The sequence below is a fragment of the Bacteroides sp. genome (assembly GCF_030151085.1).
GTDB lineage: Bacteria > Bacteroidota > Bacteroidia > Bacteroidales > Bacteroidaceae > Bacteroides.
Map to the genome: position 1 here is coordinate 57,672 of NZ_JASLER010000014.1, position 52,011 is coordinate 109,682.

Consider the following 52,011-nt stretch of genomic DNA (forward strand, 5'->3'; position numbering starts at 1 on the left):
GGTTATAAAGTAGGTTTGATCTCTACTGTATGCAACTACATCGACGACCAACCCGTACCAACCGAACATACGACTCCCGACCCGATCACCCTGAACCGTTTACTGGGAGAGATGGCCGATTCGGGTTGCAAATACGCTTTTATGGAAGTCAGTTCGCACTCCATCGCCCAAAAGCGTATCAGCGGATTGAAGTTTGCAGGGGGTATCTTCACCAACCTGACACGCGACCATCTGGACTATCATAAGACCGTTGAGAACTATCTCAAAGCCAAGAAGAAATTCTTCGATGATATGCCCAAGAGTGCATTCAGCCTTACCAACCTCGACGACAAGAACGGATTGGTAATGACGCAAAACACACGGTCAAAGGTTTATACCTACTCTTTACGTAGTCTCTGCGATTTCAAAGGGAAAGTATTGGAATCTCATTTCGAAGGCATGTTGCTTGATTTCAACAATCACGAACTGGCAGTCTCATTTATCGGTCGTTTTAATGCTTCCAACCTGCTGGCAGTATTTGGTGCAGCCGTATTATTAAGTAAGAAAGAAGAAGATGTACTCGTTGCTCTCAGCACGCTTCATCCGGTAGCCGGGCGTTTTGATGCTATTCGTTCGCCCAAAGGTTTCACCGCCATAGTGGATTATGCCCATACTCCGGATGCATTGGTCAATGTACTGAATGCCATTCACGGAGTGCTTGAAGGTAAAGGCAAAGTCATCACTGTAGTCGGTGCCGGTGGTAATCGTGACAAAGGTAAGCGTCCCATCATGGCAAAAGAAGCTGCCAAAGCCAGCGACCGTGTTATCATCACCTCCGACAATCCCCGCTTTGAAGAGCCGCAAGACATCATCAACGATATGCTTGCCGGACTCGATAAGGACGATATGCAAAAGACCATCAGCATCATCGACCGTAGAGAAGCCATCAAAACAGCCTGCATGTTTGCACAGCCGGGTGATGTCATTCTCGTTGCCGGTAAGGGACATGAAAATTATCAAGAGATCAAAGGAGTGAAACATCACTTCGACGATAAAGAAGAGATAAAGAAAGTGATTAGTGATTAATGATTTGCTTGTTCCTAGGCATCAACAAATCACCAAAGCTAATAACAAATAACTAATAACTAATCACTATAAAGATGTTATATTACTTATTCCAATGGTTGCAGAAGTTCGACATTCCCGGTGCGGGTATGTTTAGCTATACATCATTCCGGGCATTGATCGCTATCATTCTGTCGTTATTGATTTCCAGTATATGGGGTGATAAATTTATCAATCTACTGAAACGGAAACAGATCACCGAGACACAACGTGATGCCAGTATTGACCCGTTTGGAGTGAACAAGGTGGGCGTACCGAGCATGGGTGGTGTTATTATTATAGTTGCAATTCTCATTCCTTGCCTGCTGCTGGGCAAGTTGGGCAACATTTATATGATATTGATGTTGATTACCACTGTTTGGCTGGGCTCATTAGGGTTTGCCGATGACTACATCAAGATATTCAAGAAAGATAAAGAAGGCTTGCACGGAAAGTTCAAGGTGATTGGACAAGTAGGTCTGGGACTTATCGTAGGTCTCACACTGTACCTCAGTCCTCAAGTTGTGATTCGGGAGAACTTCGAAGTACAGAAACCCGGTCAGGGAATAGAAGTTGTACATGCTGCGAAAGAAATCAAAGCCACCCAAACCACTATTCCTTTCTTTAAGAGTAATAACTTAGACTACTCCGACTTGGTTTCTTTCATGGGAGAGCATTCACAAGCTGCGGGTTGGATATTGTTTGTCATTGTAACCATCTTCGTTGTAACTGCCGTATCTAACGGTGCCAATCTGAACGACGGTATGGATGGTATGGCGGCGGGAAACTCTGCCATCATAGGGTTAACGTTAGGAATACTGGCCTACGTATCGAGTCACATTGAGTATGCCGGTTATCTGAACATTATGTATATTCCGGGATCGGAAGAATTAGTAATCTTTATCTGCGCCTTCATTGGTGCTCTTATCGGTTTCTTATGGTATAACGCCTACCCTGCCCAAGTATTCATGGGTGACACGGGTAGTTTGACCATCGGTGGTATTATCGCAGTATTTGCCATCATCATCCATAAAGAGTTATTGATACCCATTTTATGCGGTATATTCCTCGTGGAGAATCTGTCCGTCATTTTGCAACGATTCTATTATAAGATAGGAAAGCGGAAAGGTGTGAAACAGCGTCTTTTTAAACGTACACCGATACACGACCACTTCCGTACTTCAATGAATTTGATTGAACCGGGTTGTAATGTTGTGTTTACCAAACCTACACAGCTGTTCCACGAATCAAAGATTACCGTCCGTTTCTGGATTGTAACTATTGTACTGGCAGCGATAACGATTATAACATTGAAGATTAGATAAGATTAGATATATGAGTAAAATTGTAGTATTAGGAGCTGGCGAAAGCGGTGCAGGTGCTGCCGTACTCGCCAAGGTAAAAGGTTTCGACACGTTCGTTTCCGACATGTCCGCCATTAAAGACAAATACAAAGAACTGCTGAATAAGTATGAGATTGCCTGGGAAGAAGGACAACATACCGAAGAGCTGATACTGAATGCTGATGAGGTTGTGAAAAGTCCCGGTATTCCTAACGATGCTCCACTTATTCTGAAACTGAAAGAACAAGGCACACCTATCATTTCCGAAATAGAATTTGCCGGACGTTACACGGATGCCAAAATGATTTGTATCACCGGATCTAATGGCAAAACCACTACTACTTCGCTCATTTATCACATTTTCAAGAGTGCAGATCTAAATGTAGGACTGGCAGGTAATATAGGCAACAGCCTTGCTTTACAAGTAGCTACGGAACATCATGACTATTATATCATCGAACTGAGTTCTTTCCAGTTGGACAACATGTACAATTTCCGCGCCAATATAGCCGTACTGATGAATATCACCCCCGATCATCTGGACCGTTACGATCATTGTATGCAAAACTATGTAGATGCAAAGTTCCGCATTACGCAGAACCAGACCCCGGAAGATGCATTTATCTACTGGAACGACGACCCTATCATCAAGCGTGAACTTGCCAAACATGGTCTGAAAGCTCATCTTTATCCATTTGCAGCCGTAAAAGAAGATGGCGTCATAGCATACGTACAAGACGGTGAAGTAGAAATCGACGCACCGATAGCTTTCAATATGGAGCAAGAGGAACTGGCGTTACATGGTACTCACAACTTATATAACTCCTTGGCTGCCGGCATTTCAGCAAACCTTGCAGGCATCAAGAAAGAAGATATTCGCAAAGCCTTGTCGGACTTCAAAGGCGTAGAGCACCGACTGGAAAAAGTTGCCACCGTCCGCGGTATACATTTTATCAATGACTCTAAAGCAACGAATGTAAATTCCTGCTGGTATGCTTTGCAAAGCATGACTACCAAGACGGTATTGATTCTCGGCGGTAAAGACAAAGGCAACGACTATACGGAAATCGAAGACCTCGTACGTGAAAAGTGTTCAGCCTTGGTATACTTGGGATTACACAACGAAAAGTTACACGACTTTTTCGATCGTATGGGATTACCTGTTGCCGATGTGCAAACTGGAATGAAAGATGCAGTAGAAGCTGCCTTCAAACTAGCTCAAAAAGGTGAAACAGTATTGCTCAGCCCATGTTGTGCTAGCTTCGACCTTTTTAAAAGCTATGAAGACCGTGGCGATCAGTTCAAGAAATATGTAAGAGAGTTATAAGGGTGATAAAGTGATAAGGATGATAAGGTGATAGAGTAATATCACATTACCACTTAATCACATTACCACATTACCACATTGATTGATTTATGGATTTATTAAAAAGCATATTCAAAGGGGATAAGGTTATTTGGATCATCTTCCTCGTCCTTTGTCTCATTTCGATCATCGAAGTGTTCAGTGCATCCAGTACGCTGACCTACAAGAGTGGTGATCATTGGGGACCGATTACACAGCATAGCATCTTCCTTATGGTAGGTGCGATTGTTGTTGTATTTTTCCATAATATACCCTACAAATGGTTTCAGGTATTTCCCGTTTTCCTGTTACCGACCTCTGCCGTATTGCTTGTAGTGGTAATGTTTATGGCACGTGTCAATGATGCGGCACGTTTCATCCCTGTTTTAGGCTTCCAGTTCCAACCTTCGGAGGTCGCTAAGATGGCTGTTATCATTGTCACAGCATTTATTCTGAGCAAAGGACAGGACGAAGATGGCGCAAGTCCGAAAGCATTCAAGCGAATTATGATAATCACAGCTGTGATCTGCGGACTTATCTTGCCGGAAAACTTCTCAACAGCCGCTTTATTGTTCGGAGTCGTTTTCCTGATGATGTTTATCGGACGCATTGCAATGAAGAAATTGTTGATACTGACAGGAGGCTTGATAGGTATAGTCATCATTGCTGTTGCCTTGCTTGAACTAACTAAAGACATTGACCTTCCTGCTACGCACCGTTTTGATACTTGGCGTGCCCGTATTGAAAAGTTCGCCAAAAGCGAGAATATTCCTGCCGCTAAGTTCGACATTGACCGCGATGCTCAAGTAGGACATGCCCGTATTGCAGTAGCTACCAGCCATGTTATTGGTAGAGGTCCCGGTAACTCGGTACAACGCGACTTCCTGAGTCAGGCATATTCCGACTTTATCTTCGCTATCGTGATAGAAGAATTAGGTTTGATAGGAGGAGCCGTAGTGGTCTTCCTCTACATCTGCTTGCTGGTACGTGCCGGACGTATCGCAAAGAAATGCGAACGTACCTTCCCGGCCTTCCTGGTTATCGGCATTGCTCTGCTACTTGTTTCGCAGGCAATGTTTAATATGATGGTTGCTGTAGGATTGGCACCTGTTACCGGTCAGCCATTGCCTCTAATCAGCCGTGGCGGTACTTCGACACTCATCAATTGTGTATATATCGGCATGATATTGAGTGTGAGCCGATATACAGCAAAGGTGGAAGAACAAAAGATGCACGATGAGCAGATACCGTTGCTGGTAGATGCTACAAATCCCGGAAATCCGGAGCAACCGGCAGCTAGTGATGCTCAGACGGCGGAAGACCCATCGGCAAAAGCATTTAATAGCGACGCTGAATTTGAGTAAATTGAGAATTAAAACTGAGAAACAAATGAATAACAAACCACGCATTATCATCAGCGGAGGAGGTACCGGAGGACATATATTCCCGGCAGTTTCCATCGCCAACGCTATAAAAGAGTTGTGCCCCGACGCAGAAATCCTTTTTGTCGGTGCTGAAGGAAGAATGGAGATGCAACGCGTACCCGACGCAGGGTATCAGATCATCGGTTTACCCATTGCCGGATTTGACCGCAAGCATCTGTGGAAGAATATCGCCGTACTCGTAAAGCTGGCACGTAGCCAGTGGAAGGCAAGAAGCATTATCAAGAAGTTCAATCCACAAGTAGCGGTAGGTGTTGGTGGCTATGCCAGTGGTCCCACGTTGAAGACTGCCGGCATGATGGGTGTCCCAACTTTAATACAGGAACAAAATTCATACGCCGGTGTGACCAATAAGCTGCTTGCCCAAAAAGCATACAAGATCTGTGTAGCATACGAAGGTATGGAGAAGTTCTTCCCGGCAGAAAAAATTATCATGACAGGGAATCCGGTACGCCAGAACTTACTCGGACATTCCATTTCACACGAAGAAGCTACGGAAAGTTTCGGACTAAACCCGACGAAGAAGACCATTCTCATCTTAGGCGGTAGCCTCGGTGCCCGTACCATCAATGAGACATTGATTGACGGACTGGATGTCATTCGCGCCAATCCTAACGTACAATTCATCTGGCAGACGGGAAAGATTTATATCGAACAAATCAGAGAAGCAATCACTGCCGTTACAGGAGAACCTGTGCGCCACCCACATATCAATGCCATTCCTAACTTATATGTAACGGATTTCATCAAAGATATGGCGAGTGCTTACGCTGCTGCCGATCTGGTTATTTCACGTGCAGGTGCCGGCTCTATCTCCGAGTTCTGTTTGTTGCATAAACCCGTCATACTGATTCCCTCGCCCAATGTGGCCGAAGATCACCAAACAAAGAATGCACTGGCATTGGTTAATAAAGACGCCGCCATCTATGTAAAAGATGTAGATGCAAAAGATAAGCTATTACCGGTAGCCATGGAAACTATAGCCGATGCTGAAAAGCTGGAAAGCCTAAGTGAGAATATTGCTAAACTGGCATTGCCCGATTCGGCAACCATTATAGCGAAAGAGGTATTGAAACTAATAAAAAAGGGATAGAACGCAAATTATATATAGAATGAAAGACTTAGAAACAATCAAATCCGTATATTTCGTCGGTGCCGGTGGCATCGGTATGAGTGCCTTGATACGCTACTTCCTCTCTAAAGGGAAAGTGGTGGCAGGCTACGACCGTACTCCGAGTGAATTGACCGAACGCCTGATTACGGAAGGTGCACAAATACATTACGAAGAAGACATCAATCTCATTCCTGATAGCTGCAAAGATAAAGCTACGACTTTGGTAGTTTATACTCCTGCCGTTCCTCAGGAACATGCCGAACTGGTTTATTTCCGTGAAAATGGATTCGAAATACATAAACGTTCCCAAGTATTAGGTATCATTACTCGTAGCAGCAAAGGTCTGTGTGTGGCCGGAACTCACGGCAAAACCACAACCAGCACCATGGCTGCCCATTTGTTACATCAGTCACATGTAGAGTGTACCGCTTTCCTTGGCGGTATCTCAAAGAATTACGGCACTAACCTGTTACTCTCTTCAACCAGTCCGTACACAGTTATTGAAGCAGATGAGTTCGACCGTTCATTCCATTGGTTGTCTCCCTGGTTGAGTGTCGTCACTGCCACCGACCCCGACCACTTGGATATCTACGGAACCGAAGAAGCTTATTTGGAGAGTTTCCGCCATTATACCACGCTCATCCAGCCGAGTGGTGCCTTGATTATCCGCAAAGGAATCAGTTTGCAACCGGACGTACAACCCGGAGTAAAAGTATATACTTATTCTAAAGACGAAGGTGACTTCCACGCTGAGAATATCCGCATAGGTAATGGCGAAATCTTTATTGACTTCATTGCTCCTGATACCCGCATCAATGATATTCAGCTGGGTGTACCCGTCAGCATCAACATCGAGAATGGCGTTGCAGCTATGGCCCTCGCCCACCTGAGCGGTGCTACCGATGAAGAAATCAAGCGAGGCATGGCAAGTTTCCATGGGGTAGACCGCCGTTTCGACTTCAAGTTGAAGACGGATAAGATAGTATTCCTTAGCGACTATGCCCACCATCCGGCGGAAATAGCACAAAGCGTGAAGTCCATCCGTGAGTTATATCAGGACAAGAAGATTACTGCTATCTTCCAACCTCATCTATACACACGTACCCGCGACTTTTACAAAGATTTTGCAGATAGCCTCTCCTTGCTGGATGAAGTGATTCTGACAGAGATATATCCGGCACGCGAGCAACCGATTCCCGGTGTAACCAGCGAGTTGATTTATAACAACCTGCGTCCGGGCATCGAGAAATGTATCTGCAAGAAAGAAGACGTTTTAAACCTTCTCTCACAAAAGTCCATCGAAGTACTGATTGTATTGGGTGCAGGAGACTTGGACAATTATGTGCCTTCCATAACCCGATTGCTTGAACAGCACTATCTCAAATCGTAAATTGTAAATCGTAAAATTGTAAATAACCCCATGATTAAAAGGATTCTACTATCCCTCGTTATGTTGCTCGTCATTGCCTACCTGGTCGTAGCAGTCACCGCTTTCAACCGGAAGCCGGATACCCAGGTGTGTCATGATTTAGAGCTAATCATAAAAGATACGGTATATGCCGGTTTCATCACGAAAAAGGAAGTAGCTACCTTATTGGAAACTAAAGGCATCAACCCTGTAGGCAAGAAGATGGAGCGTATCCGCACCAAGACTTTGGAAAAGGAACTCTCCAAGCATCCGCTTATCGACCAAGTGGAATGCTATAAGACTCCCAGTGGTAAAGTTCGCATGGAAGTAACTCAGCGTATTCCTATTCTGCGAGTAATGAGTGCCAATGGCGATAATTACTATCTTGACAACAAAGGTACCGTGATGCCACCCGATGCAAAATGCGTTGCACACCTTGCCATTGTTACCGGAAATGTAGAAAAGTCGTTTGCCATGAGGGATTTATATAAGTTTGGTGTATTTTTGCAGAGTAATCCATTTTGGGATGCACAAATTGAACAAATCCACGTATTGTCCGGCAAGAATGTAGAGCTGGTACCCCGGGTTGGCGATCACATCATCTACCTCGGCAAACTGGATGGATATGAAAAGAAACTCGAACGGGTTAAAATGTTCTATGAGAAAGCATTGAACCGGGTTGGCTGGAACAAATACTCCCGTATCAACGTTGAATTTGGCAACCAGATTATTTGTACGAAGAGAGAACAATGAGATGTACGATTGGACAATGTACGATTTACGATTAGAGTTAGTCTCATTCGTCAATGATGCACAGAGTAATTTCAATCGTAAATAGTAAATTGTACATCGTAAATAAAAGTAATTTCAATCGTAAATAGTAAATAGTTAAATCGTAAATAAAATGGCAACAACAGATTTCATCGCCGCTATTGAGTTGAGTTCTTCTAAGATTTCCGGTATCGCAGGAAAGAAGAACAGTGACGGAAGCATTCAGGTGTTGGCTTATGCACGCGAAGACGCATCTTCCTTTATCCATAAAGGTGCGATCTACAACATCGATAAGACAGCACAAGCACTGACTACCATCATCAACAAGCTGGAAAGCCAGCTAAACAACTCCATCGCCAAAGTATATGTAGGCATCGGCGGACAATCATTGCGCACGGTCAAGAATGCGGTAAGCCGTACGCTGGAAGAAGAAGGTATTATCTCACAAGAGTTAATCGACGCAATCTGCGACGAGAACCTGGAAGTTCCCTTGGCGGAGATGACCGTACTGGATGTCGCCCCGCAAGAATATAAGATAGACAACAACCTGCAAGCCGATCCGGTAGGAGTGGCAGGCAAACATATTACCGGTCAATTCCTGAATATCGTTGCACGCGCTTCGCTTAAGAAGAATCTGGAGCACAGTTTCGAGCAAGCCAAAGTGGAGATTGCCGACCTGCTTATTGCCCCGGTAGCCTTGGCGAATGTAGTACTGACCGAAAACGAAATGCGTTCAGGTTGTGCTTTAGTCGACTTTGGTGCAGATACCACCACTATCATAGTATATAAAAACAACATCTTGCGCTACCTAAGCGTACTGCCTCTGGGTGGAAGCAATATTACTCACGACATCGCCTCCTTGCAAATGGAAGAAGAAGATGCCGAGAAGTTGAAACTGCAATACGGTAACGCTCTATATGAAGAGGAAGAAGACGATGCAGAAGTTCCCGCCGTATGCACGCTGGAAGACGGACGTACCATCGAACTGGCTAAGTTGAACAGCATCATCGAAGCCCGTGCCGAAGAAATCCTTGCCAACGTATGGAACCAACTGCAACTATCAGGTTACGAGGACAAACTATTCTCCGGAGTGATATTCACCGGTGGCGGTGCCAACCTGAAGAATATTGAAGACGCTTTCCGCAAGCTAAGCAAAGTGGAAAAGATCAAGAGTGCAAAGTTTGCACACAATACCGTTCATGGTTACAGCGATGTTCTGAAAAAGGACGGCATGCAAAATACGCTGCTGGGACTGCTCGCCGCCGGAAACGATAACTGCTGCCTGCAAGAAGTAGCCAAACCGAAACCGACTGCCGCCTCCGAACCTATAAAGACCGTCAATATGTTCGATAACGACGAAGCCTTGAAAGAGCAGGAAGCCGCCGCACGCGCCGCCAAAGCCCAAAGGGATAAGGAGGAGAAAGAGCGTAAGGAACGTGAACGCAAAGAGAAAGAACAACGCGAAAAAGAAGAAAAGAAACGGAAGAAGAAAGAAGGTCCGGGTTGGTTTGAACGTACCTTCGACAAATTCTCCAAAGAGATCTTCTCAGACGACGACATGAAGTAAATTCCAAAGTATAACCCCAATTGTCAATTGACAATTACCAATTAATATAGAGCTATGGACGATATAGTACAATTCGATTTCCCGACTGATTCTCCGAAGATAATCAAAGTAATCGGCGTAGGTGGTGGTGGTGGTAACGCCGTAAACCACATGTACCGGGAAGGCATACATGACGTGACGTTCGTTCTGTGCAATACAGATAACCAAGCGTTGAAGGATTCTCCCGTACCCGTAAAACTACAACTCGGTAAGGAAGGACTAGGTGCCGGAAACCGTCCTGCACGCGCCCGCAAAGCCGCAGAAGAGAGTAAAGATGATATTAAGAATATGCTGAACGATGGCACCAAAATGGTATTCATCACCGCAGGAATGGGTGGCGGTACAGGTACAGGTGCTGCTCCCATCATCGCACAGACCGCTAAGGAAATGGATATCCTTACTATCGGTATCGTTACCATCCCGTTCCGTTGGGAAGGCGACAAGAAGATAGACCAAGCACTGGACGGAGTTGAGGAAATCAGCAAGCACGTAGATGCCCTCTTGGTCATCAACAACGAAAAACTGAGCGAGATATACAGCGAACTTTCCGTAGACGATGCTTTCGATAAAGCCGACGATACCCTCTCGGTAGCAGCCAAGAGTATTGCCGAAATCATAACCTTGCACGGAAAGGTCAACCTCGACTTCAATGACGTGAAGACGGTATTGAAAGACGGTGGCGTAGCCATCATGAGTACCGGCTACGGCGAAGGTGAAAGTCGTGTCAGCGAAGCCATCAAGAATGCCCAGCATTCTCCGCTGCTGAACAACAATGACATCTTCAACTCCAAGAAGGTATTGCTCAACATCTCCTACAGTTCGCAATACAAGTTGATGATGAGCGAAATGGACGAGATAAAAGAGTTCATGAACCGCTTCAGCCGCGATTTCGAAACCAAGTTCGGTATGGCTATCGACGACCATTTGGAACAGAGTGTCAAGATCACCCTGCTTGCAACCGGCTTCGGTATTCAGGACATCCACATGAAAGAAATGGACGACCGCATCACGCAACGTACCGCCGAAGAGCAGAAACGCCTCGCCGAACTCGAAGAAGAAGAAGAGCAGAAGCGTAACCGCCGTGAAACTTATTACGGCAAAGATGCCAATGCCAAATACCAACGTAGCCGTCGTCGCCACATCTACATCTTCAACCCCGAAGACTTGGACAACGCCGACATCATCAGTCTGGTAGAGAATACCCCGACTTACTCCCGCGACAAGAGCACCTTGAATAACATCAAGGCCAAAGCCGAACAAGAAAGCATCCTCGCCACCGAAGAAGCGCAAGAAGGAGTAGGAGCTGGAGACGGAGGAGTAATCACATTCTAAATGATGAACTAATAATAAATATTTATGGATCTATTTGAAAGAGTCAGCGAAGACATTAAAACCGCAATGAAGGCCAAAGACAAAGTGGCTCTCGAAACTTTAAGAAATATAAAGAAGGTATTCCTCGAAGCCAAAACCGCTCCGGGTGCCAACGATACTCTAAGTGATGCAGATGCTTTGAAGATCATTCAGAAATTGACAAAACAAGGCAAAGATGCTGCCGAAATCTATACGCAACAAGGTCGTCAGGACTTGGCCGAACCAGAATTGGCTCAGGTTAAAGTCATGGAAACCTACTTGCCCAAGCAAATGACTCCCGAAGAACTGGAAGCAGCTCTGAAAGAAATCATTGCAGAAACTGGTGCCAGCGGTGCCAAAGATATGGGTAAAGTAATGGGTGTAGCCAGCAAAAAACTCGCCGGACTTGCCGAAGGACGTGCCATCTCAGCCAAAGTGAAGGAATTGCTAGGATAATATACCAGCCTACCTCTTAACTGAAAGCCGTATTTCAAATGCAATCTCTCTTAATATCAAAGAGAGAAAGCACTTGAAATACGGCTTTTTCACATGCTTTCTCCACATTGATAACCAGTGTGTTATCGTATTCCATGGGTAGGACACGCCCGTTTCCTCAAGTGGGAACGACCGTATCCGCTAGTGGAAACGAGCATCTCCACCTGTGGAAATGAGCGTGCCCACCTGTGGAGACAAGCGTGCCCACCTGTGGAGACGGGAATAACAAGCTGTGGAAACGGATATAGTTGCTAATGGCTACGGAATCACCCTTCGGGACAGAACATTCAATCAAACAGTTCTTTCAGAATTTCAAGCGATTTCAAAATAGGGAAATCAGGTAGGTGCAGACGGTAATATTCATTCATAATTGTCAGGCAACGAGTACGCTCTGCCCGATTCATGGCAAATAGATGCATCGTTTCGTAGTTCATGCGCATCAATAACGTCAGGCGGGAAGCCTCCTCCGGACCTATGTAGTCAGAATGAAGTTGTGGACGCAGTGCCGTAAAGCAAGCACCCCGCAAATCAAAATAATCTCCTTGACAGTAATCCTCCAAGTTAGGATATAACCCCAGAAAACGGGATAAGCGCATCAGAAATACCAAATGGAAATTAGCATACCCTGCCCTACACTCATCCAACCAGATAATGGAATGCTGCAAATAAGCGAACAACGGACGGTTCTCCGCTTCCTCACGCACAGCCCGGTATAGAAACTCTGAAAGGAATAAAGCAATAGCAGACTTGTATGGATCATAGGGAAGCGAAGAAAAAGGATAGAACGACTTTGCCTCCTTTATCTTATATATAGTAGAATTCGGACGCAAATCCGCTTCCAACTCCACCAATGCCAACGGCTGGAAAAGCACCGACTTCACCGCCGCCTTACGCGAACGGGGTACAGACACCAAGAATGACGCCCTACCGAAAACCTCCGTATAGATGTCCACAATGAGAGAAGTATCATTATATTTCAGGGTACGAAGCACAATCCCCAGCGTCTTTTGTAACATTGCCAACTCTTTTTAAGTTTCAATCTGATAACAAAGCTACAAAAAAAAGCCCGATAACTACTATGAGAGAGAAGAAAATAATAAAAAAACAAAGAGGATGAGTAAAAAAAATGAAGGATGTTTGCTTCTGATTATCAGGCAATAAAAGATCAAAACACAAAAAAGTATCTATTAGTGCTTCAATTTTTTCTATAGAATATTTTGGTAGTTTCAAAATAGTTTCTACCTTTGCAACCGCAAACGAGGAAAAACCGATTGCAAGAGCGGAAACGCTCAACACAGGATGGCCCGTTCGTCTATCGGTTAGGACGCCAGATTTTCATTCTGGAAAGGGGGGTTCGATTCCCCCACGGGCTACAAATAAAAAAATAAACGAATTAAAAAAGATTAGTCGAGATGGCAAATCACAAATCATCACTGAAGAGAATCAGACAAGAAGAAACAAGAAGACTTCACAACAGATATTATGGTAAGACCATGAGAAATGCTGTTCGTAAGCTTCGTGCTACTACAGATAAAGCTGAAGCATCAGCTATGTATCCGGGCGTTGTAAAAATGTTGGATAAATTGGCTAAGACTAATATCATCCACAAGAACAAAGCTGGCAACTTGAAATCTAAGTTGGCAATCTATATCAACAAGCTCGCTTAAGCTGATTAATTACACAAAAGATATGAGAGGCTGGACTATTTTTAGTTCGGCCTTTTCCATTTAAGGACTTCTCATTCTTTTATTCTTATTACACGCCTGCGTTCGATGCTAAAAAGCTGTAACCGAACCAAATTAATCCGTTTGTTTGGCGTACTATCTCAAGGATTTTCACTACATTTGCTCTGTTATTACAATAAGGAAATTACATTATGACTGAAGAACAGATTAACTCCGATAACGGAAACTATTCTGCCGAGAACATCCAGGTACTGGAAGGCTTAGAAGCGGTAAGAAAACGTCCCGCAATGTATATTGGCGATATTAGTGTCAAAGGACTTCACCACTTGGTTTACGAGGTTGTGGACAACTCTATCGACGAAGCACTCGCCGGTTATTGCGATCAGATCGAAGTGACCATCAACGAAGACAACTCTATCACCGTACAAGATAACGGACGTGGTATCCCGGTGGATTACCATGAGAAGGAAAAGAAATCCGCATTGGAAGTTGTTATGACCGTACTGCATGCCGGAGGTAAGTTCGACAAAGGTTCTTACAAAGTATCAGGAGGTTTGCATGGCGTAGGTGTATCGTGTGTGAACGCCTTGTCAAAACACATGACCACACAGGTTTTCCGTAATGGCAAAATCTATCAGCAAGAATACGAATGCGGTCATCCGCTATACTCCGTAAAAGAGGTAGGCACTACCGATATCAACGGTACCCGTCAACAATTCTGGCCGGACGATACCATCTTTACAGATACCGTATATAGTTACGATATTCTTGCTACCCGTATGCGCGAGTTGGCCTATTTGAACGCCGGTCTCCGGATTTCTCTGACAGATCTCCGTTCGAAGGACGAAGAAGGTAACTGCAAGACAGAAATATTCCACTCTGAAGAGGGTCTGAAGGAATTTGTCCGCTACGTAGACTCTTCACGTGAGCATTTCATGAATGATGTGATCTACATCAATACCGAAAAGCAAGGTACTCCGGTGGAAGTAGCTATCATGTATAATACTTCCTACAATGAAAACATTCACTCTTACGTGAATAATATTAATACCATTGAAGGTGGTACTCACCTTGCTGGTTTCCGTCGTGCACTGACCCGTACGCTGAAGAAATATGCCGAAGACAACAAGATGCTTGAAAAAGCCAAAGTTGAAATTGCCGGTGACGACTTCCGCGAAGGTTTGACTGCCGTTATTTCTATTAAAGTACAAGAGCCACAGTTTGAAGGACAAACCAAGACCAAACTCGGAAACAACGAAGTAATGGGTGCTGTAGACCAAGCAGTGGGAGAAGCTCTCTCCTATTATCTGGAGGAACATCCGAAAGAAGCCAAACTTATCATCGATAAAGTAGTACTGGCTGCACAGGCTCGTATTGCCGCACGTAAGGCACGCGAATCCGTACAACGCAAATCTCCGATGTCCGGTGGTGGTATGCCAGGTAAACTAGCCGACTGTTCCAGTAAAGATCCGGAAATATGCGAATTGTTCCTTGTTGAGGGTGACTCCGCAGGTGGTTCGGCAAAACAAGGACGTAACCGTTCTTTCCAAGCTATCCTTCCGCTTCGTGGTAAAATTCTGAATGTAGAGAAAGCCATGTGGCACAAAGCATTCGAGAGTGACGAAGTAAACAATATTATTCAGGCTCTTGGTATCCGTTTCGGCGTGAGCGGTGAAGACAGCAAGGAAGCCAATGTCGATAAGTTGCGCTATAAGAAAGTAATTATCATGACCGATGCCGACGTCGATGGTTCTCACATCGACACATTGATTATGACACTCTTCTTCCGCTACTTCCCGCAAGTAATCCAACAAGGTTATCTGTATATCGCTACTCCGCCACTTTATCTCTGTACAAAGGGTAAAGCAAAGGAATACTGCTGGACCGAGGCACAACGCCAGAAGTTCATCGACACCTACGGTGGTGGTTCGGAAAATGCTGTTCATACACAACGCTACAAAGGTTTGGGTGAAATGAACCCGGATCAGTTGTGGGAAACAACTATGAATCCGGAAAACCGTATGTTGAAACAGATAAATATTGAGAATGCTGCCGAAGTGGATTATGTATTCTCTATGTTGATGGGTGAAGACGTAGGTCCTCGTCGTGATTTCATCGAAAGAAATGCAACGTATGCAAATATAGACGCTTAAAAATAATATTGAGCGTTGAAAATTTAACAATTACCAACCTCACATCTTACAACGAAGAAGCCCCGGATGGGCAGGATACTCCTGCTGACCGGGGCTTTTCTTTTACCTTCTTCACTTTCTTTGGTTGCTAAAACTCAAATGAAATTGGATTTTATCAATACAGAAGTAGAATTACACTTTAAGATATGAAACAATAACCTCATATACTATAACAGATTCTGCTTTTTCATCTCTTCTGCCACCAGCTCTAACTCAGCATACCAGTCTTCGCCGAACTTACGGATTAATGGTTCTTTCAGAAACTTATAAACGGGTACATTTTCTTTTTGCCCCAACAATACGGCAGCCTTACAAATGTCCCAACGATTGTAGTTTACTGCCTTGTAAAGTCCGTAATTCCCTATTCTGATAGGATAAAGATGGCAGGATATCGGCTTGTAGAAGTCTGTTTTCCCTTCACGGTAAGCTTTCTCTATGGCACAATAGCAACACCCCTTTTCATCGTAGCAGGTAAATGTACAATCTTTGTTATTGACGATGGAAGTGACTAAATCTCCTTCGCGGTCGGTATAAACAACTCCTTGTTTTTCAATAACAGCACGTGCTTCGGGAGCAAGCTCGTCCCATATTATGGGTAAGACTGCTTCCAACTTCTCAATCTCTTCCAGCTCTACCGGAGCACCGGCGTCACCCTCTATGCAGCAAGCCCCCTTGCATACATCCAAATTGCAAATAAACTTCTCACGCAATACGTCAAAGCTAACTACAACATTACCTATCTGAATCATTCTATTTTTTATTGTTTACTCTCATTTCTCTCGCCACAGTTCAGGTATCATGCTCAACTGTTCCTCTTACGCCATTCATTCTGATACAACTTTACAAGATTAGGAGCCCGCTGAAATATCGGAGCTGCCAAAAGGCATTCCATCTTACCAGCATAAACACTTCCACCGTCCAAGTTTTGACGAACATATGAAAGTCCCATTGAATGACTCAACGAACGTCCCTCCGGTGACAGTGAATCAGCACACCATTCTGTAAAAAAAATGCCTTGCTTAGCCAAAAACTCGATCTGCCCTAGAATGGACATTATCAAACGCTGTAATGTTCTTGCATTCCGATACTCCTTTATGATATCAATTTGAGCAAAATAACCTTTATAGTAACCCGGCAAGTCAAGGTAATTTATATTTCTATAAGTAATATCCTCCTCCATTAGCTCACCCTTCAGCAATCTATTATATTCCAAGTCATACAAAGATACAAAAAACCAGTGCCCGATAATCTTATCATTCGGACCGACTAATATCCTCCATGTATCACAACTACGCTCCATTATCTTCTCAGAAGCTTCGACATCAAGAATATGGTTCAAATCCTCACAATCAAGAGTCTCATAAACAATATCCATGAGCTTCTGGACAGTTTCCCTAAAATCCCAATTTTTGTTCTTTATGTCGTTATAATCAAGAATATGATACTTTTCCACACCAGCAGCCACTTTAGCTTTCTCTCTTGCATGCGCATCTATCCCTAAAGCATTGCAGATATACTGATAAACCTGAGCTAGAGATGTATTTTTCTTCGCGAATGACTGATATTTTCTAAGAGCTCTCGGTAAATCGTGTGGTCCGATGCAGTCAATATAACTATATAGCTTGCCATCCGGTTTAAGTCCATCCAAAATATCACTACAGAAACTATCCCACTCATATCGGACCCAGCTTGATTCCAAATTCTCACGAGATGTCCCTACCACAATCAATACCTTGACAACATCTAATATTGTATCAATTTTGTTTTTATATTCGGCAGTTCCTAACTTTCTAAAAGATTCATCACTAAAAAAAACCTTCAAACCTTTCTGGTCTAAATAGGTGTACAAATCTTTAGCCATTTGGAAATCTTCAGTATCGCCACCTCCAACTTCTGTCCGCTTGAAAGAAATAAATATGTCATACAAAGGTTGTGTTTCCATATCTCCAAAACATTTAGTAGAATACTAGACAAATATAAAAAAAAAGTACTAATCAGCCAAACAGAACAAGATTAACTATAAAGGACAAATAACAAAGAGCCTGAATGTCAGAGAAACATTCAGGCTCGCTATTTAAGAAATTAATTACTTAATCAAGTCTTTACCTGTCATATCTGTCGGTTGAGCCATACCCAAGATATGTAAGATAGAAGGTGCTACATCTGCCAGCACACCATTTTCTACCTTTGCATCCTTGTTTGCAGTTACATAAACAAACGGAACAGGATTCAATGAATGAGCAGTATTCGGAGTACCGTCTTCGTTCAAAGCGTGATCGGCATTACCATGGTCAGCAATAATGATTACTTCATAATCGTTTGCTTTAGCAGCTTCTACGGTATCTTTTACGCAGTCGTCGATAGCTTTTACTGCTTTCTCAATAGCTCCGTAAATGCCGGTATGACCTACCATATCGCCGTTTGCATAGTTCACAACGATAAAGTCGAACTTCTGAGTATTGATAGCTTCTACCAGTTTATCTTTTACTTCATAAGCACTCATTTCAGGCTTCAAGTCGTATGTAGCTACTTTCGGAGAGGGAACGAGGATACGTTCTTCAGCATCATACGGGGTTTCACGACCACCATTGAAGAAGAAAGTTACGTGTGCATATTTCTCAGTTTCGGCAATGTGGAGTTGAGTCTTACCTTCAGCAGCCAAGTATTCGCCCAAAGTATTCTGAACGTTTTCTTTATCGAAAAGAATATGAACACCCTTGAAAGATGAATCATACGGAGTCATACAATAGAATTGCAAACCCGGAACGATATGCATACCTTGTTCAGGCATATCTTGTTGAGTAAGAACAACTGTAAGTTCTTTAGCACGGTCGTTACGGTAGTTGAAGAAGATAACCACATCACCTTCTTTGATAGTACCGTCGCAATTAGCATTTACTATCGGCTTGATGAATTCATCTGTTACACCCTCATCGTAAGATTCCTGCATAGCTTGAACCATATCGGTGACCTTTTTACCTGTGCCGTTTACCAATAGTTCATAAGCTTCTTTTACACGCTCCCAACGTTTGTCACGGTCCATTGCATAAAAACGACCGATAATAGAAGCAACCTTACCGGCTGACTTCTCACATTGTGCAGTCAATTGTTCGATAAAACCCTTACCACTCTTCGGGTCAGTATCACGACCATCCATAAAGCAATGGATGAAAGTATTTTCAATGCCGTATTCTTTTGATATATCGCAAAGTTTGTACAGGTGATCCAATGAACTGTGTACACCACCATCAGAAGTCAAACCCATAAAGTGAACGCTCTTGCCATTTTCTTTTGCATAAGAGAAAGCAGAAACGATTTCCTTATTCTTCAGAATGCTTCCATCGGCACAAGCACGATTGATCTTTACCAAATCCTGATAAACGATACGTCCGGCACCAATATTGAGGTGACCTACTTCTGAATTACCCATTTGTCCATCGGGCAAACCAACATCTTCGCCACTTGCCTTAAGCTCGGAGTGCGGATAATTAGCCAACAGACTATCCCAGTAAGGAGTAGGTGTATTGAAAATCACATCATCTTTGCCTTGATCGCCAATGCCCCAGCCATCAAGAATCATTAAAAGGGCTTTCTTACTCATAATATTAATAGAATTTAATTGTACAATCTTTATACACAGGAAAAGCGTTTATTCTTTTTCCGGGTGCAAAGTTACAAAAAACAGCGGTTAAAGCGTGTTGTTTCAAATGATTTATGTACTTTTGCCTCGCTTAAAAAACAAAAAATAAGAAAGATGGACGATTCAAACCCACGAACGTGCAATAGTATTTACCAATAAAGCGGACTGAGAACGTTTTTCGTAACGCCTCTGCTCGCACTTAAAGAAAGGAGGCAAACCCTATGAGAAAGTATCTCAACAGCGAAAGCGGCTTCGTAGAAAAGACCGTGTGGCAACCCAACTGCTGGGTAAACGTTGAATGCCCTGACAACGACGATTTCCAATTCCTTACCGAAGAACTTAAGGTTCCTGAATCATTTCTGGAAGACATAGCCGATGTGGACGAACGCCCGCGTACAGAAACCGAAGGTAACTGGTTACTGACTATCCTGCGCATCCCGATGCAGAGCAACCAGCGCGGAGTTCCCTTTATCACTGTCCCTATCGGCATCATCACCAACGAAGAAATCATTGTGTCTGTTTGCTACCACCACACAGAACTAATACCGGACTTCATCCAGCATACTCGCCGGAAAGGAATCGTAGTAAACAACAAATTGGATCTTATTCTTCGACTTATCCACTCTTCCGCCGTTTGGTTTCTGAAATATCTGAAACAAATCAACAATGACGTAGCTACTGCCGAAAAAGAATTGGAGAAAAGCATTCGTAACGAAGACCTTCTGCAACTGATGAAACTACAGAAAACGCTGGTTTACTTCGATACTTCCATCCGTGGCAATGAAGTGATGATAGGACGATTGAGAAACATTTTCCAAGACACCAACTACCTTAATATGGATTTGCTGGATGATGTGGTCATCGAACTGAAGCAGGCATACAATACAGTCAATGTTTATAGCGACATCCTAACGGGGACGATGGACGCTTTTGCTTCTATCATCTCCAACAATGTAAACGCCATCATGAAACGCATGACGAGTCTTTCCATCACATTGATGATACCTACGCTCATCGCCAGCTTCTACGGTATGAACGTGGACATTCATTTAGACGAGTTTCCGCATGCATTCGCATTTATTATTGCTCTATCGGTGATACTTTCTACCATTACTTTTATATGGTTCAGAAAGATAAGATGGTTCTAAAATAGCAAGTATTGATTACTCACATGCCACTTAATTAAAAGTCCAGAGTCAACTGTCCATCACCCAGCAGATTGAACGTCATGCGGTGATAGGGCGTAGTACCCTGTTCGGCGATAGCAGCACGATGTTTCTTGGTAGGATATCCCTTATTATTATTCCAGTCATAATGAGGATATTCTTCGTGCAGGCTGTTCATATAATCGTCACGATAAGTCTTGGCAAGTATGGAGGCGGCAGCAATGGATAAATACTTGCCATCGCCCTTTACAACCGTAGTATGCGGTATATCTTGGTACTTCTTGAAACGGTTGCCATCAATGAGCAAGTGTTGCGGACGTAGTTTCAACTGGTCGACCGCCCTGTGCATGGCAAGAAAAGAAGCATTCAAGATATTAATCTTATCTATCTCTTGGGGAGACACCACCCCTACCGCCCAGTCCAGCGCATCTTTCTCTATAACTTCACGTAAAGCATAGCGTTGTTTTTCGGTCAGTTGTTTGGAGTCATTCAGTAACTCATTCTTGAAGTCTTTGGGCAGAATAACGGCAGCAGCAAATACAGCACCAGCCAAACATCCCCGGCCTGCTTCATCGCACCCGGCTTCAATCAAATCTTCATTTAAATAAGGTAATAACATACTATATAGCTATCTTTGAGCAACAAAGATAAATCTTTTGTAGGTAAACCGGACTTTTAAGAAGAAATAATTAAATTTGCAGAAACAAGCATCTAATATGAAAAATACTCTATATCTACTATTTATATATTTCTTTCTATTAGCATTCTCTCTGAAGGCCCAAGATGTAAATCAGGCTCAAACATTGATTGAACAAGCTCAAAAGTACTTGTTTAATAATCCCAAGCAGGCTTCGTATTATGCATCTCAAGCAGTTTCCATGTACAACGAGGATGCTCCTAATGAAGTTCGTGCACAAGCCATGCTCCTTTACTGCCAGGCAGAGCAACTATTAGGAAACTTCGATCTGAGTATCAAGAATCTGTATGATACCCAGAAGTATATTAACCCGGCAAACAAGCGACAAACAGCGCAACTTTACTCCCTCATGGGACGTGTATACAGCAAATTAGGAGATTACAACAAAGCAATAGAATTGAATGACAAAGCAACTTCTATCTTCAAAGCAATAGGAGATTCCGCCTCCGTTGCAGGATGTTACAACGAACGTGGAGTTATGCATCATTTCCTTAGTGAGTTTATTGTAGCCGATCAGTTTCTTCAACGAGCACTGGCAATCAATCGTGCCCAACACAATTTAAAAGAGATCGCTACTACTCTAAACAATCTCTGCTTATATCAAGGAGATACAGAAAAGAAGCTATCCTTTATACAAGAAGCAATCACTATCAACAAAAATTTGGACGCTCAGTGGTCACTTGGTGAGAATTACAATAATATGGGGAAGCAATATTATTATGACGAACAGTACTCCAAAGCCTTGGAAGCCTTACGTAAAGCGCATGATTACGCTCACAACATCGGTGCCCGCGAACTGCTTTGCGACAATTACGAATATTCTGCCATGGTATGTGCCGCCATAGGAGACTATGCCCAAGCCTACAAGTACCTGGAACAAATGTATTACTTGAGTAAAGACCTGCAAAGCAGCAACAAATTGCGCAATATTGAACAAGAAATTTCCTATAAGAGATATCAAGACCAGAAATATGCCACCGAAATGCAAGAACAAACGTACAAGATAGAGCTATTAAAACGCAATTTATGGCTTCTAGGCAGTATACTGGTACTTGGAGTGGCCTTCAGCATCTTCTTATATAAATGGTACAAACGGCATAAAGACCTGCAACTAGTAGAAGCACGCTATCAATTACAGCTATCTGAGCGCGAAGTTTCTGAGCTTAAACTACACCAGCAGGAGCTTGAACTACAAAATGTACAAAGCGCACTTCAAGATAGTCGACAAGAAGTAACTAGCTTTGCTGTATTCCTCAGAAGCCGAAATGAATTGCTTGATAAGATACGCGAAATGGTAAAGGAAGGCTATAAGATGGATAATCAAAATATAACTCCGCATTTAAAGAAAATCAATGCATTCATCAGTCAATATCAAAATGGAGATAAAACCAACAATACTTTACTTATGAATATTGAGGATAAGAATAATGAATTTCAGCAAAGACTCATTGCTCTTCATCCTAAGTTAACGCAAGGAGAAAAATACCTCGCTACTTTATTACGAGTGAATTTATCTACCAAGGAAATAGCAATGTTAACAGGCACCACTCCCAAAACGATCAATATGAACCGGTATCGCTTGCGCAAATCCTTGAATTTATCTTCAGAGGAAGATTTAACGGATTACCTACAGAATATATAATTTATGTATATCACCCAATTTAATTCTCATACTCCTTTGTAGATACATAAGCAAGCACACTACAGCTATATATCAACATATTGCACATATCATTGTAGATTAAAAAGCAGGTAATACCTCCCCTTTGTAGAGCGATTGTAGATAACACTTTTTAATACTTTCTCATTAACATTACTTTACTTAGCACTGTGAAGAACAAGAATATTAACCTTAAAAACTTATTCACAATGAGTAAAAGTAACTATTTTAGAGAAAGAGTAATTCAACTGCTTTTCTTCTTTGCTTTTATGCTTCCCGTAGGCGCATGGGCACAGAACATACAGTTGACAGGTACTGTAACTGATGCTACCGGTGAATCTATTATTGGTGCCAGTGTATTAGAAAAAGGTACAACTAATGGAGTTATAACCGACATTGACGGTAATTTCACTCTAAGTGTTTCTCCCAAAGCTACAATGATGATTTCTTATGTAGGCTATGTAGCCCAAGAAATCCCTTTAAATGGTCAGAAAAATCTGAAGGTTATCTTGAAAGAAGATAACGAAATGTTAGACGAAGTCGTTGTTATCGGCTACGGTACCATGAAGAAAAGCGATATGACTGGTGCCATCTCTTCTGTAGATGTTGAAGAATTATCCAAACGTACCACTACCAATCCCGCCGAAGCATTGCAAGGAAAAATTGCAGGTGTAAATATCATGAAAGCAGGTGGTAATGCGGGTGCCGGTGTACAAGTAAAAATCCGTGGTGTGAAAACATTTGGAGATAATGAACCTCTCTATATTATTGATGGATTTCCTGGTGATATCAATGCAGTCAATCCACAAGATATACAGGCAATGGAAGTACTAAAAGATGGTGCTGCCGCTGCTATCTATGGTTCGGTTGCTGCTAATGGTGTTATCATCGTTACTACAAAGAACGGTAAGAAGGGTGATACTAAGATTGATTTCAGCACATACATTAGCATGACTACAGTTGCTAAGAAGCTTGAAATGTTGAATGCAGATGAATACAAGAAAGTACATAAACAAATGTACCAAAACTACAGTTCTTACTATCAAGATGAGTCAAAGCTTCCTGCATATATCACTCGCGATACTGGTGTAAATACAGATTGGCAAGATGCTATGATGAGAAACGGATTAGCACAAAACTATATGGTCAGCATAAGAGGTGGAAACGAAACTGCTCAATATTCAGTTTCTTACAACCATGCTGATGAGAAAGGTATTTTCCTTGGCAATGACTATCGCCAAGATAATGCACGTCTGAAACTACATATGAGCAAATATATCTTTGATTTTGATGCAAACATGGCATTCAAGTTTACAGATAGCAAGCAACCTGAGTATTCATTGAAGGAAATGTATATGATCTCTCCATTGGTTCCTATCTATAACGACAATGAAAAGTATGGCTTCGGACTTACTAACTTCGACAAGATACCTAATAATCGTAATGTAATGGCAGACCAATACTATGAGAAGTCAACTGACAAAAAGTATCATACATCTGCCAACATATCATTGACAATGAACTTTACCAAGTGGCTAAACTTCAAGACTAGCTATTCTTATCGTGGTGAACATCAACGCCAAACATATCATGCACCTGCTTATATAGCAGACCCTAAAGCAAAACGTGATTATCCTTACAATAGCGAAACAACCGGTTATTGGGAAGAACATGTTTGGGATAATGTATTGAACTTCAATAAAGAGTTTGGCAAGCATAACGTCAATGCAATGGTTGGTAGTTCTATTACCGGTCGCAATTATACTTGGAACTCAGTAGCAGTGGAAGGTAAAGCTACAGTATATAAAGTAGAAGATGGTAATTTGGTTACAGGCGAGATACCTGCAGGTTTCCTTTCTTCCAATTTCACCACAATCGGTGCAGGAACAGGTGGTACTTTCTCTGGTGATGGTACTAAATGGAAATACAACCGTGCCTCTTTCTTCGGACGTTTAAACTATAACTACGACAATCGCTATTTAATTCAAGCTACTGTACGTTATGACGGTTCTTCCAAATTTGGTGCTGATAACCGTTGGGGATGTTTCCCATCTATAGCATTAGGTTGGAGAATCAGTGAAGAAGCTTTCTTCCCGAAAGATATCGTACTGAGCAACTTAAAGATGCGTGCCAGCTGGGGACGTTTAGGTAATGAAAATGCATTAGGTTATTATGACTTCCTAGCATTAATCAGCACCTATAATGAAATGTACCAAGGTTACGTAAGAGGTAATGGTGAAAATGCATGGGCAGGAAGCATCGCTCGTGGATTGGAAAACCGTTCTTTGAAATGGGAAACAACTGATACTAAAAACATTGGTTTTGACTTTGGATTATTCAACAACAAATTAACCGGTGCTTTGAACTATTACCATAACCAAACTGAAGACTTATTGATCACCAAAGCACTCGCTCCTTCTGCCGGTTTGGCAGATCCGATCCTTAATGTAGGTAAAATCAGAAATACCGGTTTCGAAATTGAATTGAGCTGGGCTGATCAAGTTAAAGATTTTGGCTACAATGTAGGTTTCAACTTAAGTACTACGAAGAATAAAGTTGTCGAACTATCTGACACTAGACAAGTTCTTTATGGTGAAGGTTTGAAATATGGTTCAGAACACTTCCCGACACAAACCCGTGTTGGCAAACCTATCGGCGCTTTCTATCTGTACAAAACTGATGGTATTTTCCAGAATGCGGATGAAGTGAAAGCTCACGTAAACAAAAACGGGCAATTACTCCAACCTAATGCAGAACCGGGTGATATCCGTTTCGTTGACACAGATGGTGACGGCTCTATTGGAGATAACGATAAAGTTTACTCAGGTTCAGGTATACCTACTTTAGAAGCTAACATTAACTTCTCTGCTAACTACAAAGGCTTCGACCTTTCTTTTGTACTTGGAAGTGCTTGGGGACATAAACTTTATAATGGTAACAAATATTTCTATGAAGGAATGAACTCCGGATCAAACTTCTTGCGTTCTTCCTTGGATGCATGGACTCCCGATCATACTAACACAAGTGTGCCACGTGCCGTATTGCAAGATCCGAATGGAAACATGAAAGAATCTGACCGTTTCCTTGAAAAGGGTGATTTCATCCGTTTACGTCAATTGCAAATAGGTTATACTTTGCCGAGCATGCTAATGAAGAAAGTTTATATTGAAAGACTTCGCTTCTATGTAAGTGGTGAAAACTTGTTCACTATAACCGGTTATGATGGCATTGATCCCGAATTCTCACGCGCAAGTGTATTGAACACAGGTATTGATAAACTGATTTATCCGTTTACCCGTTCATTCTCTATTGGTGCACAACTTACATTCTAATTCTACAAATATGAAAAATATGAAGAAATTAATTTATATAACCAGTATATGCATCGCAGCTTTCTTTGCATCCTGTGATGATTATTTGACAGTAGATTCACCTGACCGCTTATCATCTGAATCCTTTTGGAGAGATCAGACTGACGTAGAATCAGCTTTATCATCTTCCTACTCACAAATGTACTTGATGACTTATTCAGGTGACCAATGGTCATTTCCCGAAATCAAGTGGCCGGTAGAAGCTTTTCGTGAGGATATAATTGAAATGGGTGATGATGCATTGAATTATCCTAACTGGGTAGAGTTGGGCAAGTATACTTACACGAATGGTAACTCTCAATTCAGTGAATATTGGAGATGCTACTATAGAGGTATTAGTTTCGCTAATCAGATTATTAGTAAAACGCCTGAAATTCCTGATGAAAAAATAGATCCGAACGTACGTAAACAATTGACCGCTGAAGGCTACTTCCTTCGTGCATATTATCACATGCAGTTGTTACTGAACTGGAAAGAAATCATCGTACGCGACAAGTATATTAAAGATCCTGAAGAACCGGAATTGAAGAAAGCTCTCTCCTCCCGCGAGGCTACCTGGAATTTTATTGTAGAAGATTTTAAGAAAGCAACAGACTTGCCCGAAAGCCATAATGCAGATAACGCAGGACGCGCAACTCGTGGTGCTGCTTACGCTTACTTAGGCATGGCCAATTTGACCAGAGCTTATGAAGAATCAGCCAAAAAGGATGAATACTTGAAAGAAGCTGTCAACGCCTTCAATGAAGTAAAAGGCTATGAACTGGTAAAAGATTATATCAGTATGTTTAATGGTTCAAATAAGAACAATAAAGAGTCCGTTTTCGAATTACAATTCTCTATGAGTTCAGCTAATGGTGCCTCTTATCGTACTCAAATGCATCGTTGGATCGGAGCTTCCGAATTATGGGGATGGGATGAAATTCTGCCTAGTGAAACATTGGTGAAGGAATATATGAAAGAAGGTGAAACTTCTACAGAAGGCCTTTATGACTCTCGTTTGTATGGTAGTATCTTCTTCCGATGCGATTATTTCAATGATGGAACCGGTAAAGTATACGGTGGAAATTACGATGAGTGGTTCTGTCAATTTGACGACGATGGCTATCCAATCTCCGGAACAGCATATAATCGCCCGGTTTTCCGCAAATTCATGCCGGCTGATTATGAAGGTCTCAACCAGAACTATTGTGCAATCAATATCCCTCTGATGCGTTATTCTAATGTATTATTGATGAAAGCAGAAGCTCTGAATGAACAAGGTCATCCCGAACTGGCCATACCTCTTATCAATGAAGTAAGAAGAGTACACGGTGATATGCCTGCTATGACTGGAACATCCCAAGCTGCTGTACGCACACAGATAGAGCATGAACGTATGCTTGAATTCCCATTGGAGAACTATCGTTGGTATGATCTCCGTCGCTGGGGTAAACTTTCTACTGCTCTTCAAGCTGTAGGACGTACAGGATTCAATGAAGAAAAGAATTCATTCTATCCTATACCACAAATAGAACTGAACTCTAACGATCAGATTAAGTAATTAATTCTTTCTCTAAATAGCTCTCTTAACAAGGCGGCATTTGCCTCCTGCAATGTCGCCTTGTTTAATCATAAAGCTTTATCTTTGCCCTCAAAAACGACATAGATATGTTTACAATTATCGGACTAATGCTCACAGGAATGCTGCTGGGCTATCTCTTACGGAAACGGAATCTTAGTAAAATCCATAAAGTAATCACAGTATTAATCTGGTTGCTTCTCTTTATTCTTGGTATTGAAGTAGGAGGAAACGAACAGATTATCAAAGGACTTCATACCATTGGAATGGAAGCAGTCATCTTAACCATAGGCGGAACACTAGGAAGCGTCATCGCTGCCTGGGGACTTTGGAGAGCCTTGTATAAAAGGAAAGGAGGACAGGTATGAAAGGAAGTCTTATCATCGTAGGCTTTTTTGTACTGGGCACGCTTTGCGGAGTCTACAAGCTGATACCTATTGATATTGTGATGGATAGTAAAATCAGCTTTTATGCACTTTGTGCGCTGATGTTCAGTGTCGGACTAAGTGTCGGCAACGACCCGCAAACTTTGAAGAACTTCCGTTCGCTCAATCCTAGACTGATTTTCCTGCCTATTATGACTATCCTGGGTACTTTGGCCGGTTCGGCTGCTGTCAGTTTGATATTGACACACCGTTCATTGACCGATTGTCTGGCTATAAGTTCCGGTTTTGGTTACTATTCACTCTCCAGTATATTCATTACCGAATACAAGGGAGCCGAATTAGGAACGATTGCACTACTGGCTAATATCAGCAGAGAGATCCTGACTCTACTAGCTGCACCGCTACTGGTGCGTTGGTTTGGTAACCTTGCTCCTATCTCTGCCGGAGGTGCTACAACGATGGACACAACATTGCCCATCATAACCCGGACTGCAGGACAGCAGTTTGTAGTAGTCTCCATTTTCCACGGGTTTGTGGTAGACTTTAGTGTACCTTTCTTGGTTACGCTATTCTGTTCCATTTAGTTGATAATTGATAGTTGATAACTCACAAATTAGAATCCATGAAAACCAACCTTTATACTTTACTCTTTTCCACATTGCTTTGCACTTCCGCTCTGGCAGATAACGAGCCTTGGCAGAATCCACAAGTCAATGAGATGAATAGAGAACCGATGCATGCGTACTTCACTCCATACACCAATGAGGCAAATGCCTTGAAGCAACATGCATTGCCTGCCGATGTCAGATTCAACGTAAATCCGGCAACTGAACGCCGCATTTCGCTGGATGGTACCTGGCAGTTCCTCTTTTCGAAGAACAATGAACTTTGTCCTAAAGATTTCTACAAACCGGGATATACTCCCCGTAAATGGAGTAAGATAGAAGTTCCCGGAAGCTGGGAATTGCAAGGCTTCGATGCACCTATCTATACTGATACCCGCTATCCATTCCCTGCCAATCCGCCGTATGTACCTACAGATTATAATCCGGCAGGTGCCTATCTCCGTGATTTCAACGTTCCTGCCGGTTGGGAAGGTATGGATATCTTCCTCGACTTTGAAGGAGTGGAATCTGCTTATTACGTATGGGTAAATGGTGAACTTGCAGGATATGCCGAAGACAGTCGTCTGCCGTCGCACTTCAACATCACCAAACTGCTGAAGAAAGGTAAGAACAAACTTGCCGTGAAAGTATTCCGCTACAGCGATGGGTCTTATCTGGAAGGACAAGATTACTGGAAATATAGTGGTATTGAGCGTAGCGTCTATCTGTATGCCCGTCCTCAAAGCCGCGTGAAAGACTTCCAAATGACTTCCGAACTGATAAATGGCTACAAGGATGGCGAACTGAAACTGAACGTATTACTCCACCAGCCTAAAGTAGGAGAAACCGTTGAAGTAAAAGTATTGGATGCAGGAAAAACGATCTACGACCAAAAGAAAACAGTAGCTTCTGTTAATGATACTTTATTCAGCGAACAGCAAATATTCCCCAACGCACGTGCATGGAATGCCGAAACCCCAAACACATATACATTAGTTGTAAGTACCTTTGATGCACAAGGAAAGCCCTTGGAATCTTTCACCCATCTCTTTGGATTCCGCACCGTAGAGATGATTAACGGTATGCAGATGATTAACGGACAAGCCGTACTCTTTAAAGGTGTCAACCGCCATGAGCACGATCAGCATAAAGGACGTACCATCAGCGTAGCCTCCATGATACAAGATATTCAGTTAATGAAGCAATTCAACCTGAATGGCGTACGCAACTGCCACTACCCTAACCACTACGAATGGTATGAACTGTGTACGGAATACGGTTTGTATATGGTAGATGAAGCCAACATCGAAAGCCACGGTATGATGGACCACAAGGATGGCACACTTGCCAATTATCCGGATTGGGAACTCCCCTTCATGCAACGCATGAGCCGCATGATTGCCCGCGACCGCAACTGCTCGGCTATCGTCACCTGGTCTTTGGGAAATGAATCGGGCTATGGCGAGCACTTCAAGACTATCTATGATTATGCAAAGAAGGTTGACCCTACCCGCCCCGTACAGTATGAAGGCGGTGGTTATGATGCCAAGAGTGATATTTACTGCCCGATGTATGCACGTATCTGGTCTTTGCGCCGCCACGTCAACCAACGGGATGCACGTCCTATGATTATGTGCGAATATGCTCATGCAATGGGTAATAGTGTAGGCAACTTCCAGGATTACTGGGATTTGATTTACAAATACGACCAACTGCAAGGAGGATTTATTTGGGACTGGGTAGACCAGACATTTGCCATCAAGGATAAGAACAACCGCGACATCGCAGCATTCGGTGGCGATATGGGATTTGTGGGTATTGTCAACGACTCTAATTTCTGTGCCAACGGTCTGGTAGCTGCCAATCGCACTCCACACCCGCATATCTATGAAGTAAAGAAAGTATTGCAATACATCCACTTCGAACCTCTTGCCTTTACACAGAATAAGATCAAGGTTACCAACTGGCACGACTTCATCGGACTGGAAGGATATACACTTCGTTGGGCGGTAGAGTGTGACGGCAAAGCCGTTCAAAGCGGTGAAATGGATTTCCCGGTTATCGCACCGAGAAGTTCCGCCTACATTGAGTTGCCGCTGAAAGCGCTACCTGCGGACGGCAAGGAGTACTTCCTCACGCTCCGTGCATTCACCAAGAATGAAGCTCCGCTGATTCCGAAAGGTCATGAAGTTGCTATTGAGCAATGGTTACTGCCTTCCAATGGCACTACGCAGCCTGCACAATCAGTCAACGGAACCTTAACTACCGAACGGACTAACGAAGTAATCCGCCTGAAAGGTGATAATTTCCAAATAGCTTTCTCTACGCAGAATGGCGAAATGACGGAGTTGAATTACAACGGAAAGAACCTGATCAAAGAAGGATTGCAGCCCAACTTCTGGCGTCCGCTAACCGATAACGATATACCGAACGGACATCTGGAACGTTGCGCAACCTGGAAGACCGCCGGTCGTGACGCCAAACTACAAAACATTGAAGTGACCGAAGGTCAGCAAATGGCTACCGTCACCGCCAGCTATCGCATGGAAGCACAGGACGCAACCCTGCAAACGGTATACAAGATTCGTCCCAATGGAACTGTTCAGGTTACCATGCACTTCATCCCCGGCAAAAAGGCTTTGAACGAAATGCCACGTCTGGGTATGCGCATGATTCTCCCTGCCGAATATGAAATGATGACTTGGCTCGGTCGTGGACCGCAAGAGACCTATGCCGACCGTAAGACCGGAGCACTGGTAGGATTGTACAATGCCACCGTTTGGGAACAATTCCATCCTTACGTACGTGCACAGGAAACAGCCAATCATTGCGATGTTCGTTGGGTAGCCCTGCGTAATGCCGCCGGAGAAGGTTTATTGGTAACAGGCGAAGAGCCTTTGAGCGTTAGTGCATGGAACTTCCCGATGGAAGACATCGAATATCGCCCTTCACAAGTAGAACGTCGTCATGGCGGCAGCATCGTGAAGAAAGATATGGTATGGCTCAATATCGATCATAAGCAGATGGGCGTAGGTGGTGATAATACTTGGGGAGCACAGATTCATCCCGAATATACTATCACACCTAAAGAATGGAAATACAGTTTCACGCTCTCACCTCTATAAAACATAATAGATTATGCGACATAAGTTTTTACATTTCATTTGCTTTACTCTACTGATTGCGGGCATTACCGCCTGCAGCCCCAGTAGTAAAAGTACTGTGGAGAAAAGATATACTTTCAATGATATATTGGACATAGCCTATACTCCTGATACGCTACACAGATGTTATGGCTGGTTTACCGATGCCGGATCATGGATGGGCTTCACGTTACCCGAAAAAGATAAATGGGTAAACGGTTTCTGCGGTCCGTTCAGTCTGGATATGTTCCGTCGTCAATGGATAGCACAATCAGCTACTGTGGTAAGTTTTGCCAAAGATGCACAGGCCGGTTTCGTCCCCGACTCTACTTGTTACTATCCCGGAGAGTTGTATATGTCCGCCCATTCCGAAAACGGAAATATCACACAACGGTTCAACTTTGTAAGTGCTTCTACTGCCCTGCTGCGCATCGAAGCCGATAAAGCCGAAGAACTGGTTCTTACCGGAAGCCAATGGGGTAAAGACATGACTGTAACAGTGGAACAGAACTCAGTTATAGCCCGTCACCCAAGCGGTGAAACCGTAATCGTAACTTTCACTCCCGACGTACAGCTTGCCAAATCCGATAACAACTATACGGCTCATTTGCATGCCACCAAGTACCCCGTCAATGTTGCCATCTCTTTCTTCGCTTCGGAAAAAGAAATGACCGCCGGGTTACAAAATCTTTCTACACTGCTCAATGATCCGGAGAAAGCCCTGCAAGCCAATGCCGAACGTTGGGAAGGTTATCTGACCAAGATACTGCGCACCGACATGAAACCGGAATATGACCGCATCGCCGTAAAAGCCGTTACCACGCTTATAGCCAACTGGCGTGCACATCGTGGTGGACTGCTCCACGAAGGCATCGTTCCAAGCCATGCGGTAGGTTACTTTGTTGGATTCTGGGCATGGGACACCTGGCGTTTCAGTGCCGGCACTGCTAAATTCGATCCCGAACTAGCAAAGAACAATATCCGCGCCATGTTCGACTACCAGCAACCCGACGGCATGATTATTGATTGTATCTATACCGATCCTTCCGAGAATAATGCCCGTGATAGCAAACCGCCTTTAGTATGCTGGGCTGTCGATGAAATCTTTACGCACACAGGAGACACTACCTTTGTTGCCGAAATGTATCCGCAACTACTCTCTTATTACAAATGGTGGTATGAGAAACGCGACCATAACCGCAATGGCATGTGTGAATATGGTTCAACCGACGGTACACTGGAAGCCGCAGCCTGGGAAAGTGGTATGGATAATGCCATTCGTTTCGACGACGCCGTCATGCTGAAGAATGAGGGTTACGAAGATGCTTGGAGCATGGATCAGGAAAGTGTAGACCTGAATGCTTACTTAGCCATGGAATGCAAATTGCTTAAAAAGTTTGCCGGACTGCTGAATGTTCCTTTCGACGGACCCGATTACAGCGACAAAGTAGCTGACTACTTCTTCGACAAAAACATCAACTTCTTCTGTGACCGCCGTCTGAAGGACAATTCATTTATCGAAGAGCCCGGATGCGAAGCATATACCCCGTTGTGGACTGAGATTGCTACTCAGGAACAGGTAGATAAAATGTTGCCTATGTTGCAGGACACCGCCAAGTTCTCTACCTATATCCCCTTCCCCACCATTGCTGCGGACAATCCTAAGTACAATCCACGGGGTTACTGGCGTGGTCCCATTTGGCTCGACCAGACCTACTTCGCCATTCGCGGACTGCGTAACTATGGTTACAATAAACTTGCCGACGAATACACTTTGCAGGTATTCGACCGTCTGAGCGGACTGAAAGAGGGAGCACCCATCCACGAGAACTATGGAACCCATACCGGAGAACGCTTAAAAGCACCTCACTTTAGCTGGAGTTCATCGCATCTGTTGATGATGTATGATGACTACGGGAAAGAAACCAAGAGATAATAATTACGGTATTAAATCCCACTTTCTTGCCATCGCGTTGGCAAGACTTTGCCTATCCGATGGCAAGGTCTTGCCAATATGATGGCAAAACTTTGCCAACGAAATGGCAAAGTACCATTCTTTTAGAATAGACTCCACGCCACGGTAAGCCCTGCCATTACAATAGCAACCATACTCATCAGCTTGATAAGGATGTTCAGACTCGGACCGGAAGTATCTTTGAACGGGTCACCTACTGTATCGCCTACCACAGTTGCTTTATGCACTTCACTGCCTTTTCCACCAAGATTGCCTTCTTCTACATACTTCTTGGCATTATCCCATGCGCCACCTGCATTAGCCATAAAGATAGCAAGCACAAATCCACTGCTAAGACCACCAATCAGAAGGCCCAATACACCGGGAACACCGAAAATAAATCCTGTCAGAATGGGAGCAACAATGGCTATCAATGATGGGATTACCATCTCGCGTTGTGCACCTTTGGTAGAAATAGCTACACAGCGTTCATAATCGGGTTCTGCTTCGCCTGATAGAATACCCTTGATTTCACGGAACTGACGGCGTACTTCATCTACCATGTGAGAAGCGGCACGTCCTACAGCATTCATTGTTAAACCACAGAACAGGAACGCCATCATACTACCAAGAAACATACCCGAAAGTACTTTAGGATTCATCAGGGTTACGTCATAATGGTACATAAAGTCGAAGAAATTAGCATCTTGCACAGATACAAGATCCTTGCCTACATGCAGATCGGTCATACCCAGACGGGTAAGTCCGATACGGATTTCTTCTATATAGGATGCCAGTAAAGCCAATCCTGTAAGGGCAGCAGAACCAATGGCAAAACCTTTGCCCGTTGCAGCCGTAGTATTACCCAGAGAATCGAGTGCATCGGTACGTTTACGTACTTCTTCACCTAAAGCAGACATCTCGGCATTACCACCCGCATTGTCGGCTATCGGTCCGTAAGCATCTGTTGCAAGCGTAATGCCCAAAGTAGAAAGCATACCTACGGCTGCAATACCAATGCCATAGAGTCCCATACCGACATTATAGAAATCGAAACCGGAAGCGAAAAGATAAGAGGCGATGATACCTATCACTACTGCAATCACCGGAATAGCCGTAGACAACATACCGAGTCCAATACCCGAAATAATAACGGTAGCCGGACCGGTCTTCCCACTTTCACTCAGCCTTTGAGTAGGACGATAGGATTGAGAAGTATAATATTCAGTAGAACGACCGATGATAATGCCCACTACCAAACCTACAACTACTGCACACGAAATCCACATCCAGTTATCCAATCCTAGTAACCAAAGGATAAAGAAAGTAGCAATAACAATCAATACGGAGCTCAAGTTAGTTCCGAGTGCCAATGAATTGAGCAAGTCTTTCATCGTAGCATTCTCCTTTGTACGAACGGAGAAGATACCGATAATGGAAAGGATAATTCCGACTGCCGCAATCAGCATCGGTGCAATCACCGCCTTGAACTGCATCAACGTGTCACCCGTATGGATAAACGCCGCAGCACCCAAAGCAGCCGTAGCCAGGATAGAGCCACAATAACTTTCGTACAAGTCAGCTCCCATACCTGCAACGTCACCCACATTATCACCTACGTTATCGGCAATGGTAGCCGGATTTCGCGGATCGTCTTCGGGAATACCGGCTTCTACTTTACCTACAAGATCAGCACCCACATCGGCAGCCTTTGTATAGATGCCACCACCCACACGGGCAAACAAAGCCTGCGTGGAAGCTCCCATACCAAAAGTCAGCATCGTAGTGGTAATGATACAGAGCTTATGAGTCGGAGTTATCAAATCGGCAGGAATCACCGCATTGAGAACTAGATACCAGAAGGAGATATCTAGTAACCCCAAACCAACAACCACCAGTCCCATCACCGCACCACTTCGGAAAGCGATACGCAAACCTGCATTCAAAGAGTGACGCGCAGCATTTGCCGTACGCGCCGAAGCGTATGTAGCCGTCTTCATTCCCAAGAAACCGGAAAGACCGGAGAAAAAGCCACCGGTAAGGAAAGCTATAGGTACCCAAGAGTTCTGCACTCCAAAGCCGTAAGCCATAATCGAAAAGAGAATCACCAGTGCCAGAAATACCCACGCAACAATCTTGTATTGCTGTCTGAGGTAAGACATAGCACCTTTGCGCACAGCAGCGGCAATCTTTACCATTTGCGGAGTACCCTCACTCTCTTTCATCATTTGACGGTGGAAATACCAGGCAAAACAAAGTGCCAGAACAGAAGCGGCTGGAATCAGCCAGAAAAGAAATTGGTCCATAGCTTGATTCATTTTTAGAAGGTTGAACGAAGTTCTAAAAGTATTGATTCTAAACGAAATAAGCAAATGAATAGGATAAGAATTCTGATTGGCGGACGTAAATAACTAAGGTTTTACTCTTAAATGCATAAAATTTGTATATTTTATAAAGAAAACCTCTACCATATAGATATATATTACAACTTTTGTTGTATTTTTGTAGCGCATAAACAACATAACATGGGAGGTACCATTATGAAACAATTCAATTTAAGTCAAACTTCAAAGATGCTGACGACTTTACTATGCAGCATCATGATAGCATTTGCATTCGCAAGTTGCGAGCAAGATGTCTATAATCCGGATAATGGTAAAGGGGAAGAAAATACTCCTAATACTTTCCCGTTTGAAACAACTTCATCTATTCAGCTGAATGTAAAGTACGATGTGCCTGAGGGCTACAAAGTTCTGTTCGAAGTTTATCTTGAAAATCCGTTTACCATTGACAAAGACGGACAAGCTGTAAAGCGTACTGATATCAGCCCGGTTATTACCCGTATGACGGATGGTAACGGTGCATATAACGGAAAGGAAGTTATCACAGCAGACCGTGGAAATGAAGCCTATATCTATACATCTTATATAGGTGTACCGGGATTGTTTAAAGCAACTATCAGCGATAACGCTATTAACGCGGAGATAAACTATGAAAGTATCAGCAAGGATGCATCCAATACACGTGCTTATACAAATGCACCTACGGGGTATTACACTTTAGGCACTTGGAATGCAAAAGGACGTCCAAATTATTTAGATACTGAAGGAGAATTGTCACTTTCTGCTTCTATCCTGAATACAATCAATAAAACATTACCTGAAGGGAAAGTCTGTCCTGATGATTATCGTCAGTCTACTGACTTTACAGTAAATGATCCTGAAGGACGTAAAGCAGAAGTATTCGTTCGTTTTATCGGAGGTACCAGTAGTGCAGCCAGTACATTTGGCTATTATTGCTATAAGAGCGGAGCCAATCAAGATGCTATCAAAAACGCTAAGAAATATATCATATTTCCCAATACTTTTACTTCATCCGACCATTGGAATAAGCCTGTAGCACTTAAAGGAGGCGAATGCGTGAAACTTCATTATATTAATGAAAACGGCGTGGATCAAGGTACTGAATTTCCGAATGGAGTAAGTATCGGATGGTTCCTCATTAATGACGCATATAGTACCAGCAATGGAAGTGGCACAAGATTTCACTCTACACCCAGTTTAAATACCAACGACAATGGACGTACACATACAGCCGCATTCCGTATCAATGATTTCGTAGTCCTTTCATTTGAAGATTGGAGTGACAGCGATTACAATGATGTAATGTTCAACGTATGGTCCAATCCTATAGAAGCGATTGCTCCGGAAGTACCGGAAGTACCCGAAGAAAAGCCTGAAGAAGGTGACCAATCTATAGCTTACCGTATGACCTACAATGGTATCATGGCTTTTGAGGATAATTGGCCTGCTAAGGGGGATTACGACTTAAATGATGTAATCGTGAAGTACAAATCTGTTATGAGCTTTAATACCAAGAACGAAGTTTTGAATACAGAAGATACCTTTACTGCACTTTGGTCGGGTGCAGACTACAAGAACGGTTTTGCATACCAATTGAATACGGATCGTAGCAATGTAACTACAGAATTTACTGAAAACCCTTCTACATTCACCGCTCAAGGATTGGATGCTGATATTAACAAAGCTACAGTAAATGTATTCCTAAATGCTCTTGATGAAACTGGTAACAATACAAAAACGTCTACTTACAAGATTAAGAATACATTTAAGATGCCGGTAGACCATGAAGCTTTCGGTGTAGCTCCTTACAATCCGTTTATCTTTGTTCATAGCAATCAAGGTACATCACGCACTGAAGTTCACTTGATAAATCATGCTCCCACCACAAAGGCTAATATGGAATTATTCCATTCAGGCAATGACTTGTCCGATCCAACCGCAGGTCTCTATTACGTGGCAGCAGAAAGCTATCCGTTTGCTATCCATCTGATCGATGCAGAAACCTTCAGTACAGAAGAAAAGAAGTCTATCGATCAAAGTTATCCGAAGTTCTCCAATTGGGCCAAGACCGGTGGAAAAGAAGATAAAGACTGGTACAAATAAGAATAATTACATATACCATACTAATAAAGGGAACTTTCAATCTGAAGGTTCCCTTTATTTTATCAATTTCATTTCACTGAAGTTCCGCAAGTAGTCTGAATGGTTTTCAGCCTTATGAAACTACTTGCGAAATCTGAATCATTTCACCGTAATAGTAATAGACTTCAGACTGTTCATATCCGATGAACTACCATACAGCAATTCATATTCTCCTTCTATAGGACGCATCGTATTGGTATCTGTATCAAACCATTCGAAATTTTCTTTCAGAAGAGGTATCTCTACCTGACTGGTTTGTCCTTTCGCTATAGCTACCCGCTTGAATGCTCTTAATGCATGCGAAGGACCTTCTTTATCACCTGGGCGACGTACATATACCTGTACCACTTCTTCACCATCTTTCTTGCCGATATTACTAACAGGGATGTTCAGTGTCACTTTATCATCGTAACCAATAGTAGCTGCACTCAAAGTAGCATTGCCATATTGGAAAGTTGTATAACTCAATCCATAACCAAACGGAAATAACGGACTCTCCGTCATATAGCGATAGGTACGTCCTGTCATGTTATAATTTTCAAAATCAGGCAACTGGGAAGTACTCTTATAGAAGGTGACAGGCAGTCTACCTGCAGGATTATAGGTGCCGAACAGAACATCAGCAATAGCTGTACCTCCAGCTTGTCCCGGATACCAAGCTTGCAGAATGGCATCGCACGCATCTTTCTCCGCAGGCATAGCAATAGCAGAGCCGGAGAAGTTTACAAATACCACCTTCTTACCCGCTTTCTTCAATTCGCTTATCAAACGGCTTTGAATAGCAGGTAATTCTATAGTTTCACGGTCGCCACCCTTAAAGCCGGGAATAGTGACACGCATCTCCTCTCCTTCGAGTGAAGGGGAAATACCACCGGCAAAGATCACTACGTCAGCACTCTTGATTCGTTGAATGCTCTTAGTAAAATCAACAGGCACTTCGCGTCCCATATCAAAGTCGAGTGCCGCATCTCTGTTGTAAAAAGCAAAATCTATCTTTATCTGATACTCTTTTCCAGCTTCGGCTTTGAGTGTATATACATTGGCATTGTGCTTGAAGTTTAATCCCGCAGCCACTTCTTTACCATCTATACAAAGGCGTGTGGCTCCCTGAGTCTGGAAGCGGAAAGATATATCCTCTGTTTGCGTAGGACGGAAGACTGCTTCATAGCAAGCTGAGAAATCGGACAAATTAACCCCGGCAGCAAAGGCAGTAGCACCGGTAGTTATGAAACGGAATGGAGTACTAACGTGAGTCAACACATCCGGATTACCCTCTTGTTTGGGATTATTCCAATATTTCGCACTGAAACCGTTTTTGCCATTCATGCTGCATTGCTGAAATACGCTCTGCATAGCCAACCCTGAAGTATAATCACAACCCGGTTCAAAGATGATCTGTGCTTCGGGTACATATTGCTTGATGCCTTCCAGTAAAGTGACAGTATGAGAAGGAAATCCGTTGTAATTACCCCATTGCATTACCGAGTCATTGGCATTAGGCCCCACCACAGCTATCTTCATTTTCTTATTAAGTGGCAACACGTTCTTCTTGTTTTGCAGAAGTACAATGCTTTCATGCGCCATACGCAAGGCAAGATCCCGATGCTCCTTACTATCAACCACACTATAAGGAATCTCATTCCAAGAGTTAGGATTATCATCCATTTCACCCAATTCAAAACGAGCTTTCAGCAGGCGTCTTACAGACGTATCAATGCTTTCTTCACTAATCAAACCTTCTTTTATGGCTTGGGGCAAAGATTCATAATTAGTACCACACTCCACATCAGTTCCGTTCAGAACAGCTCCTGCAGAAGCGTGCTTCATATCCGGATGAGTTTTATGTGCCCGGTCCGTATAGAAATCTGAGATAGCGCCACAATCAGAAACTACCAGTCCCTGATAACCCCATTCATTGCGAAGAATTTGCATCAGCAGACGGTTACTTCCACAACAAGGATCACCCTCAAGACGGTTGTAAGCGCACATCACCTCTTTTACATTGGCTTTCTGCACCAAATCTTTAAAAGCAGGCAGATAGGTTTCCCACAAATCGCGCGGTTTTATATTTTCTGCATTGAAGCTATGACGATTCCACTCGGGACCGGAGTGCACAGCAAAGTGCTTGGCACAAGCATGGAGTTTATCATACTTCTGGTCTTCCGGACCTTGTAAACCACGGACAACAGCCATTCCCATCTGTGCAGTCAGATAGGGGTCTTCGCCGTAGGTTTCTTGTCCCCGCCCCCAGCGCGGATCACGAAAGATGTTGATATTAGGTGTCCACATTGTTAAACCTTGATAGCGTTTCAGTCCTCCTTCTTTGCTGAACTGAGTAGACTTAGCACGGGCTTCATCGGAAACAGCCGTAAAAACTTGCAATAGCAAATCATTGTTGAAAGAAGCTCCCATTCCGATGGATTGGGGAAAAACTGTAGCCAATCCGGCACGTCCCACACCATGCAAAGCTTCATTCCACCAATCGTATTCTTTTATTCCCAAGCGAGGAATGGCGGGAGAAGTGTTCTGCATTAACAAGACTTTTTCCTCCAGCGTCAGGCGACCAAGCAGGTCATTAGCACGTTTCTCCGGTGATAAGTCCGGATTCTGATAAGGAAGTTGGGCAAACACGGGAAGGCAAAGACAAAAGCTACCGATCCCAAAGAGTAAACGAAGTTTTCTGTTCATGTTCGTATAGTATTAAATATATATTGATTGAGGAGCCGATTTCTGTCCTATAGGAAACCAAATATCGGTTGGTACAAAAATAGTGGATTAAAAGGAAAATAGAGAGAGATAACCTTTCAATTTCTTAATGCTATGTTACTAATCTTATCAGGAATGTAACATTTTGTTCTTCTATGGTTACATCCGGCTAAAAACGGGCACCCGAACCCAAGGATTACCTCAGATTCGGGTGCCCGACTTATAAAATATCAATGCTAGAAAGCCTATTCTATCAGAACATTTTGCTGACACGTTCAATGCCGGCTACCAACTTATCAACTTCTTCTTTTGTATTATAAAGTCCGAAAGAAGCGCGTACGGTTCCTTCTATTCCAAGACGTTGCATCAGAGGCTGGGCACAATGATGGCCTGTACGAACAGCAATGCCGAGGCGGTCGAGCAATGTACCCATATCGAAATGATGAATATCGCCCACCAGGAAAGAAATAACACTTCCTTTCTCTGCGGCTTCTCCAAATATTCGCATTCCCGGAATTTCTTTGAGGCGCTGCATGGCATACCCGGTCAATTCGTGCTCATGGGTGGCAATCTTATCCATACCAAGTAGAGATACATAGTCCAGAGCCTTTGCAAGTCCGGTAGTACCGATATAGTCCGGAGTACCGGCTTCAAACTTGAAAGGAAGTTCGTTGAAGGTAGTCTTCTCAAAAGAGACATGCTGTATCATTTCGCCACCACCTTGATAGGGAGGCATTCTATCCAGCCATTCTTCCTTACCGTAAAGTACACCTATGCCGGTAGGTCCATAAACTTTATGACCGGAGAAGACAAAGAAATCGGCATTCAAATCCTGTACATCCACTGGTATATGAGGGATGGATTGTGCACCGTCTATAAGCACAGGTACGCCCTGTTCATGGGCAAAAGCAATCATCTCCTTCACCGGATTGACTGTACCCAGCACATTAGAAACATGCGTTACACTGACGATCTTTGTGCGTTCGGAAAACAATTTCTTGTACTCGTCTTGCAAAAGTTCGCCTTTGTCATTCATTGGAATAACTTTAATGGCAATGCCTCTCTTAGCTGCCAGTAACTGCCAAGGAACTATATTGCTATGGTGTTCCATCACAGAAAGAATAACTTCATCCCCTTCCTGCATAAACTCTTCACCGAAACTCGACACAAGCAAATTAATACTTTCTGTTGTTCCGCGCGTAAAGATGACTTCGTTTGTAGAACGGGCGTTAATGAATTTACGTACCGTTTCACGGGAAGCCTCATGCAGTTCCGTAGCCTGCTGGGACAAGAAATGCACTCCACGATGTACATTGGCATTGACAGAATAGTATTCTTCTGTAATAGCATCTATCACACAACGAGGCTTCTGAGTGGTAGCACCATTATCTAAATAAACCAATGGCTTACCATAAATCTCACGAGAGAGTATAGGGAAATCCTCTCTTATCTTTTGTATATTCATTGTTCAACAGGTCTTAATTATCAAGTAATTACTTACATATTGCGCATCCTTCGCATTTATTCAGTTCCCCACGGAAACGTTTTTCTACCAAGAGATGCAGGCGATCCTTCAAAGCATCCAAACGGATGGTATCAATGACTTCGTTGACAAAAGCAAACATCAATAACAAACGAGCTTCACGGGCAGTGATACCACGTTGTTGCATGTAGAACAAGGCATTCTCGTTGAGTTGTCCCACTGTAGCTCCATGACTACATTTCACGTCATCTGCATAGATTTCCAGTTGTGGCTGAGTATACATGTGTGCTTCGCGGGTGGCACAAAGGTTACGGTTAGTTTGCTGGGAACTGGTATGTTGTGCGTCGGGACGTACCAAGACTAATCCAGCAAAAGCACCTGTAGACTGATCATCAAGTACATACTTGAAAAGTTCATTACTGGTACAATTGGGAACGGCATGGTCAATAGTGGTATTATTATCGACATGCTGATTCTTATCCGCAATAGCCATACCGCAGAAGTTGAGATTAGCTCCTTCGCCGGCAAGCAATACTTGGGTCGTATTACGGGTGGTACCGTTATGCAAAGTCATACCATTCAGCAAGACATTGCTGTTTGCTTCCTGCTTTACATACATGTTACTGATACGTACCGTACTGGTATGCGTTTCTTCCAATTCATAGAAATCGAGATTCGCATTCTCACCCACAAATACTTCTACGACCTGAGTTGCCAGGAAGTTAACATTGTCCATGGCATGGTCGCATGCCAAGAGGCGTACTTGTGCTCCTTCTTCCAAGATAATCAGCACACGGCGATTCACCATGAAGTTCACATCACCGCGTAAGATATTAACCAATTGGATGGGTTTGTCCACTACAACATTCTTCGGTACATACAGCAAAACGCCATCTTGTGTGAGAGCGGTATTGAAGGCTGTCACTCCATCTTCAGAAGTATTCGCCAACTTACCATAGTATTTCTTCACCAATTCCGGATTTTGTTCCGCTACCTCTTTCAAACTACTGAAAATAACACCTTCAGGCAGGTTGAACTTGGGTAAAGACTTGTTGTAGAATGCATCATTCACCACGAAGTACAGGGCGGTACTCATATTGGGTACATCGCACTTGAATACATCGTAAGGATTTACGGGAATGTCCAGTCGGTTCAGGTTCAAGCCATAATCGGGTTCAAAGAACTTACTGATATCCGTATATTTATATTTCTCCTGTTTACGGGTAGGAAATCCTAGCCGCTCAAAGTCGGCAAATGCAGCAGCACGCGGCGCATTCAGCACCTCAGCACTATGCCTGCATATCATTGCCTCGGTTTGGGAGAAAAGGTCTATGTATTGTTGTTCTACACCCATAGTTTACTCTCCTGCCTCTTTTTTTATCCAATCGAAGCCACGTGCTTCAATTTCCTTAGCCAATTCGGGACCGCCGGATTTCACGATACGTCCTCCCATCAATACGTGTACATGGTCAGGTTTCAGATAATCCAATAAACGTTGATAGTGGGTGATAACCATAGCGCTGGTCAGCGGAGTTTTCAGTTTATTGAAGCCATCGGCTACAATACGCAAGGCATCTACGTCAAGACCGGAGTCCGTCTCATCCAAAATAGCGAAGGTAGGTTCCAACATGGCCATCTGGAAAATCTCGTTACGTTTCTTCTCACCACCACTGAATCCTTCGTTTACACTTCGATTCGCCAGTTTGTTGTCCAACTCCACAATGGCACGTTTTTCGCGCATCAACTTCAGGAATTCGCTTGCTGATAGTGCAGGCAAATGGCGATACTTGCGTTGCTCGTTCACAGCAGCACGCATAAAGTTTACCATCGAAACTCCCGGAATCTCGACCGGTGCCTGAAAAGATAGGAAAATTCCTTCATGGGCGCGGTCCTCGGGGCTCATAGCCAAAAGGTCTTTTCCGTTAAACGTTACCGAGCCACGTGTCACTTCGTATGCCGGATGTCCCACAAGTACATTACTCAGTGTACTTTTACCAGCACCATTCTGTCCCATCAGTGCGTGCACTTCACCGTCACGGATAGTAAGGTTGATGCCCTTTAATATTTCTTTGCCATTGATACTGGCATATAGGTCTTTTATTTCTAACATCTTTATATTTACGATTTAACGATTTACGATTGATATTACTCATGGATATTAAACGACTCACATCTACAATCAAACTTCAATCGTAAATCGTAAATCGTCTAATCGTCCAATTATCCCACGCTTCCTTCCAGGGAAATGGCGAGCAGCTTCTGCGCCTCTACAGCAAATTCCATAGGCAGTTTATTAAGTACCTCTTTGGCATAGCCGTTTACGATCAGACCGACTGAATCTTCAGTAGAAATACCTCGTTGGTTGCAATAGAATATCTGGTCTTCACTAATCTTGCTGGTAGTGGCTTCATGCTCCACGATAGCCGTCTCATTGTGAATATCCATATAGGGGAAAGTGTGTGCGCCACATTTATCGCCAAGTAGTAAAGAGTCACACTGGCTATAGTTACGGGCATTATCCGCTTTCGCAGCCACACGCACCAAACCACGATAAGAATTCTCACTCTTTCCGGCGGAAATACCTTTGCTTACAATGGTACTGCGGGTATTCTTTCCGAGATGTATCATCTTGGTACCCGTGTCTGCCTGCTGATAGTGATTGGTTACCGCTACACTATAGAATTCCGCAGTCGAATTATCACCCGTAAGAATGCAGGAAGGATATTTCCAGGTAATAGCGGAGCCTGTCTCAACCTGTGTCCAGGATAACTTACTGTCCACACCTTTGCAATGACCACGCTTTGTCACGAAGTTATAGACGCCACCCCGTCCTTCGGCATCGCCCGGATACCAGTTTTGAACAGTACTATACTTTACTTCGGCGCGATCGTGTACCACAATCTCTACAATAGCCGCATGCAACTGGTTTTCATCACGCATGGGAGCTGTACAACCTTCCAGATAGGAAACGTATGAATCATCATCCGCCACAATCAAGGTTCTCTCAAACTGACCGGTATTGCGGGCGTTGATACGGAAGTAAGTGGACAACTCCATCGGGCAACGTACTCCCTTCGGAATATATACAAACGATCCGTCAGAGAATACCGCCGAGTTCAGCGCTGCAAAGAAATTATCACGGTAAGGCACTACCGATCCCATGTATTTCTGCACCAAGTCCGGATGCTCACGCACGGCTTCGCTGAAAGAACAGAAGATTATTCCTTTCTCCATCAACGTCTCTTTGAAGGTAGTCTTTACAGATACAGAGTCCATCACGGCATCCACCGCCATACCACTCAATGCCATCTGCTCCTCCAAAGGAATGCCCAACTTATTGAAAGTCTTTACTAACTCAGGATCCACTTCATCCATACTTTTCGGTCCTTCCTTCTTTTTCGTCGGGTCAGCATAGTAGGAAATAGCCTGATAATCTATCTCGGGAATACGGAGATGTGCCCAAGTGGGCATCTCCAGCGTCAGCCAATGGCGGTACGCTTTCAAACGGAACTCTAGCATCCATTCCGGCTCATTTTTCTTTGCCGAAATAAGTCGCACCACATCTTCATTCAGCCCTCGCTCAATGATATCAGTGTGTACATCGGTCGTAAAACCGTACTTGTACTTCTCCTGTGTGAGTTCCTTTACATATTTATTGGGTTCTTCCTGTTGCATTATTTATTCAATATATATTGTTCAGTAACCTGCTTTGCTACGGGAAAGAATATCCCGGCAAATGATTTCATGGGATAATATAACACTGAGTCTGTCTTTTTTGTTTTATCTATCAACTTATCATCCGAGTCAATAAATTCAATGACGCCAATTAACAGACTTACCAGTAAAAGGTACTTTAGCGCACCTAGTCCGGAACCTAGCCAACGGTTCAGCCAGCCCAGTGAAATAGCCTCCATAGCTTTAGTCAGTAGCGAAGCCACCAACGCAAACACCAATGGCACTGCAATCCAGATCATGATGAATGCCAATATCTGCGCAACTGTCATTGAGTCCGTCACCGTGGGGCAAAGCTTTTCTGCCAATGAGGCATACAGCGCCCTCGCTGCCAACAAACCAATAATCAGCCCGAGCAAAGATGCCAACTGTTTCACAAAACCTTTCATGAAACCAAGCACTGCCCCTATGCCCACTGCTATGACGATGATAATATCTATAGATGCCATTATCCTACACAAAAAGGCACGGATTACACAAACAAGCACGGTTTTTCTTTAACCAATCCGTGAAATCCGTGTAATCCGTGCCTTACTATTTTATATCTCTTACAGAGTCTGTTTTACTTCTATTTCTTCGTAAGATTCAATGATGTCGCCTACCTTGATGTCGTTGCAATTCGTCAAGCTGATACCGCATTCGAAGTTGGTACCCACTTCCTTCACATCGTCCTTGAAGCGTTTCAAAGCATTGATGGAACCTGTAAATACTACGATACCCTCGCGAATCAGACGAGCCTTGTCGCTGCGTTTTACCTTTCCGCTCTTCACCACAGCACCGGCTACGAGACCAACCTTGGTAATATTGAATACCTCGCGAACTTCGATATTTGCAGTTACCTGCTCCTTCACGGTCGGTGCCAACATACCTTCCATAGCAGCCTTCACCTCTTCGATAGCGTCGTAGATAACAGAATACTTGCGGATATCCACACCGTCGTTTTCGGCCAACTTAGCAGCAGAACCTGAAGGACGTACCTGGAAGCCTACGATAATTGCATTCGAAGCAGCAGCCAGTGAAACATCCGATTCGGAGATTGCACCCACACCCTTATGAATTACATTTACCTGTACCTGTTCGGTAGACAGCTTAATCAAAGAATCGCTCAATGCTTCTACTGATCCGTCCACGTCACCCTTCACAATAACGTTCAGTTCGTGGAAGTCACCCAATGCCAGACGACGTCCAACTTCGTCGAGCGTCAACATCTTCTGAGTACGCAAACCTTGTTCGCGTTGTAACTGTTCGCGCTTATTGGCAATTTCACGAGCTTCCTGTTCGGTCTCAATCACGTGGAATGTATCACCTGCAGCAGGAGCACCATTCAAACCTAATATTAAAGCCGGTGCAGAAGGACCTGCCTCTTTCATACGGGCATTACGCTCGTTGAACATCGCCTTAACCTTACCATAACTGGTACCTGCCAACACAATGTCACCTACCTTCAGCGTACCGTTAGATACCAATATAGTAGCTACATAACCACGTCCTTTATCCAACGAAGATTCGATGATAGAACCGGTAGCATTACGATTCGGGTTTGCCTTCAAATCCAGCATTTCTGCTTCCAGCAATACCTTCTCCATCAACTCGGGTACACCTAGCCCCTTCTTAGCAGAGATATCTTGTGACTGATATTTACCTCCCCATTCTTCAACCAGGAAGTTCATAGCAGCAAGCTGTTCCTTAATCTTGTCGGGATTGGCAGTAGGTTTATCAATCTTATTGATAGCAAATACGATAGGAACACCGGCAGCCATAGCATGGTTGATAGCTTCCTTCGTCTGAGGCATCACATCGTCATCGGCGGCAACAATAATGATAGCGATATCCGTAGCCTTCGCACCACGGGCACGCATAGCGGTAAACGCCTCATGACCCGGAGTATCAAGGAATGTAATCTTACGTCCGTCGTCCAACTTCACGTGATAAGCACCAATATGCTGTGTGATACCACCAGCCTCACCGGCAATCACATTTGCTTTACGAATATAGTCGAGCAAAGAAGTCTTACCGTGGTCAACGTGTCCCATCACTGTTACAATCGGGGCACGATATTCGAGATCTTCCTCAGCATCCTCTTCTTCAATGATGGCCTGAGCAACTTCCGCACTAACGTATTCCGTCTTATATCCGAACTCTTCAGCTACCAGGTTGATAGTCTCCGCATCCAGACGTTGGTTGATGGAAACCATCATACCGATACTCATACAAGTAGAGATAACCTGCATCACAGAAACATCCATCATGTTCGCCAATTCGTTGGCAGTTACAAACTCCGTCAGTTTCAATACCTTGCTATCTGCCATTTCCTGGTCCTCCAGTTCCTGCATTCGGCTCGAAGCTAGTTCGCGCTTGTCTTTACGATATTTGGCACCTTTATTCTTTCCTTTAGAGGTAAGGCGTGCAAGGGTTTCTTTTACTTGTTTAGCAACATCCTCTTCCTTTACTTCCTGCTTAATAAGCGGTTTCTTGAAGCGGTCTTTATTGTTGTTATTTCTATTATTGTTGTTATTATTATTATTTCTGCCACCTTGCTGGTTATTACCGCCACCTTGTTGGTTGTTACCTCTCGGACGATCGTTACCATTGTTGTTTTGGAAATTCTGAGCATTGTTGATATCAACTTTCTCCTTATTAATACGCAGACGTTTCTTCTTAGTAGGGTCATTCTCCTTAGCATTCGGATCTTTAGTATCCTTCTGCTTGTTATCGTCACGGCGGATTTCTTTGATAATCGCCTCTTTCATCTGCTTGCGCTGATCCTGGCGCTGTTTTTCCTTCTCTTCACGTTCCTTGCGTTTTTCCTCTTTCGATTTCTTTTTAGGACGTGTAGACTGATTCAAAGCTGCCAAGTCGATTTGACCAATGACATTGATCTTCGATACGAACTCAGGCTGATGAATCTTAAAGATCTCATCTTCTCCGTTTACCACTTCTTTCTCCTCTTTTTCAACCACAGTTTCTTGTTTAATGGGTTCCGGAGTAGGTTCTTGTTTCATTTCTTCCTTTTTAGGTTCTACCTTAACCTCAACAACATGAGCCGGTTCTTCTTTAGCAACCGGTGCAGGCTGAATAACCGGTTTTGGTTCCGGCTTAGGTTCTACTTTTGGCTCTGGCTGTGGCACTGGAGCAGGCTGGGGAGCCGGTTCTTCTTTGGCAACCGGTGCAGGCTGAGGTGCAGCAGGAACGGGCTGCGGCTTCGGTTCTTCAACAACCACCGGTGCAGGTTCTTCCACTTTTTTCTCTACTACCACAACTTTTTCCACTTCTTTCTCCTTCTCCTGAACAGGTCTACGGTTCAGTTTATCCAAATCTATTTTGCCGACAGGCTTAAACTTCGGACGTGCGTCTTCGGGCACAACCGTCTTTATCTCTTCTGTTTTCGCTTTTTCCTGCGTTTCCTTATAGCCGTCAATAGAAACAGAGGACTTCACACGGTCCTTGCTCTGACGTTCCTGACTAAAACGTTCCGATTTTATTTTAAGGTCCTTATCTGTACTAAATTCCTTCTTGAGCAGATCAAACTGCTCATCGGTAATTTTCGTATTGGGGTTTGCCTCAACGGTATACCCTTTCTTTTGCAGGAACTCGACAGCCGTCGTAATGCCCACGTTCAAATCTCTTGTAACTTTGTTTAACCTTATCGTCATACTTAAAATTTAATGAATAATGGAGAAAGAAGCGGTAGTTAGTGATTAGTGTTTAATGATTAATGATTAGCAACCAAACACTAATCACCAATCAATAATCATTATTCATTTCCTTCTTCTTCAAACTCCGATTTCAAAATGCGTAATACTTCGTCCACCGTTTCCTCTTCGAGGTCCGTCTTTTCAACCAACAGTTCACGGGGAGCATTCAACACTGCTTTTGCAGTATCAATACCGATAGCCTTGATGGCGTCGATAACCCAACCGTCTATTTCATCACGGAATTCATCCAAGTAGATATCTTCATCTTCTACTGTCTGATCCAATTCGCGGAACACGTCGATGGTGTACTCAGTCAACATACTGGCCAGCTTGATATTCAAACCGCCTTTACCGATAGCCAGCGATACTTCCTCCGGTTTCAGGAACACTTCTGCCTTATGTTCTTCCTCATTCAAACGAATGGAAGATATCTTAGCAGGGCTGAGGGCACGCTGTATAAACAACTGGATATTCGATGTATAATTGATAACATCGATATTCTCGTTGCGAAGCTCGCGGACAATACCATGAATACGGCTACCCTTCACACCTACGCAGGCGCCTACCGGGTCGATACGGTCATCGTAGCTCTCAACGGCTATCTTGGCACGCTCACCTGGGATGCGGGCAATCTTCTTGATGGTAATCAGTCCGTCATTGATTTCGGGTACTTCCATCTCGAACAGACGTTGCAGGAACACGGGCGATGTACGGCTCAGGATAATCTTAGGATTATTGTTCTTGTTATCTACACGGGCCACAACGGCACGGGCAGTTTCGCCTTTACGGTAAAAGTCGCTCGGGATCTGTTCGGTCTTGGGCAACAACAATTCGTTACCTTCGTCATCAATCAGCAGCATTTCCTTTTTCCAAATCTGGTAAACTTCTGCGTTGATGATGTTACCTATCTTATCAATGTATTTATTATAGATACTGTCTTTTTCCAGTTCCAAAATCTTAGAGGCCAAAGTCTGGCGCAGGTTCAAGATGGCACGGCGACCAAAGTTAGCAAAGATCACTTCATCCGTCACTTCCTCACCCACTTCGTAGGAGGCGTCAATCTTCTGTGCTTCACTCAAAGGGATTTGCAGATTGGGATTCTCCATATCTTCATCCGCCACTACCTCACGGTTACGCCATATCTCGAAGTCACCCTTATCCGGGTTCACGATCACGTCGTAATTTTCATCGGTGCCAAACATTTTCGCAATCACACTACGGAATGACTCTTCGAGCACACTTACCATAGTGGTTCTATCGATATTTTTCAGTTCCTTGAATTCCGAAAATGTATCTATCAAGCTGATAGTTTCTTCTTTTTTGGCCATAGTCTTATTTAAAACTGATTAAGTATTTAGTATATTTTATCTCATCATACTTCAGGGTCAGGTCCTCGTCCACCAGTTTGGGACGCTTAGCACCTTCTTCTTTTACTTTTTTCTGAATGGCAACAACAAATTGTTGTTCATTCGCATCCTTCAATACGCCGCTCAGTTTGCGACCCTCCTTCGTCAGTATCTCCACTTCTTTGCCGATGTGGTTGATGTACTGTTGCAGCACCTTGAAGGGCTGTCCGATGCCGGCAGAACCGACTTCCAGCTCATAATCTTCATCCTCACGGTTCAACTTGGATTCTATGTATCGGCTCAGCTCTACACAGTCTTCAATCCAAACACCTTCTTTGTGGTCTATCTCCACCAAAATCTTGTCATCCGGGCTGATCGTTATTTCTACCAAGAAATAGTCTTTTCCTTCCAGCCACTCGTCAACAATCTGACAAACAATTTTCTTTTCTATCATAGATTAATCCTATAAGAACGAAAAAGAGGAGCTTTATCGCCCCTCCACCTTTCATCCGTTTCCGGTTGCAAAGATA

36 protein-coding genes and 1 tRNA gene (1 of these 37 cut by a window edge) are annotated in these 52,011 nt (G+C 43.5%); 22 read left to right on the plus strand and 15 right to left on the minus strand.

What is annotated here, in order from left to right; translation table 11 throughout:
* The 10 genes from Q1W14_RS03225 to Q1W14_RS03270 form a co-directional block, all read left to right on the plus strand.
* Positions 1–1,065, plus strand: the 3' portion of a protein-coding gene (locus tag Q1W14_RS03225; protein ID WP_300699225.1) for a UDP-N-acetylmuramoyl-L-alanyl-D-glutamate--2,6-diaminopimelate ligase. 387 nt of this gene lie to the left of the window's left edge; only the last 1,065 of its 1,452 coding nucleotides appear in the window; its start codon lies beyond the left edge, outside the window; it ends in the stop codon at positions 1,063–1,065.
* A gap of 74 nt (positions 1,066–1,139) precedes the next feature.
* Positions 1,140–2,408 carry a phospho-N-acetylmuramoyl-pentapeptide-transferase gene (gene mraY / locus Q1W14_RS03230; RefSeq protein WP_300699226.1) on the plus strand — a complete coding sequence of 423 codons (1,269 nt, stop codon included), beginning with the start codon at positions 1,140–1,142 and terminating at the stop codon, positions 2,406–2,408.
* A 10-nt stretch (positions 2,409–2,418) separates the two neighbouring features.
* The gene (gene murD, locus Q1W14_RS03235) at positions 2,419–3,753 is read left to right on the plus strand and encodes a UDP-N-acetylmuramoyl-L-alanine--D-glutamate ligase (RefSeq protein WP_300699228.1); all 1,335 of its coding nucleotides are present in this window, start codon (positions 2,419–2,421) and stop codon (positions 3,751–3,753) included.
* Between the two features lie 89 nt (positions 3,754–3,842).
* On the plus strand, positions 3,843–5,135 hold the full coding sequence (locus Q1W14_RS03240) for an FtsW/RodA/SpoVE family cell cycle protein (protein ID WP_300699230.1): 1,293 nt from the start codon (positions 3,843–3,845) through the stop codon (positions 5,133–5,135).
* 25 nt (positions 5,136–5,160) lie between these two features.
* The gene (murG, locus tag Q1W14_RS03245; protein ID WP_300699232.1) at positions 5,161–6,306 is read left to right on the plus strand and encodes an undecaprenyldiphospho-muramoylpentapeptide beta-N-acetylglucosaminyltransferase; all 1,146 of its coding nucleotides are present in this window, start codon (positions 5,161–5,163) and stop codon (positions 6,304–6,306) included.
* Positions 6,307–6,325: 19 nt separating this feature from the next.
* Positions 6,326–7,717: a UDP-N-acetylmuramate--L-alanine ligase gene (murC, locus tag Q1W14_RS03250; RefSeq protein WP_300699234.1), complete on the plus strand. Its 1,392-nt coding sequence runs from the start codon at positions 6,326–6,328 to the stop codon at positions 7,715–7,717.
* A gap of 30 nt (positions 7,718–7,747) precedes the next feature.
* Positions 7,748–8,488: a cell division protein FtsQ gene (locus tag Q1W14_RS03255; protein ID WP_300699236.1), complete on the plus strand. Its 741-nt coding sequence runs from the start codon at positions 7,748–7,750 to the stop codon at positions 8,486–8,488.
* 151 nt (positions 8,489–8,639) lie between these two features.
* Positions 8,640–10,073, plus strand: coding sequence for a cell division protein FtsA (gene ftsA / locus Q1W14_RS03260; protein ID WP_300699237.1), 1,434 nt, complete (start codon positions 8,640–8,642; stop codon positions 10,071–10,073).
* A 54-nt stretch (positions 10,074–10,127) separates the two neighbouring features.
* The gene (gene ftsZ / locus Q1W14_RS03265) at positions 10,128–11,444 is read left to right on the plus strand and encodes a cell division protein FtsZ (RefSeq protein WP_300699239.1); all 1,317 of its coding nucleotides are present in this window, start codon (positions 10,128–10,130) and stop codon (positions 11,442–11,444) included.
* A 24-nt stretch (positions 11,445–11,468) separates the two neighbouring features.
* Positions 11,469–11,918, plus strand: a complete 450-nt coding sequence (locus Q1W14_RS03270; RefSeq protein ID WP_300699241.1) for a GatB/YqeY domain-containing protein — start codon at positions 11,469–11,471, stop codon at positions 11,916–11,918.
* Between the two features lie 326 nt (positions 11,919–12,244).
* On the opposite strand, the gene recO is transcribed toward Q1W14_RS03270, so the two are convergent.
* Entirely contained in the window at positions 12,245–12,973 is a 729-nt protein-coding gene (recO, locus tag Q1W14_RS03275; RefSeq protein WP_300699243.1) for a DNA repair protein RecO, read from the minus strand.
* A 285-nt stretch (positions 12,974–13,258) separates the two neighbouring features.
* On the opposite strand from recO, the gene Q1W14_RS03280 reads away from it, so the two are divergent.
* From Q1W14_RS03280 to gyrB, 3 genes are all read left to right on the plus strand, one after another.
* A tRNA-Glu gene (locus tag Q1W14_RS03280) sits at positions 13,259–13,330 on the plus strand.
* Positions 13,331–13,369: 39 nt separating this feature from the next.
* Positions 13,370–13,624, plus strand: a complete 255-nt coding sequence (gene rpsT / locus Q1W14_RS03285) for a 30S ribosomal protein S20 (RefSeq protein WP_300699245.1) — start codon at positions 13,370–13,372, stop codon at positions 13,622–13,624.
* Between the two features lie 209 nt (positions 13,625–13,833).
* On the plus strand, positions 13,834–15,795 hold the full coding sequence (gyrB, locus tag Q1W14_RS03290) for a DNA topoisomerase (ATP-hydrolyzing) subunit B (protein ID WP_300699247.1): 1,962 nt from the start codon (positions 13,834–13,836) through the stop codon (positions 15,793–15,795).
* A gap of 206 nt (positions 15,796–16,001) precedes the next feature.
* Here the strand turns inward: gyrB and Q1W14_RS03295 are convergent, their stop codons facing one another.
* From Q1W14_RS03295 to gpmI, 3 genes are all read right to left on the minus strand, one after another.
* The gene (locus tag Q1W14_RS03295) at positions 16,002–16,583 is read right to left on the minus strand and encodes a DUF3109 family protein (protein ID WP_300699249.1); all 582 of its coding nucleotides are present in this window, start codon (positions 16,581–16,583) and stop codon (positions 16,002–16,004) included.
* Positions 16,584–16,636: 53 nt separating this feature from the next.
* A complete protein-coding gene (locus Q1W14_RS03300) occupies positions 16,637–17,776 on the minus strand; it encodes a hypothetical protein (protein ID WP_300699250.1) in 1,140 nt (379 codons plus the stop codon).
* Positions 17,777–17,920: 144 nt separating this feature from the next.
* A complete protein-coding gene (gene gpmI, locus Q1W14_RS03305) occupies positions 17,921–19,435 on the minus strand; it encodes a 2,3-bisphosphoglycerate-independent phosphoglycerate mutase (RefSeq protein ID WP_300699252.1) in 1,515 nt (504 codons plus the stop codon).
* Between the two features lie 260 nt (positions 19,436–19,695).
* Between gpmI and Q1W14_RS03310 the strand changes: the two genes are divergently transcribed.
* Positions 19,696–20,622, plus strand: coding sequence for a magnesium transporter CorA family protein (locus Q1W14_RS03310; protein ID WP_300699254.1), 927 nt, complete (start codon positions 19,696–19,698; stop codon positions 20,620–20,622).
* A 34-nt stretch (positions 20,623–20,656) separates the two neighbouring features.
* Here Q1W14_RS03310 and Q1W14_RS03315 read toward each other — a convergent pair whose 3' ends face one another.
* Entirely contained in the window at positions 20,657–21,259 is a 603-nt protein-coding gene (locus Q1W14_RS03315) for a ribonuclease HII (RefSeq protein ID WP_300699256.1), read from the minus strand.
* A 97-nt stretch (positions 21,260–21,356) separates the two neighbouring features.
* Here Q1W14_RS03315 and Q1W14_RS03320 point away from each other — a divergent pair, with 97 nt between their 5' ends.
* The 7 genes from Q1W14_RS03320 (at position 21,357) to Q1W14_RS03350 (ending at position 33,996) form a co-directional block, all read left to right on the plus strand.
* Entirely contained in the window at positions 21,357–22,979 is a 1,623-nt protein-coding gene (locus Q1W14_RS03320) for a tetratricopeptide repeat protein (protein ID WP_300699258.1), read from the plus strand.
* A 227-nt stretch (positions 22,980–23,206) separates the two neighbouring features.
* Positions 23,207–26,329: a TonB-dependent receptor gene (locus Q1W14_RS03325; protein ID WP_300699259.1), complete on the plus strand. Its 3,123-nt coding sequence runs from the start codon at positions 23,207–23,209 to the stop codon at positions 26,327–26,329.
* Between the two features lie 19 nt (positions 26,330–26,348).
* Positions 26,349–27,908 carry a RagB/SusD family nutrient uptake outer membrane protein gene (locus Q1W14_RS03330; RefSeq protein WP_300699261.1) on the plus strand — a complete coding sequence of 520 codons (1,560 nt, stop codon included), beginning with the start codon at positions 26,349–26,351 and terminating at the stop codon, positions 27,906–27,908.
* A 107-nt stretch (positions 27,909–28,015) separates the two neighbouring features.
* The gene (locus Q1W14_RS03335) at positions 28,016–28,294 is read left to right on the plus strand and encodes a LysO family transporter (protein WP_300699262.1); all 279 of its coding nucleotides are present in this window, start codon (positions 28,016–28,018) and stop codon (positions 28,292–28,294) included.
* Complete coding sequence (locus tag Q1W14_RS03340) at positions 28,291–28,896, plus strand: lysine exporter LysO family protein (protein ID WP_300699264.1); 606 nt, start codon at positions 28,291–28,293, stop codon at positions 28,894–28,896. Before Q1W14_RS03335 ends, Q1W14_RS03340 begins: the two co-directional genes overlap by 4 nt.
* A gap of 38 nt (positions 28,897–28,934) precedes the next feature.
* Positions 28,935–32,042 carry a glycoside hydrolase family 2 TIM barrel-domain containing protein gene (locus Q1W14_RS03345; RefSeq protein ID WP_300699266.1) on the plus strand — a complete coding sequence of 1,036 codons (3,108 nt, stop codon included), beginning with the start codon at positions 28,935–28,937 and terminating at the stop codon, positions 32,040–32,042.
* A 13-nt stretch (positions 32,043–32,055) separates the two neighbouring features.
* Positions 32,056–33,996 (plus strand): trehalase family glycosidase, encoded by a 1,941-nt coding sequence (locus tag Q1W14_RS03350; protein ID WP_300699268.1) that lies wholly within the window; start codon positions 32,056–32,058, stop codon positions 33,994–33,996.
* 122 nt (positions 33,997–34,118) lie between these two features.
* Here the strand turns inward: Q1W14_RS03350 and Q1W14_RS03355 are convergent, their stop codons facing one another.
* Entirely contained in the window at positions 34,119–36,320 is a 2,202-nt protein-coding gene (locus Q1W14_RS03355; RefSeq protein ID WP_300699270.1) for a sodium-translocating pyrophosphatase, read from the minus strand.
* A 234-nt stretch (positions 36,321–36,554) separates the two neighbouring features.
* On the opposite strand from Q1W14_RS03355, the gene Q1W14_RS03360 reads away from it, so the two are divergent.
* Positions 36,555–38,480, plus strand: a complete 1,926-nt coding sequence (locus tag Q1W14_RS03360) for an LruC domain-containing protein (RefSeq protein ID WP_300699303.1) — start codon at positions 36,555–36,557, stop codon at positions 38,478–38,480.
* A 138-nt stretch (positions 38,481–38,618) separates the two neighbouring features.
* Here the strand turns inward: Q1W14_RS03360 and xyl3A are convergent, their stop codons facing one another.
* From xyl3A to rimP, 9 genes are all read right to left on the minus strand, one after another.
* Positions 38,619–41,207 carry a xylan 1,4-beta-xylosidase gene (xyl3A, locus tag Q1W14_RS03365; RefSeq protein ID WP_300699272.1) on the minus strand — a complete coding sequence of 863 codons (2,589 nt, stop codon included), beginning with the start codon at positions 41,205–41,207 and terminating at the stop codon, positions 38,619–38,621.
* A 271-nt stretch (positions 41,208–41,478) separates the two neighbouring features.
* The gene (locus Q1W14_RS03370; protein ID WP_300699274.1) at positions 41,479–42,690 is read right to left on the minus strand and encodes a cysteine desulfurase; all 1,212 of its coding nucleotides are present in this window, start codon (positions 42,688–42,690) and stop codon (positions 41,479–41,481) included.
* Between the two features lie 28 nt (positions 42,691–42,718).
* Positions 42,719–44,062 (minus strand): Fe-S cluster assembly protein SufD, encoded by a 1,344-nt coding sequence (gene sufD / locus Q1W14_RS03375; RefSeq protein WP_300699276.1) that lies wholly within the window; start codon positions 44,060–44,062, stop codon positions 42,719–42,721.
* A gap of 3 nt (positions 44,063–44,065) precedes the next feature.
* Complete coding sequence (sufC, locus tag Q1W14_RS03380) at positions 44,066–44,818, minus strand: Fe-S cluster assembly ATPase SufC (RefSeq protein ID WP_300699278.1); 753 nt, start codon at positions 44,816–44,818, stop codon at positions 44,066–44,068.
* A 110-nt stretch (positions 44,819–44,928) separates the two neighbouring features.
* On the minus strand, positions 44,929–46,383 hold the full coding sequence (gene sufB, locus Q1W14_RS03385) for a Fe-S cluster assembly protein SufB (RefSeq protein WP_300699280.1): 1,455 nt from the start codon (positions 46,381–46,383) through the stop codon (positions 44,929–44,931).
* Complete coding sequence (locus tag Q1W14_RS03390) at positions 46,383–46,889, minus strand: CvpA family protein (protein WP_300699282.1); 507 nt, start codon at positions 46,887–46,889, stop codon at positions 46,383–46,385. The genes sufB and Q1W14_RS03390 overlap by 1 nt, the downstream gene beginning before the upstream one ends.
* A 99-nt stretch (positions 46,890–46,988) precedes the next feature.
* Positions 46,989–50,093, minus strand: coding sequence for a translation initiation factor IF-2 (gene infB / locus Q1W14_RS03395; protein WP_300699284.1), 3,105 nt, complete (start codon positions 50,091–50,093; stop codon positions 46,989–46,991).
* 101 nt (positions 50,094–50,194) lie between these two features.
* Positions 50,195–51,463, minus strand: coding sequence for a transcription termination factor NusA (gene nusA / locus Q1W14_RS03400; RefSeq protein WP_300699286.1), 1,269 nt, complete (start codon positions 51,461–51,463; stop codon positions 50,195–50,197).
* A 4-nt stretch (positions 51,464–51,467) separates the two neighbouring features.
* Positions 51,468–51,935: a ribosome assembly cofactor RimP gene (rimP, locus tag Q1W14_RS03405; protein WP_300699288.1), complete on the minus strand. Its 468-nt coding sequence runs from the start codon at positions 51,933–51,935 to the stop codon at positions 51,468–51,470.
* Positions 51,936–52,011 lie beyond the last annotated feature (76 nt).

Coding starts and splice junctions, on each gene's coding strand:
- sufC (WP_300699278.1), bottom strand. CDS start 44,818: ATGTTAGAAATAAAAGACCTATATGCCAGTATCAATGGCAAAGAAATA.
- murG (WP_300699232.1), top strand. CDS start 5,161: ATGAATAACAAACCACGCATTATCATCAGCGGAGGAGGTACCGGAGGA.
- Q1W14_RS03360 (WP_300699303.1), top strand. CDS start 36,555: ATGAAACAATTCAATTTAAGTCAAACTTCAAAGATGCTGACGACTTTA.
- Q1W14_RS03330 (WP_300699261.1), top strand. CDS start 26,349: ATGAAGAAATTAATTTATATAACCAGTATATGCATCGCAGCTTTCTTT.
- Q1W14_RS03310 (WP_300699254.1), top strand. CDS start 19,696: ATGAGAAAGTATCTCAACAGCGAAAGCGGCTTCGTAGAAAAGACCGTG.
- Q1W14_RS03340 (WP_300699264.1), top strand. CDS start 28,291: ATGAAAGGAAGTCTTATCATCGTAGGCTTTTTTGTACTGGGCACGCTT.
- infB (WP_300699284.1), bottom strand. CDS start 50,093: ATGACGATAAGGTTAAACAAAGTTACAAGAGATTTGAACGTGGGCATT.
- rimP (WP_300699288.1), bottom strand. CDS start 51,935: ATGATAGAAAAGAAAATTGTTTGTCAGATTGTTGACGAGTGGCTGGAA.
- Q1W14_RS03295 (WP_300699249.1), bottom strand. CDS start 16,583: ATGATTCAGATAGGTAATGTTGTAGTTAGCTTTGACGTATTGCGTGAG.
- xyl3A (WP_300699272.1), bottom strand. CDS start 41,207: ATGAACAGAAAACTTCGTTTACTCTTTGGGATCGGTAGCTTTTGTCTT.
- recO (WP_300699243.1), bottom strand. CDS start 12,973: ATGTTACAAAAGACGCTGGGGATTGTGCTTCGTACCCTGAAATATAAT.
- rpsT (WP_300699245.1), top strand. CDS start 13,370: ATGGCAAATCACAAATCATCACTGAAGAGAATCAGACAAGAAGAAACA.
- ftsZ (WP_300699239.1), top strand. CDS start 10,128: ATGGACGATATAGTACAATTCGATTTCCCGACTGATTCTCCGAAGATA.
- Q1W14_RS03325 (WP_300699259.1), top strand. CDS start 23,207: ATGAGTAAAAGTAACTATTTTAGAGAAAGAGTAATTCAACTGCTTTTC.
- Q1W14_RS03255 (WP_300699236.1), top strand. CDS start 7,748: ATGATTAAAAGGATTCTACTATCCCTCGTTATGTTGCTCGTCATTGCC.
- Q1W14_RS03350 (WP_300699268.1), top strand. CDS start 32,056: ATGCGACATAAGTTTTTACATTTCATTTGCTTTACTCTACTGATTGCG.
- sufB (WP_300699280.1), bottom strand. CDS start 46,383: ATGCAACAGGAAGAACCCAATAAATATGTAAAGGAACTCACACAGGAG.
- Q1W14_RS03320 (WP_300699258.1), top strand. CDS start 21,357: ATGAAAAATACTCTATATCTACTATTTATATATTTCTTTCTATTAGCA.
- Q1W14_RS03315 (WP_300699256.1), bottom strand. CDS start 21,259: ATGTTATTACCTTATTTAAATGAAGATTTGATTGAAGCCGGGTGCGAT.
- mraY (WP_300699226.1), top strand. CDS start 1,140: ATGTTATATTACTTATTCCAATGGTTGCAGAAGTTCGACATTCCCGGT.
- ftsA (WP_300699237.1), top strand. CDS start 8,640: ATGGCAACAACAGATTTCATCGCCGCTATTGAGTTGAGTTCTTCTAAG.
- murD (WP_300699228.1), top strand. CDS start 2,419: ATGAGTAAAATTGTAGTATTAGGAGCTGGCGAAAGCGGTGCAGGTGCT.
- Q1W14_RS03345 (WP_300699266.1), top strand. CDS start 28,935: ATGAAAACCAACCTTTATACTTTACTCTTTTCCACATTGCTTTGCACT.
- Q1W14_RS03270 (WP_300699241.1), top strand. CDS start 11,469: ATGGATCTATTTGAAAGAGTCAGCGAAGACATTAAAACCGCAATGAAG.
- Q1W14_RS03355 (WP_300699270.1), bottom strand. CDS start 36,320: ATGGACCAATTTCTTTTCTGGCTGATTCCAGCCGCTTCTGTTCTGGCA.
- Q1W14_RS03390 (WP_300699282.1), bottom strand. CDS start 46,889: ATGGCATCTATAGATATTATCATCGTCATAGCAGTGGGCATAGGGGCA.
- gpmI (WP_300699252.1), bottom strand. CDS start 19,435: ATGAGTAAGAAAGCCCTTTTAATGATTCTTGATGGCTGGGGCATTGGC.
- Q1W14_RS03370 (WP_300699274.1), bottom strand. CDS start 42,690: ATGAATATACAAAAGATAAGAGAGGATTTCCCTATACTCTCTCGTGAG.
- murC (WP_300699234.1), top strand. CDS start 6,326: ATGAAAGACTTAGAAACAATCAAATCCGTATATTTCGTCGGTGCCGGT.
- Q1W14_RS03300 (WP_300699250.1), bottom strand. CDS start 17,776: ATGGAAACACAACCTTTGTATGACATATTTATTTCTTTCAAGCGGACA.
- Q1W14_RS03240 (WP_300699230.1), top strand. CDS start 3,843: ATGGATTTATTAAAAAGCATATTCAAAGGGGATAAGGTTATTTGGATC.
- Q1W14_RS03335 (WP_300699262.1), top strand. CDS start 28,016: ATGTTTACAATTATCGGACTAATGCTCACAGGAATGCTGCTGGGCTAT.
- gyrB (WP_300699247.1), top strand. CDS start 13,834: ATGACTGAAGAACAGATTAACTCCGATAACGGAAACTATTCTGCCGAG.
- nusA (WP_300699286.1), bottom strand. CDS start 51,463: ATGGCCAAAAAAGAAGAAACTATCAGCTTGATAGATACATTTTCGGAA.
- sufD (WP_300699276.1), bottom strand. CDS start 44,062: ATGGGTGTAGAACAACAATACATAGACCTTTTCTCCCAAACCGAGGCA.